The 57,671-nt window shown below is 67.9% G+C and carries 46 protein-coding genes and 1 pseudogene (2 of these 47 cut by a window edge); 20 read left to right on the top strand and 27 right to left on the bottom strand.

Annotated elements, in window-relative coordinates:
- Both ACJH5R_RS10640 and panB read right to left on the bottom strand, forming a co-directional pair.
- Positions 1 to 1,175, bottom strand: the 5' portion of a protein-coding gene (locus ACJH5R_RS10640; RefSeq protein WP_406781915.1) for a CHAD domain-containing protein. 229 nt of this gene lie to the left of the window's left edge; the window shows 1,175 of its 1,404 coding nt (coding positions 1-1,175); the start codon lies at positions 1,173 to 1,175; its stop codon lies off the left edge, out of view.
- 42 nt (positions 1,176 to 1,217) lie between these two features.
- On the bottom strand, positions 1,218 to 2,057 hold the full coding sequence (gene panB / locus ACJH5R_RS10635; protein ID WP_406781914.1) for a 3-methyl-2-oxobutanoate hydroxymethyltransferase: 840 nt from the start codon (positions 2,055 to 2,057) through the stop codon (positions 1,218 to 1,220).
- Between the two features lie 193 nt (positions 2,058 to 2,250).
- Between panB and ACJH5R_RS10630 the strand changes: the two genes are divergently transcribed.
- From ACJH5R_RS10630 to ACJH5R_RS10615, 4 genes are read left to right on the top strand one after another with little or no spacing between them, the layout of a single operon-like run.
- Entirely contained in the window at positions 2,251 to 3,792 is a 1,542-nt protein-coding gene (locus tag ACJH5R_RS10630) for an alpha/beta hydrolase (protein WP_406781913.1), read from the top strand.
- A 20-nt stretch (positions 3,793 to 3,812) separates the two neighbouring features.
- Positions 3,813 to 5,153, top strand: a complete 1,341-nt coding sequence (gene glnA, locus ACJH5R_RS10625) for a type I glutamate--ammonia ligase (protein ID WP_406758319.1) — start codon at positions 3,813 to 3,815, stop codon at positions 5,151 to 5,153.
- Positions 5,154 to 5,168: 15 nt separating this feature from the next.
- Positions 5,169 to 8,186, top strand: a complete 3,018-nt coding sequence (locus ACJH5R_RS10620; protein ID WP_406781912.1) for a bifunctional [glutamine synthetase] adenylyltransferase/[glutamine synthetase]-adenylyl-L-tyrosine phosphorylase — start codon at positions 5,169 to 5,171, stop codon at positions 8,184 to 8,186.
- Positions 8,187 to 8,198: 12 nt separating this feature from the next.
- Positions 8,199 to 8,846 carry a PaaI family thioesterase gene (locus ACJH5R_RS10615; protein WP_406781911.1) on the top strand — a complete coding sequence of 216 codons (648 nt, stop codon included), beginning with the start codon at positions 8,199 to 8,201 and terminating at the stop codon, positions 8,844 to 8,846.
- A 16-nt stretch (positions 8,847 to 8,862) separates the two neighbouring features.
- Here ACJH5R_RS10615 and ACJH5R_RS10610 read toward each other — a convergent pair whose 3' ends face one another.
- Positions 8,863 to 10,260: a PE-PPE domain-containing protein gene (locus tag ACJH5R_RS10610; RefSeq protein ID WP_406781910.1), complete on the bottom strand. Its 1,398-nt coding sequence runs from the start codon at positions 10,258 to 10,260 to the stop codon at positions 8,863 to 8,865.
- A 600-nt stretch (positions 10,261 to 10,860) separates the two neighbouring features.
- Here ACJH5R_RS10610 and ACJH5R_RS10605 point away from each other — a divergent pair.
- A complete protein-coding gene (locus ACJH5R_RS10605; protein WP_406781909.1) occupies positions 10,861 to 13,149 on the top strand; it encodes a hypothetical protein in 2,289 nt (762 codons plus the stop codon).
- 37 nt (positions 13,150 to 13,186) lie between these two features.
- Here the strand turns inward: ACJH5R_RS10605 and glnA (ACJH5R_RS10600) are convergent, their stop codons facing one another.
- On the bottom strand, positions 13,187 to 14,623 hold the full coding sequence (gene glnA, locus ACJH5R_RS10600) for a type I glutamate--ammonia ligase (RefSeq protein WP_406758325.1): 1,437 nt from the start codon (positions 14,621 to 14,623) through the stop codon (positions 13,187 to 13,189).
- Positions 14,624 to 14,746: 123 nt separating this feature from the next.
- Between glnA (ACJH5R_RS10600) and ACJH5R_RS10595 the strand changes: the two genes are divergently transcribed.
- Entirely contained in the window at positions 14,747 to 15,217 is a 471-nt protein-coding gene (locus tag ACJH5R_RS10595; RefSeq protein WP_406781908.1) for an RDD family protein, read from the top strand.
- A gap of 89 nt (positions 15,218 to 15,306) precedes the next feature.
- On the opposite strand, the gene ACJH5R_RS10590 is transcribed toward ACJH5R_RS10595, so the two are convergent.
- From ACJH5R_RS10590 to sucB, 5 genes are read right to left on the bottom strand one after another with little or no spacing between them, the layout of a single operon-like run.
- Positions 15,307 to 16,059, bottom strand: coding sequence for a DUF4191 domain-containing protein (locus ACJH5R_RS10590; RefSeq protein ID WP_406758327.1), 753 nt, complete (start codon positions 16,057 to 16,059; stop codon positions 15,307 to 15,309).
- A gap of 47 nt (positions 16,060 to 16,106) precedes the next feature.
- Positions 16,107 to 17,063 carry a lipoyl synthase gene (locus ACJH5R_RS10585; protein ID WP_406781907.1) on the bottom strand — a complete coding sequence of 319 codons (957 nt, stop codon included), beginning with the start codon at positions 17,061 to 17,063 and terminating at the stop codon, positions 16,107 to 16,109.
- Entirely contained in the window at positions 17,060 to 17,755 is a 696-nt protein-coding gene (gene lipB, locus ACJH5R_RS10580) for a lipoyl(octanoyl) transferase LipB (protein ID WP_406781906.1), read from the bottom strand. Before lipB ends, ACJH5R_RS10585 begins: the two co-directional genes overlap by 4 nt.
- Before the next feature lie 26 nt (positions 17,756 to 17,781).
- Entirely contained in the window at positions 17,782 to 18,690 is a 909-nt protein-coding gene (locus tag ACJH5R_RS10575; protein WP_406781905.1) for a TIGR01777 family oxidoreductase, read from the bottom strand.
- 43 nt (positions 18,691 to 18,733) lie between these two features.
- Positions 18,734 to 20,482 (bottom strand): 2-oxoglutarate dehydrogenase, E2 component, dihydrolipoamide succinyltransferase, encoded by a 1,749-nt coding sequence (gene sucB / locus ACJH5R_RS10570; RefSeq protein WP_406781904.1) that lies wholly within the window; start codon positions 20,480 to 20,482, stop codon positions 18,734 to 18,736.
- Positions 20,483 to 20,714: 232 nt separating this feature from the next.
- Here sucB and ACJH5R_RS10565 point away from each other — a divergent pair, with 232 nt between their 5' ends.
- The gene (locus ACJH5R_RS10565; RefSeq protein WP_406781903.1) at positions 20,715 to 21,632 is read left to right on the top strand and encodes a hypothetical protein; all 918 of its coding nucleotides are present in this window, start codon (positions 20,715 to 20,717) and stop codon (positions 21,630 to 21,632) included.
- A 14-nt stretch (positions 21,633 to 21,646) separates the two neighbouring features.
- Here the strand turns inward: ACJH5R_RS10565 and ACJH5R_RS10560 are convergent, their stop codons facing one another.
- The 3 genes from ACJH5R_RS10560 to ACJH5R_RS10550 form a co-directional block, all read right to left on the bottom strand.
- Entirely contained in the window at positions 21,647 to 23,185 is a 1,539-nt protein-coding gene (locus ACJH5R_RS10560; RefSeq protein WP_406781902.1) for a leucyl aminopeptidase, read from the bottom strand.
- A gap of 11 nt (positions 23,186 to 23,196) precedes the next feature.
- Positions 23,197 to 24,294 carry an adenylate/guanylate cyclase domain-containing protein gene (locus ACJH5R_RS10555; RefSeq protein WP_406781901.1) on the bottom strand — a complete coding sequence of 366 codons (1,098 nt, stop codon included), beginning with the start codon at positions 24,292 to 24,294 and terminating at the stop codon, positions 23,197 to 23,199.
- An 83-nt stretch (positions 24,295 to 24,377) separates the two neighbouring features.
- On the bottom strand, positions 24,378 to 25,406 hold the full coding sequence (locus ACJH5R_RS10550; protein ID WP_406758335.1) for a hypothetical protein: 1,029 nt from the start codon (positions 25,404 to 25,406) through the stop codon (positions 24,378 to 24,380).
- A gap of 277 nt (positions 25,407 to 25,683) precedes the next feature.
- On the opposite strand from ACJH5R_RS10550, the gene gcvT reads away from it, so the two are divergent.
- Positions 25,684 to 26,778 (top strand): glycine cleavage system aminomethyltransferase GcvT, encoded by a 1,095-nt coding sequence (gene gcvT / locus ACJH5R_RS10545; RefSeq protein WP_406758336.1) that lies wholly within the window; start codon positions 25,684 to 25,686, stop codon positions 26,776 to 26,778.
- Between the two features lie 23 nt (positions 26,779 to 26,801).
- Positions 26,802 to 27,908 (top strand): branched-chain amino acid aminotransferase, encoded by a 1,107-nt coding sequence (locus ACJH5R_RS10540; protein WP_406758337.1) that lies wholly within the window; start codon positions 26,802 to 26,804, stop codon positions 27,906 to 27,908.
- 20 nt (positions 27,909 to 27,928) lie between these two features.
- On the opposite strand, the gene ACJH5R_RS10535 is transcribed toward ACJH5R_RS10540, so the two are convergent.
- The 5 genes from ACJH5R_RS10535 to ACJH5R_RS10515 form a co-directional block, all read right to left on the bottom strand.
- Positions 27,929 to 30,013, bottom strand: coding sequence for a hypothetical protein (locus tag ACJH5R_RS10535; RefSeq protein WP_406781900.1), 2,085 nt, complete (start codon positions 30,011 to 30,013; stop codon positions 27,929 to 27,931).
- Positions 30,014 to 30,188: 175 nt separating this feature from the next.
- On the bottom strand, positions 30,189 to 30,362 hold the full coding sequence (locus ACJH5R_RS10530) for a hypothetical protein (RefSeq protein ID WP_406758339.1): 174 nt from the start codon (positions 30,360 to 30,362) through the stop codon (positions 30,189 to 30,191).
- A 127-nt stretch (positions 30,363 to 30,489) separates the two neighbouring features.
- Positions 30,490 to 31,224 carry an adenosylcobinamide-GDP ribazoletransferase gene (locus ACJH5R_RS10525; RefSeq protein WP_406758340.1) on the bottom strand — a complete coding sequence of 245 codons (735 nt, stop codon included), beginning with the start codon at positions 31,222 to 31,224 and terminating at the stop codon, positions 30,490 to 30,492.
- On the bottom strand, positions 31,221 to 32,279 hold the full coding sequence (cobT, locus tag ACJH5R_RS10520) for a nicotinate-nucleotide--dimethylbenzimidazole phosphoribosyltransferase (protein WP_406781899.1): 1,059 nt from the start codon (positions 32,277 to 32,279) through the stop codon (positions 31,221 to 31,223). Before cobT ends, ACJH5R_RS10525 begins: the two co-directional genes overlap by 4 nt.
- 22 nt (positions 32,280 to 32,301) lie before the next feature.
- The gene (locus ACJH5R_RS10515; RefSeq protein ID WP_406782022.1) at positions 32,302 to 32,931 is read right to left on the bottom strand and encodes a DUF3043 domain-containing protein; all 630 of its coding nucleotides are present in this window, start codon (positions 32,929 to 32,931) and stop codon (positions 32,302 to 32,304) included.
- 117 nt (positions 32,932 to 33,048) lie between these two features.
- Here ACJH5R_RS10515 and ACJH5R_RS10510 point away from each other — a divergent pair, with 117 nt between their 5' ends.
- The 3 genes from ACJH5R_RS10510 (at position 33,049) to ACJH5R_RS10500 (ending at position 35,794) form a co-directional block, all read left to right on the top strand.
- Positions 33,049 to 34,176, top strand: coding sequence for a glycerate kinase (locus tag ACJH5R_RS10510; protein WP_406781898.1), 1,128 nt, complete (start codon positions 33,049 to 33,051; stop codon positions 34,174 to 34,176).
- A gap of 163 nt (positions 34,177 to 34,339) precedes the next feature.
- Entirely contained in the window at positions 34,340 to 34,696 is a 357-nt protein-coding gene (locus ACJH5R_RS10505; RefSeq protein ID WP_024440524.1) for an iron-sulfur cluster assembly accessory protein, read from the top strand.
- A gap of 123 nt (positions 34,697 to 34,819) precedes the next feature.
- Positions 34,820 to 35,794: a carbohydrate kinase family protein gene (locus tag ACJH5R_RS10500; protein WP_406781897.1), complete on the top strand. Its 975-nt coding sequence runs from the start codon at positions 34,820 to 34,822 to the stop codon at positions 35,792 to 35,794.
- Positions 35,795 to 35,863: 69 nt separating this feature from the next.
- On the opposite strand, the gene asnB is transcribed toward ACJH5R_RS10500, so the two are convergent.
- Positions 35,864 to 37,825, bottom strand: a complete 1,962-nt coding sequence (asnB, locus tag ACJH5R_RS10495; protein WP_406758344.1) for an asparagine synthase (glutamine-hydrolyzing) — start codon at positions 37,823 to 37,825, stop codon at positions 35,864 to 35,866.
- Positions 37,826 to 38,009: 184 nt separating this feature from the next.
- On the opposite strand from asnB, the gene ACJH5R_RS10490 reads away from it, so the two are divergent.
- From ACJH5R_RS10490 to ACJH5R_RS10475, 4 genes are all read left to right on the top strand, one after another.
- A complete protein-coding gene (locus tag ACJH5R_RS10490) occupies positions 38,010 to 39,089 on the top strand; it encodes a cytochrome c oxidase subunit II (protein ID WP_406781896.1) in 1,080 nt (359 codons plus the stop codon).
- A 9-nt stretch (positions 39,090 to 39,098) separates the two neighbouring features.
- Entirely contained in the window at positions 39,099 to 39,518 is a 420-nt protein-coding gene (locus ACJH5R_RS10485; RefSeq protein ID WP_067974017.1) for a cytochrome c oxidase subunit 4, read from the top strand.
- A gap of 130 nt (positions 39,519 to 39,648) precedes the next feature.
- Positions 39,649 to 40,551 (top strand): MmpS family transport accessory protein, encoded by a 903-nt coding sequence (locus ACJH5R_RS10480; RefSeq protein ID WP_406758346.1) that lies wholly within the window; start codon positions 39,649 to 39,651, stop codon positions 40,549 to 40,551.
- Between the two features lie 11 nt (positions 40,552 to 40,562).
- Complete coding sequence (locus ACJH5R_RS10475) at positions 40,563 to 41,180, top strand: DUF2561 family protein (protein ID WP_406781895.1); 618 nt, start codon at positions 40,563 to 40,565, stop codon at positions 41,178 to 41,180.
- 35 nt (positions 41,181 to 41,215) lie between these two features.
- Here ACJH5R_RS10475 and ACJH5R_RS10470 read toward each other — a convergent pair whose 3' ends face one another.
- From ACJH5R_RS10470 to ACJH5R_RS10450, 5 genes are read right to left on the bottom strand one after another with little or no spacing between them, the layout of a single operon-like run.
- On the bottom strand, positions 41,216 to 41,863 hold the full coding sequence (locus tag ACJH5R_RS10470) for a pyridoxal 5'-phosphate synthase (protein ID WP_406781894.1): 648 nt from the start codon (positions 41,861 to 41,863) through the stop codon (positions 41,216 to 41,218).
- A gap of 40 nt (positions 41,864 to 41,903) precedes the next feature.
- Positions 41,904 to 43,529, bottom strand: coding sequence for a cytochrome bc complex cytochrome b subunit (locus ACJH5R_RS10465; protein ID WP_406781893.1), 1,626 nt, complete (start codon positions 43,527 to 43,529; stop codon positions 41,904 to 41,906).
- A complete protein-coding gene (locus tag ACJH5R_RS10460; protein ID WP_406758350.1) occupies positions 43,526 to 44,695 on the bottom strand; it encodes a ubiquinol-cytochrome c reductase iron-sulfur subunit in 1,170 nt (389 codons plus the stop codon). Before ACJH5R_RS10460 ends, ACJH5R_RS10465 begins: the two co-directional genes overlap by 4 nt.
- Entirely contained in the window at positions 44,692 to 45,567 is an 876-nt protein-coding gene (locus tag ACJH5R_RS10455; RefSeq protein WP_406781892.1) for a c-type cytochrome, read from the bottom strand. Before ACJH5R_RS10455 ends, ACJH5R_RS10460 begins: the two co-directional genes overlap by 4 nt.
- Positions 45,564 to 46,175, bottom strand: a complete 612-nt coding sequence (locus tag ACJH5R_RS10450; protein ID WP_046283762.1) for a heme-copper oxidase subunit III — start codon at positions 46,173 to 46,175, stop codon at positions 45,564 to 45,566. The genes ACJH5R_RS10455 and ACJH5R_RS10450 overlap by 4 nt, the downstream gene beginning before the upstream one ends.
- A 171-nt stretch (positions 46,176 to 46,346) precedes the next feature.
- On the opposite strand from ACJH5R_RS10450, the gene trpD reads away from it, so the two are divergent.
- Positions 46,347 to 47,429: an anthranilate phosphoribosyltransferase gene (gene trpD, locus ACJH5R_RS10445; protein ID WP_406781891.1), complete on the top strand. Its 1,083-nt coding sequence runs from the start codon at positions 46,347 to 46,349 to the stop codon at positions 47,427 to 47,429.
- On the opposite strand, the pseudogene ACJH5R_RS10440 reads toward trpD, so the two are convergent.
- A pseudogene (locus tag ACJH5R_RS10440) lies at positions 47,382 to 49,292 on the bottom strand (DEDD exonuclease domain-containing protein); the annotation flags it as partial. The gene trpD and the pseudogene ACJH5R_RS10440 overlap by 48 nt on opposite strands.
- 196 nt (positions 49,293 to 49,488) lie before the next feature.
- On the opposite strand from ACJH5R_RS10440, the gene ACJH5R_RS10435 reads away from it, so the two are divergent.
- The 3 genes from ACJH5R_RS10435 to ACJH5R_RS10425 all read left to right on the top strand — a co-directional run bounded on the left by ACJH5R_RS10435 (position 49,489) and on the right by ACJH5R_RS10425 (position 51,916).
- Complete coding sequence (locus tag ACJH5R_RS10435) at positions 49,489 to 49,755, top strand: hypothetical protein (RefSeq protein WP_406758352.1); 267 nt, start codon at positions 49,489 to 49,491, stop codon at positions 49,753 to 49,755.
- A gap of 183 nt (positions 49,756 to 49,938) precedes the next feature.
- On the top strand, positions 49,939 to 51,075 hold the full coding sequence (ripC, locus tag ACJH5R_RS10430) for a peptidoglycan hydrolase RipC (protein WP_406758422.1): 1,137 nt from the start codon (positions 49,939 to 49,941) through the stop codon (positions 51,073 to 51,075).
- A 19-nt stretch (positions 51,076 to 51,094) separates the two neighbouring features.
- Positions 51,095 to 51,916: a hypothetical protein gene (locus ACJH5R_RS10425; RefSeq protein WP_406782021.1), complete on the top strand. Its 822-nt coding sequence runs from the start codon at positions 51,095 to 51,097 to the stop codon at positions 51,914 to 51,916.
- Here ACJH5R_RS10425 and ACJH5R_RS10420 read toward each other — a convergent pair.
- The 3 genes from ACJH5R_RS10420 to ACJH5R_RS10410 all read right to left on the bottom strand — a co-directional run.
- The gene (locus ACJH5R_RS10420) at positions 51,897 to 53,630 is read right to left on the bottom strand and encodes an AMP-binding protein (RefSeq protein WP_406781890.1); all 1,734 of its coding nucleotides are present in this window, start codon (positions 53,628 to 53,630) and stop codon (positions 51,897 to 51,899) included. The genes ACJH5R_RS10425 and ACJH5R_RS10420 overlap by 20 nt on opposite strands.
- Positions 53,631 to 53,671: 41 nt before the next feature.
- Positions 53,672 to 54,802 (bottom strand): acyltransferase PE, encoded by a 1,131-nt coding sequence (pe, locus tag ACJH5R_RS10415; protein WP_406781889.1) that lies wholly within the window; start codon positions 54,800 to 54,802, stop codon positions 53,672 to 53,674.
- A gap of 67 nt (positions 54,803 to 54,869) precedes the next feature.
- Positions 54,870 to 57,671, bottom strand: the 3' portion of a protein-coding gene (locus ACJH5R_RS10410; RefSeq protein WP_406781888.1) for an RND family transporter. It continues 201 nt past the right edge of the window; only the last 2,802 of its 3,003 coding nucleotides appear in the window; the start codon falls outside the window, past its right edge; the stop codon is at positions 54,870 to 54,872.

Here is a 57,671-nt window from a genome sequence, read left to right as displayed (position 1 = left end):
GCCGCGGCGGCGGCGTAGCGCAGCCGCTTGGCGGCCTTGCGGATCCGGTGCAGCGCCACATCGCGATCGGCGGCCTTCTTGGCCGCCTTCACCGCCTTGCGCAGTCGCCGGTAGGCGATGTCCACCGTGGCGTACCGCTCGGCGGCCGGCGCGCTGATCAGCTCGTCGAGGCCGTCGAGTAGCCGGAAGTACCGGGGGGAGCGCATCGCGGCCAGGCTGCGCCGTCGCCCCGTCTCATAGCGGCGCAGCGAACCGCCGACCAGCCGTTCGCCCACCGGCCCGCGGACCAGCTCCGGCGTCAGCTCGTCGAGCGCCTGCTGATAGCGCTGGGCCAACACCTCGGCGTCCCGGGCGACACCGAGCACCGCACCCAATTCCTGCAGTTCGCCGAGAAGCGGGGCGTGGGCGGTCTCCTCGCCCTGCAACAGGCTGCGGATCCGGCGGATTGTCACCCGCATCTGATGGACCGCGTCGTCGGCGTCGGCGCGGACCGCGCGATCCCAGACCAGCAGTTGGTCGATCTGCTCGGCCAGAGCACGATGCAGGCGATCGGTCGGATGCGCGGGCGCCGCCGGCGTACCGAGCACCCGGGCCAGTTTGGATCCGTAGCCGGCCGGCCCGGCGCCGGTGTCGAGTAGCCGGTTGCTCAGCCGATCCAGCAGCTCGAGGTCCCCGCAGCCCAGTTCCAGTTCCCATTCCCGCCAGTGCTGTTCGGCGTCATCGTCGGCCGACGCGGTGACCTGGTCGTCGCAGAACTCGGCCAGCACCTCGCCGTGATGGTCGCGCAGCACCACCGCACCGCGTGCGGTACGGATTTGTGCGACGGGTGCCAGCGGCCGATCCCTGACGATCGCCCTCACCACGTCGAGCAGTTCGTCCGGAATCTCCGGGCCCAGCGGGGCGCGCACCTCGGTGCGAGTGTCGGGCCCGGCAGGAAGTTTCAGGTGCCAGCCGGCGTCGGGACCGCCGGTGCGCCGGCGCAACGTGATCCGTCGCGCGGCCAGGTCGTGCCCGGGTGTATCGAAGTAGACGGCCGCAAGATCCTGTGCCGGCAACTGCTCAACGCGGGCGACCCCGGCGATGCCGTCGAAGGACGGCGAGATCGCCTCTGCGTCAACGTCGAACTTGCGTTCCACCTCGCGAAACCGAGAGGTGCTCGGGTCGGTTGCAGACACGGCATCCAGCCTGTCACATCCGGACCGCCCGGACATGGCGTTCTAGAAGCAGTGCTCCTCGGCCGGGAAAGTGCCCGCTGCCACCTCGGTGGCGTACTGCTCTGCGGCACGGCGCAACTCGCCGCCCACGTCGCCGAAGCGCTTGACGAAGCGGGCGGTCTTGCCGGTGGTCATCCCGGCCATGTCCTGCCACACCAGAACCTGGGCGTCGCAGTTGGGCCCGGCGCCGATCCCGACGGTGGGAATGGTGAGCTTTCCGGTGATCTGGGTGGCCAGCTCGGCGGGCACCATCTCCATCACCACCGCGAACGCACCCGCCTCTGCCACCGCGATCGCGTCGTGAACGGTCTGCTCGGCAGCGTCACCGCGTCCCTGCACCCGGTAGCCGCCCAGGGTGTTGACGCTCTGCGGGGTGAACCCGATGTGCGCCATCACCGGGATGCCGGCGGCGGTCAACGTGGCGATCTGGTCGGCCACTCGCTCGCCGCCCTCCAGCTTGACCGCGTGCGCGCCACCCTCCTTCATGAACCGGGTGGCGGTGGCCAGCGCAGCCGCCGGCCCGCCTTCATAGGAGCCGAACGGCAGATCGGCGACCACCAGCGCATGCGGGGCGCCGCGCACCACCGCGCGGACCAGCGGGAGCAGCTCATCGACGGTGATGGCAACGGTGGTGTCGTAGCCGTAGACCACATTGGCCGCCGAGTCGCCGACCAGCAGCACCGGGATGCCGGCGTCGTCGAAAATGCGGGCTGACGAGTAGTCGTAAACCGTCAGCATTCCCCATTTGCGACCCTCGGCCTTCATCTGCTGCAGATGGTGCACGCGGGTTTGGGGAGCAATACGGGCAGGGCTGGGTGCAGCGCCATAAACGTGCTCAGACATCGTTGTCCCTCGAATTGGTCGGGTCGATCCTCGAAGCCCGTCACTCGGGTCCCCGGGTCGTCTGACATGCCCAGTGTGCCACCTGCCGCAGCGCAGCTGAACCTCCATGTGCAGTGGATTTCCTCACACCGCCACGCGCGCTGCGCAGCAGGTGGCCGGGCTTGCATGGGCGTGCATGGCAGCATGTGGTGTCATGAGCTCGCCGACGCGCCGCAATAGGATGACGCGCACCGCCCTGACCTGCCTCGCGATAGCGATGGTGGCATTCACCGTCGGCAGTTGCACCCGGATGACCCCGGGCCACGCGGTGCTGGCCGTGCCGCGGGTCGGTCAACCGGTCCAATGGGACAAGTGCCGGTTCACCGCCGACACCAACATCAAGGTGCCCGCCGACGCCCAGTGCGGGTTTATCGGGGTTCCGGTGGACTACTCCAAGCCGCAGGGCGCCGTTGCCCGGCTGGCCATGATCCGATTCCCGGCCACCAAAGACAAGATCGGTTCGTTGGTGATCAACCCGGGCGGGCCGGGAGAGTCCGGAATCGAAACCGCGGTTGGCCTGGTCAGCTCACTGCCGCGTCAGGTCCGTGAGCAATTCGACCTGGTCGGATTCGACCCGCGCGGGGTGGCGTCGTCACGGCCGGCGGTCTGGTGCAATTCCGACAAGGAGAACGACCGGCTGCGGGCCCTGAACCAGGTCGACTACAGCCCCGAGGGCGTGGCGCGCATCGAGAGCGAGACCAAGGAATACGTCGCGCGCTGCCTGGAGAAGACCGGCAAGGAATTCCTGGCCAACGTCGGCACCGTCAACGTCGCCCGCGACCTGGACGCCATCCGCGCCGGATTGGGCGACGACAAGCTGACCTACCTCGGCTACTCCTACGGCACCCGGATCGGCGCGGCCTACGCCGAGGCCTACCCGCAGAACGTGCGCGCGATGATCCTGGACGGCGCGGTGGACCCCAATGCCGACCCGATCGAAGAGGACCTGCGCCAGGCGGAGGCCTTCCAGGGTGCGTTCGACGACTTCGCGGCCGACTGTGCCAAAGAGGACGACTGCCCGCTGGGCACCGACCCGGCCAAAGCCGTCGACGTCTACCACAGCCTGGTCGATCCGCTGGTGGACAAGCCCGCCAAGACCAAGGACCCGCGCGGCCTGAGCTACAGCGACGCGATCGTCGGCACCATCATGGCGCTGTATTCGCCGACCTTCTGGACCCACCTCAACGACGGCCTGTCCGATCTGGCCGGCGGCCGCGGCGACATCATGCTGAGCCTGGCCGACCTGTACATGCGGCGGGACGCCAACGGCCACTACACCAACGCCACCGATGCTCGGGTCGCGGTCAACTGCGTCGACCAGCCGCCGATCACCGACCGCGCCAAGGTGATCGAGGAAGACCGGCGTTCGCGCGAGGTGGCGCCGTTCATGAGCTACGGAAAGTTCACCGGCGACGCCCCGCTGGGCACCTGCGCCTTCTGGCCGGTGCCCCCGACGACCGAGCCGCATGCCCTCTCGGTGCCCGACCTGACGCCGACGATGGTGGTCTCCACGACCCGCGACCCGGCCACCCCGTATCAGGCCGGTGTGGACTTGGCCAAGCAGCTGGGCGGGGGCCTGCTGACGTTCAACGGAACCCAGCACACGGTGGTATTCCAGGGCAACGAATGCGTGGACCGATTCGCCACGCGATACCTGGTCGACGGCACGTTGCCGCCAACCGATGCGAAGTGCTGAGCGCTGATACGCTTCGCGGTATGGACCGTCAGAAGGAGTTTGTGCTCCGCACGCTGGAGGAACGCGACATCCGTTTCGTCCGGCTCTGGTTCACCGATGTACTCGGTTATCTGAAATCAGTCGCGATCGCACCGGCGGAGCTTGAGGGCGCGTTCGACGAGGGCGTGGGCTTCGACGGCTCGGCGATCGAGGGCTTCGCCCGGGTCTTCGAATCCGACATGGTTGCCCACCCCGATCCGTCGACCTTCCAGCTGCTGCCGTGGGTGTCCGACGCCGGCCGGCAGTACTCGGCACGGATGTTCTGCGACATCACCATGCCGGACGGATCGCCGGCTTGGGCGTCGTCGCGGCACGTGCTGCGCCGGCAGCTGGCCAAGGCCGGGGAACTGGGTTTCGCCTGCTACGTGCACCCCGAGATCGAGTTCTTCCTGCTCGAGCCCGGCCCCTACGACGGGAGCACCCCGGTTCCGGCCGATGACGCCGGCTACTTCGACCAGTCGATCCACGGTTCGGCCGCCAACTTCCGCCGGCACGCTATCGACGCGCTGGAGTCGATGGGCATCTCGGTGGAGTACAGCCACCACGAGAACGCTCCGGGGCAGCAGGAGATCGACCTGCGCTACGCCGACGCGCTGTCGATGGCCGACAACGTGATGACTTTCCGCTACCTGATCAAAGAGATCGCGCTCAAGGAAGGTGTCCGGGCGTCGTTCATGCCCAAGCCCTTCCGTGAGCACGCCGGTTCGGCCATGCACACCCACATGAGCCTGTTCGAGGGCGAAGTCAACGCCTTCCACAGCCCGGACGACCCGCTGCAGCTGTCCGCCACCGCCAAGTCGTTCATCGCCGGCATTCTTGAGCACGCCAACGAGATCAGCGCCGTCACCAACCAGTGGGTGAACTCCTACAAGCGCCTGATCCACGGTGGGGAAGCACCCACCGCGGCGTCCTGGGGGGCCTCCAACCGCTCGGCGCTGGTGCGGGTGCCGATGTACAGCCCGCACAAGACGTCGTCGCGGCGCATCGAGGTCCGTAGCCCGGACTCGGCATGCAACCCCTATCTGGCTTTCGCGGTGCTGTTGGCCGCCGGGCTGCGTGGGGTGGAGCAGGGTTACGAGCTTGGCCCGGAGGCCGAGGACAACGTGTGGGCGCTGACTCCCGAGGAGCGCCGGGCGATGGGTTACAAGGAACTTCCCGGCACCCTGGAGCGCGCACTTTCCGAGATGGAGAACTCCGAGCTGGTCGCGGAAGCGTTGGGGGAGCAGGTCTTCGATTTCTTCCTGCGTAACAAGCGCCAGGAGTGGGCGAACTACCGCAGCCACGTGACCCCCTACGAGCTGCAGAACTACCTGTCGTTGTAGGGCCTCCGACGCCTCATGGCCTATCCCGGAGCTCAGCGCCGCAAGCTGCCCAGCGTCGGGCGCCTCGGTCTGGTCGACCGGTACGCCGCAGCGGACCTGACCGCGCTGGGCTGGTACAGCGCCTACACCCAACCGCACGTCGACGTGCTCTGGGCGCTGTCGCGCGCTCCCGACGCCGACGTCGCGCTGCGCACCCTGGTCCGGCTGTCCGAAGCCCCGGGCATCGACTGGGCCGAACTGAGCGCGGCGCTGATGGCCGACCGGGGACTGCGCGGGCGGCTGTTCGGGATCCTGGGATCCTCGCTGACGCTGGGGGATCACCTGATCACCCATCCGGAATCCTGGAAGCTGTTGGCCAGTCCGGTCGACTCTGAGGACTACACGATCACGCCGCCACCGCCGGCGCAGCTGCGCAAGATGTTCACCGACTGCGTTGCCGCCACCACGGACGGCGCCTACATCGACCGGCTGCGGTCGCTGTATCGCGACAGGATGTTGGTGTTGGCGTCGATAGACCTGGCGCCCACCGTCGAGAACCTGCCGGCCCTGCCCTTCGTGGCGGTCGGCGAGCATCTGGCCGACCTGGCCGACGCCGCGCTGGCGGCCGCGTTGCGGGTGGCCGAACTGCACGTCTGTGGCGCCGACGCGGGAGCCGCTGTGCCCCGACTGGCCGTGATTGCCATGGGCAAATGCGGTGCGCGGGAACTGAATTACGTCAGCGACGTCGACGTCATCTTCGTCGCCGAGGAAGCCGACACGGTGAGCACCCGGGTCGCCGGTGAGCTGATGCGAGTGGCCGGCGAGGCGTTCTTCGAGGTGGACGCCGGGTTGCGGCCCGAGGGCCGGCACGGCGCGCTGGTGCGAACCCTGGAATCACACATCGCCTACTACCAGCGGTGGGCCAAGACTTGGGAGTTTCAGGCACTGCTCAAGGCGCGGGCGGCGGTCGGCGACCCCGAATTGGGCCGGGCCTACGTCGACGCGCTGCTGCCGATGGTCTGGACCGCGTGCGAGCGTGAGGATTTCGTCACCGACGTGCAGGCGATGCGCCGCCGGGTGGAGCAGCTGGTGCCTGCCGAGGTCCGGTCCCGCGAGCTCAAGCTGGGATCTGGAGGATTGCGCGACGTGGAGTTCGCCGTGCAGTTGCTGCAGCTGGTGCATGGCCGCAGTGATGAGTCGTTGCATGTGGCATCCACGGTCGATGCGCTGGCGGCCCTGGGCGCCGGGGGCTATATCGGCCGCGAGGACTCGGCCGATCTGACCGCCTCCTATGAGTTCCTGCGACTGCTGGAACACCGGTTGCAGCTGCAGCGGCTCAAGCGCACCCATATGCTCCCGCCGCCCGATGACGACGAGGCACTGCGCTGGCTGGCGCGCTCCGCCCATGTCCGTCCAGACGGCCGGCATGACGCCCTGGGTGTACTTCGCGAAGAGCTCAAAGCCCAGAACAGGCGGGTGTCGCGGCTGCACGCCAAGCTCTTCTATCAGCCGCTGCTGGAGGCGGTCAGTCCGGAGGGCCTGGAGCTGGTCGGGGGGCTGACGCGCGGTGCCGCGGAACGTCAGCTGGCGGCACTCGGCTACGAGGCTCCGCACAACGCGCTGACGCACCTGGGCGCGCTGACCAACCAGAGCGGTCGCCGGGGCCGGGTGCAGGCGGTACTGCTGCCCACCCTGCTGTATTGGCTGTCGGACACACCCAACCCCGACGCGGGGCTGCTGGCCTACCGGCGCCTGAGCGAGGCGATGGCTCAGCAGCGCTGGTATCTGAGCACGCTGCGCGACAGCAGCGCCGTGGCCAAGCGGCTGATGCGGGTGCTGGGCACCTCGGCTTACATCCCGGAACTGTTGATCCGCTCACCCGACGTGATCCAGGCCTATGGCGATGGTCCGACCGGGCCCAAGCTGCTCGACACCGATTCGGACGCGGTGTCGCGAGCGCTGATCGCGTCGGCGGGCCGGTACCCCGACCCGGTGCGCGCGATCGCCTCGGCCCGCAGCTTGCGTCGCCATGAGCTGGCCCGCATTGCCTCGGCGGACCTGCTGGGCATGCTCGATGTGATCGATGTCTGCCGGGCACTGACCGCCGTGTGGGTGGCGGTGTTGCAGGCCGCCCTAGACGCGATCGTCCGGGTCAATCTGCCCGGTGACGACCTGCAGGAAGCACCGGCGCGGATCGCGGTGATCGGCATGGGCCGACTCGGTGGGCGCGAACTCGGCTACGGCTCGGATGCCGACGTCATGTTCGTATGCGAGGCCAATGAGAACGCGAGCGGGGTGAGCGACGCCGACGCGGTGCGCTGGGCCACCTCGATCGCCGAGCAGGTCCGGGCGCTGCTGGGTACCGCCAGCGTCGATCCGCCCCTGCAGGTCGACATCAACCTTCGTCCCGAGGGCCGCACTGGCCCGCCGGTCCGCACGCTGGCCTCCTACGCGGCCTACTACGACCAGTGGGCGCAGCCGTGGGAGATCCAGGCGCTGCTGCGGGCGCACTGCGTCGCCGGCGATGCGGACCTGGGCGACCGTTTCCTGCGGATGGTCGACGCCACCCGCTATCCGCCCGGCGGGGTGTCGGCCGATGCGGTGCGTGAGATTCGCCGGATCAAGGCGCGGGTCGACGCCGAGCGACTGCCGCGCGGGGCCGACCCCAATACGCACACCAAACTGGGCCGGGGCGGTCTGGCCGACGTCGAGTGGACCGTTCAGCTGCTGCAGCTGCGCCACGCCCACCGTGTACCGGCGCTGCACAACACCTCTACGCTGGAAACCCTGGACGCCATCGCCGCTGCCGGGCTGCTCGACGAAGACGAGGTGGACCGGTTACGGCAGGCCTGGCTGATCGCCACCCGTGCTCGCAACGCGCTGGTGCTGGTTCGTGGCAAGCCCACCGACCAACTGCCCGGGCCGGGCCGCGCGCTCAATGCGGTCGCGGTGGCCGCCGGCTGGCCCGGCGGCGACGGCGGTGAGTTCCTGGACAACTACCTCCGGGTGACGCGGCGGGCGAAGGTCGTCGCGCGCAAGGTATTCGGAGACTGAAGGAGGACCTCTGTGGTGGATTTCCGGGCTCGCTCGAACGTGCCCACGATCAGCGTCGACGAGAGTGGGCAGCTGGTGGAGCGCTACGGACCGTTGGCTCAGGCGGTCCGTGACCTGATTGACGCCACCATCCGCACCGAGGCCGACGACGCCACGGCCCGCGAGGTGACCGCCCAGGTGCAGGAGCTGACCGAGCGGCTTCGTGCCGGAACCCTCAGCGACTCACCGGGACTGCGCTACGTCGTCGACGGCCGGCCGCTGGCGTGGGGCAACGCCGTGGTGGGCCTGCGTAACCCGATCGCCCCGCCGCTGGTGATGCAACACGGGGAGAACGGGCACTGCTGGAGCGACTTCTACCTGGGCGCGGCCTACGAGGGCCCGCCGTCGCTGGTCCACGGCGGGGTCAGTGCCCTGGTGCTCGACCATGTGCTCGGTGAGGCGGCCAGCGATGGTCTGACCCAGCCGCGCTACACCGGCACCATCACGGTGAAATACCTGCGCGGAACACCCTTGGGGCCGTTGCACGCCGAAGCGTCGATCTACCGCAAGGACGGCGTCAAAACCTACGCCCGCGGCCACATCTCGGACGCCAACGGGGTCACCGTGGAGGCCGAGGGGGTCTTCATCACGCCGTCCTGGGCCCGCGACGGGATCGAGTGACGACAGCGGCGTGCCTTTAGAACAAGCCAAAGGCAGACGCCACGCTCAACAGACCGATTCCGAGACCGGTGGTGGCCAGGCCGACGTCCGCGGCCAGCGGCATCATGATTGCATCGAGCAGGTCGCCGGAGGCGATCTCCTGCGCGAACAGACTGACGTTGTAGGCCGGCAGGCTGGTCATCAGGGCATTGACCAGGTCGGCGATCGGCAGCAGGGCCGAATAGCCGTTGGACAGGGCCGCGGAGAAGCCGTTGACCGCATCGGTGAAGCCGCCGAGGGCATCCGCGCTGTTCGCCAGGGCCTCGGGCAGGCTGGGTAGCGATCCCAGATCGCTGATGAAGTCCTGCCAGCCCTGCTGGACACCGTTACCGAGCGCCGTGAGGACGTCGCCCAGATCGAGGTTCGGGAACACCCCGAACGGCGTCGACAGGTCGGCCGGGCCGGAGTCCCAGCCGTGTTCGATATCGCCGTAGCCCAGGTTGACCAGTACTCGCAGCGCCGGCTGCAGCAGATCGGCCAGCGGGTCACCCAGGATCGGAAGGAACCGCAGCGGTTCCAGCAACGGCAGATTCTCGGTGGGGATCATGAAGTAGTCGGTGTTGCCGCCGTAACCGTCCGACACCGGCATCAGAACGGCCTGGGCGATCTGCTCGTCGGAGAGGTCAGCGATGCTGCTGTGTACGAAGGCGATCCCCAAGACGGCGTTGAGAACCGACAAGAAGTTGAGCGGGTAGCGCGGGAAGTCCGAGAAGCCGTCGTATTCGATGTTGTACATGGCGGTGTCCCACGGGGTTTCCGACGGAGTGGCTCCGCTGAACGTCACCCCCATGCTCGGAACGGTCAGCGGCGGCAGGCTGGGATCTCCGAAGCGGGAGAGCAGACCTCCGTTGGGGTTGCTGGGGTCGACCAACAGGACGAACGACAGCTGATCGGACGTCGGGATCTGATCAGCCGGCAGCGCCAGCAGGTTGCGCATCTCCAGTCCGGCGAGAGTCGAGCTCTGCGAGGCGCCGACCACGACGAGGTTGTGGCCCAGGGCGAGCCGCTCCTTGATGGTGGCATCCAGGATCTGCACGCCCTGCGCCAAGGACTGATCGAGTACCAGAGACTTGGTGCCGGTGATCGGATAGAGGCCCTCCGGGGTGAAGAGGGGATGAATCGAGTCGACCGGGAAGATCGGCTGGCCGGGGAAGATCGGCGAGCTCGGCATGATGTAGCGCGAGCCGACGGCGTCGATGACCGCTTGGCTGGGGATCGGCATGCCACTGCCACCCATGCCCCAGGCCTCGGTGTCGAGCAGGACCACCTGAGCGGAGACCGATTTCAGTTCCTGGGTCGCAACGCTTGCGGGTAGGGCGGCACTGGCGATCAGCAGCGGCGCAACGGCCAGCGGGAGCAGTCTGCGGTCAGCCATGGGCGGTTCCTTTCGTGGAAAACTAGCCCTTTAGATGGAAAATTACTGATCTGGCGATAAGTTACAACGGATCGTTTCTAAGTTCAATCACATGTTTTGGGGTTTGGTAACGGTCGTTACCGGCCCGCCGTATTCGGCGTCTGGGGCTGCCCTGGCAAATGTCCGCGACGTAATCATCACGCCCAGTGTGAAGTCACATCCCATATTCCGATGTAGTCTGCCCGAAGCATCAAAACCCTTGTTTGCGAACGAGATTCGGAAATGTTCGACATCCGCCTGCGGGTGTCCGCGGCTATGTCGGTGCACGCTAGCGTCCTTTCTTCGGCTCCCGGCAAACACACAGAATTGCGCGGGCAATTCGCCGGCTAGGCGACTTCGTCGTTGGGGTGGGTCGAGTCAATGCGCTCGCGGATGGATCAGCGATGGGCGCCTCCACCGCTGCCCGGCGGCCGGGCCGTGCGGTGAGAGATGCGCGTGGCCTACCGCAGACATCATCCGTTCGGCTGATGTCTGAGTCTGAGGCTGAATGGTCTACTCCCGTAGTGACCCCCGCTGGGGCGCAGAAGAAGCCGTGTTTCGCCTGCTGAAAAGAGGTTCTGCATGTCTATTTCGCCGCCCAGCATCATCGGGCCGCTAACACCGGTCAGCTTCGGAATCCGCGTCTCAGGAGTGCTTGTCGGGGGCGTAGTCCGCGCATTGCGCAACGGTCAGGAGATCGGCGGCCATGCGGTTGTAGCACCTGACATGAGCTTCGAATTCGTTCCCGGAACCACTCTCAACGCTGGCGATCAGATCACTGCAGTCCAGGAATTTGACGGCCAGATCAGCGCCTCCACGCCGCTGCCGACAGTGGTGCAGCAGATAGATCCGCCTTTCTCGGGGCACCGCTTCACTTCGCATCTGTTCACCTGTGGCCGTTGCCTGATGATCAGCGGTGTCATCGCGGGCGCTGAGCTGCGCCTGCAGGCCAGCGGTCAACCGCTGGGATCTGCGCGCTGTGTAGACGGAGCCGTGATCATCGATCTCGCGCGGGGAATCAACAAGGGGGAGCAGGTACAGGCCCAGCAATTCGTCAACGGTGCGCCCGGCTCGATTGTGACTAGCAGCCCGGCCGACCCGCCTCCCGTGATCGGCCCAAATCGGCAGCCTCCGTTGTATTTCCCGCCGGTTTTGGAGTGTCAGACGCCAATCGAAGTGAAAAACTTGGTCGACGGCGAGACGCTGCTTGTCTACCCAGATGTCGACGCCGATCCGAAAAGTTACATCGAACTGCACACACCTCTGCCCGACTGGCGCCTGTCGCTGCCTGGTCTTCGCGCTCACCAAAAGATCAAGGTCATCGAGCAGCTCTGCGAGCGAGGTCAGGATCCCGACGGTATCGCTGTCGAAGTCGGCGAGCTGGAGTTCCGTTCGCTCCCACAGATTGCGGGCCCACTGTGTCCGGGAACGCGCCGTATCACGGTGACCAACCTCGTGCCCAACGCGGCGGTGACAGTAAAGCAAGGCGACATTGTCGTCGGATACGCCCAAACTAGCTCGGACACACTGGACATGTGGGTGGACCCGCTCGTTGTCGGCGAGGTCTATGCAGTCGAAGCGCTGTGCACGAAATCCTGTACCGGACAACCCCAAGTCGTCGTTGCCAATCCCATACCACCACATGCCTGCACAATCCGTGGCCCGTTGTTCGACTGTGCCAGCCAGGCCTGGTACACCGACGCCACAACCGGCGCTTGGCTAGCTTGTTTCTCCGACAGGCGAGGCCAGCTCAGCGACTGGCAACGGGCCGACGGGCCCGACGGCGTTCTCGATCTACACACTTCGCTACGCGAAGATGAGTACGCCTCGATCCAGCAATCAGTCTGCGGTGCGAACCCCGAACCATCAACGAACTCAGAACGAGTCCGAGAGATCGGCCACCTACCCGCTCCCGACATCCTCGGACCCGTCTACATCGACCAGCCGGCTGTCAAAGTCCGCGGAATCCCCGGAGCTCTTGTTGAACTCCGAACCCGCCAGGTCTATGTCGGTTCGGCGACTGCCGACTGGGAAGGCATCGCCACCTTCACCGCCAAGGTCACCCCCACCGCAAACCTGTACGCGCCCTCCACCTATCTCAGCGCGCGTCAAACGCTCTGCGATCAAGTCTCGGGGTTCGGCGACGCTGAAGAAATCAAATCTCGTCAGCCTAAAGCGCCGATCATCATCGCCCCGGCAATCGGGGAAACCGGCGTGGACCCCCGACCGACATTCAAATGGAGCGATCCCGCAGCGGGGACGAAAGACGCAGCCACAAGCTATTTCGTGTTCGTCACCGATGCCAGCAACCCGCAGCTTGACACAAACAAGGGCAGCTTTGTCAGAACCGTCGTCGCCGGCACTCAATTGAAGATGCCGACGAACCTGCCCTACTCGAGCGCCATCTATTGGATGGTCCAAGGAGTACTCGGTGAGCCAGGGTTTGAGGTTTCGGGGCCGCCAGCGAAAGCCCACTTCACGACCATGGCCCAATTCGCCGGGCCCGAACCCGGACAGCCAGCGAAACCGCCCTCTGGCGCCACCGGATCAGCGCGAGTTTTGATCTACAACTGCCACACCGACCATCGAACCATCACGATTTACGTCCGAGACGCCACCGCCAACGGCGACTTCAAACAGATCGCGGCACTGAATCATCAGTACGACGAATGGGGCCAATGTCCCGTCCTCGGCGAATCGACACCCACTACCGTCACCCTCACGGACGGCCATACCCACGAAATCGTCGCGGTCGACGTAGGCGGACCCAACTGCACCGACGGCAAACCCACCACGCTGGGCTGTCGCAGATTCAGCCTCGTCGTCGTTGGTGACAAGAACGGCGGCGACTATCCCGTCGTCGTCTCATGACAATGCGGACCGTTTAGCCGGGTCGTTGCGTGCCGGCTCAGCAGTCGTAGTACAGCGCGAACTCGTACGGGTGCGGCCGCACACTGATCGGGGTGATCTCGTGGTCGCGCTTGTAGCGGATCCAGTTCTCGATGAGGTCCGGGGTGAATACGCCGCCCTCGGTGAGGTATTCGTGGTCGGACTCGAGGTTGTCCATCACCTCGGCCAGCGTGGTGGGGGCCTGCGGGATGTCGGCGGCCTCGTCCGGCGGCAGCTCGTAGAGGTCCTTGTCGACGGGCGCGGCCGGCTCGATCTTGTTCTTGATGCCGTCGATACCGGCCATCAACATGGCCGCGAACGCCAGATAGGGGTTGCTGGAGGAGTCCGGGCAGCGGAACTCCAGCCGCTTGGCCTTGGGGTTGGTGCCGGTGATCGGGATACGCACGCAGGCCGAGCGGTTGCGCTGGCTGTAGACCAGGTTGATCGGCGCCTCGTAGTGCGGCACCAGGCGCTTGAAAGAGTTGATGGTGGGGTTGGTGAACGCCAACAGCGACGGCGCGTGGTGCAGGATGCCGCCGATGCAATGGCGTGCGGTGTCCGAGAGTCCGGCGTAGCCGGCCTCGTCGTAGAACAGCGGCTGGCCGCCCTTCCACAGCGACAGGTGGACGTGCATACCGGAGCCGTTGTCGCCGAACAGTGGCTTGGGCATGAACGTGACCGTCTTGCCGTTGGCCCAGGCGGTGTTCTTGATGATGTATTTGAACAACATGACGTCGTCGGCGGCGTGCAGCAGGGTGTTGAACTTGTAGTTGATCTCGGCCTGCCCACCGGAGCCGCATTCGTGGTGGCCGCGCTCCAGGGTGAAGCCGGCGTTGGCCAGGTTGGTGGTCATGGTGTCGCGCAGGTCGACGTACTGGTCGTTGGGGGCGACGGGGAAGTAGCCGCCCTTGGGGCGGGTCTTGTATCCGCGGTTGGCCCGCCCGTCGGCCTCGGTCGGCGAGCCGGTGTTCCACCAGCCCGAGTCCGAGTCGACCTCGTAGAAGGTGCCGTTCATCTGCGAGTCGAAGCGCACCGAGTCGAAGATGTAGAACTCGGCTTCGGCGCCGAAGTAGGCGGTGTCGGCAATGCCGGTGCTGGTGAGGTAGTTCTCGGCTTTGCGGGCGACGTTGCGCGGGTCGCGCGAGTAGGGCTCGCGGGTGAACGGGTCGTGGACGAAGAAGTTGAGGTTCAACGTCTTGGCGGCCCGGAACGGATCGATCTGCGCGGTGGAGAAGTCGGGGAGCAGCATCATGTCCGACTCGTGGATGGACTGGAAGCCGCGGATCGAGGATCCGTCGAAGGCCAGTCCGTCTTCGAACACGCTCGCATCCAACGTGGACGCGGGGATCGACAGATGTTGCATCTGACCGGGCAAGTCACAGAACTGGATGTCGACGTATTCCACGTTCTCATCGGCGACGAGCTTGAGAATGTCGTCGGCCGTCTTGTCGGTCACAGAAGTGTTCTCCTCCGCTGGTAGCCCCGGTCGGACGCTGAGGTTGCCGGTGCTGACGTTACGCAACGGCGGCTGGACCCGTCGACGCCGGGTCGGGTTCGCCGCCCGCCTATCGTAGGGGCCATGAGCCGCACGTTCTCTTCGTGGCTGTCCGGGCCGGAGTCGGCCGGACCCAGCCGCCCCGACAACGCCCCGGGACAGGGCCTGGGTTTGCCTTCCGGCGGCCCCGGGTCCCTGGCTCCGATGGGGCGCCGCATGGTGGCCCTGGCCCTCGACTGGATGGTGGGCTACGGGCTGGCCGGTCTGGGCGTGGCAGCGGGCGTGGTGACGCCGGAATACCTGGCAACGGTGGTGCTGGGGATCTGGCTGGTCCTCGGGGTCGCCGCGGTGCGGCTGTTCGGTTTCACGCCGGGTCAGTACGCCTGCGGCCTGCGGGTGGTCCCGGTGGACGGCCCCGGACTGGGCGTGGGCATGGGTCGCGCCGCGGTCCGCGGATTGTTGATCGCACTGGTGGTGCCGGCCTTGTTCGTCGACGCCGACGGCCGTGGCCTGCAGGACCGGGCCACCGCGACCGCCGTGGTGCGCAGCCGCTAAACCGTTAGCCGCCCCGCGTTGACTCTGCGTGTACGGCGCAAAAGTGCGAGTAGCCTCCGCCGTCAGCGCAGAGTCAACGGGCTGTTCGACTAGCGCCGGCGCACCGCGCGCTGAACGCCCCGCACCTTCGCGCCGCCGGGTAGCGGGCCCTTGGGCATGGCCGCGGTTCCGGTTCGCGAACCTAACGCGGCCAGCCGCGACTCCAACGATTCCATCTGCTTCGTCGTGATGTTGGCCGGCAGCTTGGTCAGGTAGCGCTCCAACTTGGCCAGCGGAACCTCACCGTCGCCGGCGCCCACCACCACGTCATAGATCGGCACGTCACCGACGAGCCGGGCGGTGCGCTTCTTCTCCTGGGCGAGCAGGGGCTTGAGCCGGGCGGGCGAACCCTCGGCGACGAAGATGATGCCCGGCCGCCCGATGACCCGGTGCACAGCGTCGAGCTGGCCGGTGGCGGACACCCCCGGGGTCACCCGCCACTTGCCACGCAGGTTGTCCAGTGCCCACGCCGCAGCCCCGGCCTGCCCCTCGGCCTTGCGATAGACCGACCGCTGAGCCCGTCGGCCGAAGATGATGAATGCCACCAGGGCGCCGAGCACCAGGCCGAGCGGAATCGTCGTCACCTTGGCGAACGTGCCGCCGTTGAGTGCCAGCGCGGTCGTCACCCCCGCGACCAGCAGGAAGGCGCCCACCATGTACGGCACCAGCCGCTTGTCCTCTTTGCGCTGCAGCTGGAAGGCCTGCCACAGCTGGGTGCGGCGCTGCTGGCTGGCGGCTTTGCGGGCGGCTTTCGCCTCCGCCCGAGCAGCCTTGTTCTCGGTGGTGGTGCGCGGTCTGGCCATAGCTACCAAGGATACCCAGCGGGGCTTACCGCCAGCCGGGGCGTCAGTCAGCCGTGCGCGGTGGCGGGGGCCTGGTCACGGCGCGCCCGGTTTTCCAGCGCCTGCTGGTAGAGCCGCCCAGCGCGATACGACGAGCGCACCAGCGGCCCCGACATCACGCCGGCGAAGCCCAGTTCCTCGGCGTAGCGGGCGTGCTCGACGAACTCTTCGGGCTTGACCCATCGGTCGATGGGGTGGTGCCGCTCGGTGGGGCGCAGGTATTGGGTGATGGTGACCAGTTCGGCGCCGGCGTCGTACAAGTCCGACAGCGCCGCTTTGATCTCATCGGCCGTCTCGCCCATGCCCAAGATGAGGTTGCTCTTGGCCACCAACCCGGCATCACGGGCCTGGGTCAGCACGTCAAGACTGCGCTCGTAGCTGAATCCGGGCCGGATCAATTTGAAGATGCGCGGCACGGTTTCGACGTTGTGCGCCAGCACTTCCGGGCGAGATTCGAACACTTCGCCCAAGAGGTCGGGCCGTCCGCCGAAGTCGGGGATCAGCAGTTCGACACCCGTGGACGGATTGAGGGCCTTGATGGCACGCACCGTCTCGGCGTAGAGCCAGGAACCCTGATCGGGCAGATCGTCGCGGGCGACACCGGTGACCGTCGAATACCGCAGGCCCATCGATTGCACGCTTTCGGCGACCCGGCGCGGTTCGTCGCGGTCCAACTCGGGCGGCTTACCCGACTTGATCAGGCAGAACGAGCAGTTGCGGGTGCAGACCTCGCCGCCGATCAGGAAGGTGGCCTCCCGGTCTTCCCAACACTCGTAGATGTTGGGGCAGCCCGCCTCCTCGCACACCGTGTGAAGCTTCTCCTGCTTCACCAAGACCTTCAGCTCGGTGTAGTTGGGTCCCATCCGGGCGCGGGTCTTGATCCATGACGGCTTGCGTTCGATCGGCGTCTCGGCGTTGCGTGCTTCGGCTCGGCTTAACCTACGACCTCCCGGGACGGCGCTCACCGAGTCGATGTTACGCGCGGACCGGAATGCTCGCGCACCGGCAGCACACCGTCGAGCGCATCGACGACGGCACTGGCCACCGCCCGCCGCACATCTTCGACGCCGGTCACAAAGCCCAACTCCGCGGACAGTGACGTCACTCCTGCGTCGGTGATCCCGCACGGCACAATCGAGCTGAACGCATTGAGATCACAATCACAATTGAGTGCGAATCCGTGCAACGTGGTGGCGCGGGCCACCCGGACGCCGATCGCCGCGATCTTGCGGGCGGGCCGGCCGCCGCCGGGCGGCAGCCATACCCCGGACCTGCCATCCACCCGAACCGTGTTGAGACCCAACGTGTTACACACCTCGATGAGCGATTCCTCAAGGCGTCGAACGTAGTTCACCACGTCCAAAGGTTCGGCGAGGCCGATCACCGGATAGCCCACGAGCTGACCCGGACCGTGCCAGGTGATCTTGCCGCCGCGGTCGGTGTCGACCACCGGGGTGCCGTCCATCGGGCGTTCCTGCGGCTCGGTGCGGCGCCCGGCGGTGTAGACCGGCGGGTGCTCCAGCAGCAGCATGGTGTCCGGGCCGCCGGCCGGCCTGGCCTCGGCCAGCTCGCGTTGCAGTTGCCAGGCTGTGTCGTAGTCGACGGTGCCCAGCTGGCGCACCTCGATCGGCTTGGCGCTGGAGCGGATGGACACCATGTTCGCAGGCTACTCGGCGCGGGTGTCTACAACGGGGTCGGTCGGGAGGTGGCGTAGGCCAGGGCCTCGCCGACGGTGTGGTGGGCAAACCGGAAACCGGCCTCCTCCAACGCGCCGGGGATGGCCCGCTGGCCGGTCAGGAGGCTTTCGGCAAATTCGCCGAGCCCGGCACGCACCGCGAAAGCGGGCAGCAGCATAGGGGTCGGGCGATTGACCGCGCGCCCCAGTGCGGCGGTGAACTCGGCGTTGGTCACCGGCGCCGGTCCGGTCAGATTCACCGGGCCCGACAGCGTGTCGTGCGAGATCGCGAACAGCAGTGCGCGCACCTCATCCTCCATGCTGATCCACGACATGTACTGCCGGCCGTTGCCGATCCGGGCGCCCAGTCCCAGGGAGAACAGCGGCCGCAATCGGCCCAAGACGCCGCCAGATCGCGACAGCACGATGCCGGTGCGGGCCAGCACCACTCGGGCGCCCGAGTCGCGGGCGGCCGCGGTTGCCGCTTCCCAGTCCTTGGCGAGATGAGCCAGGAAATCCGTTCCTGCCGAAGCTGACTCATCGACCGTGCGGTTGCCGGTGTCACCGTAGAAGCCGACCCCGCTGGCATTGATCAGCACCGGAACGCCGGCCTCGGCCACTGCGGCCGACAGCACCTCGGTCGGGGCGATACGGCTGTCGCGCAGACTCTGTTTGAACGCCCCCGACCAGCGGCGGTCGCCGACGCCCACGCCGCACAGATTGACCACGGCGTCGACCCCGGCCAGTGCGCCGACGTCGATGGCACCGGCCTCGGGATCCCACTGCAGCTCGCCGGCGTGGGCCGGTGTTCGCCGCACGAGCCGCAGCACCTGGTGATCGTCGGCGCGCAACGCCGAGATCAGCGCCGAGCCGATCAGTCCGGATGATCCGGCGATCGCGACGATGGGGTTGTTCACAGCTGAATCCTCTTGCAGCTCTTTGGAAAAGCCCCCGGCGCCGTTAGAGACCCAGGTCCGCCTCGAACGCAGCCTCTTCCAGCCGGTTCTTGATCGTGGTCACGAACCGGCCGGCGTCGGCACCGTCGATCAAACGGTGGTCGTAGGTCAGCGGCAGGTAGGACACCGAACGCACGCCGACCGACTCGTTGCCGGCCTCGTCGACGATGACCCGCGGCCGTTTGACGATGGCTCCGGTGCCGAGCATGGCAGCCTGCGGCGGAACCAGGATGGGCGTGTCGAACAGTGCGCCCTGGCTGCCGATGTTGGTGATCGTGAAGGTGCCCCCGGACAGTTCGTCCGGCTTGAGGTTGCCCGAGCGGGCCCGGGCGGCGATATCGGCGATGGCCCGCGCCAGGCCGGCCAGCGAAAGATCACCGGCGTTGTGGACGACCGGGGACAGCAAGCCCTGCTCGGTGTCCACCGCGAAGCCGAGGTGCTCGGCGTCGTAGTAGGTGATCTCTCCGGCGTCCTCGTTGTAACTGGCGTTGACGTTGGGGTGCGCCTTGAGGGCGTCGATCACCGCGCGGGCGATGAACGGAAGGTAGGTCAGGTTGACGCCCTCGCGTTCGGCGAAGTCCGCCTTTGCCCGGGCCCGCAGCGCCACGATCTTGGTCATGTCGACCTCGTGGGTCTGGGTCAGCTGCGCCGTGGCCTGCAGGGATTCGCGGGTCTTCTTGGCGGTGATCTGACGGATCCGGCTGGCCTTGGCCGTCGTGCCACGCAGGTGCGCCAGCGCCGAGGCGGGTGCCGCGGCAGCAGGGCGCGGGGCGGCCGCAGCCGCGGGCGCCTGCTGCGGCTGCGCCTGCTTCTCGGCGAAGGCCAGGACGTCCTGCTTGCGGATTCGCCCGCCGACCCCGGTGCCGGTGACACGGCTCAAGTCGACGTTCTTGTCGGCGGCGAGCTTGCGCACCAACGGGGTCACATACCGTGCGGCGTCGCCGGCCGGGGCCTCGGCAGCAGCGGGCTGCGCCGGAGCGGGTGCTGGCGCCGGCGTGGGTTCGGGCTTGGCCTGCGGAGCGGGTGCCGGTGCCGGGGGAGCAGGCTCGGGCGCAGGTGCCGGAGCCGCAGGTGCCGGAGCGGGCGCTGCGGGAGCGGGCGCGGGGGCCGGCGCCGCGGCGGGGGCCGCCGGGGCACCCGAACCGATTCGGGCCAGTTCACCGCCGACCTCGACGGTGGTGTCCTCACCGGCGGTGATCGACAGCAGGGTGCCGGCCACCGGGGAGGGAATCTCGGTGTCGACCTTGTCGGTGGAGACCTCCACCAGCGGCTCGTCGACCTCGACGGTGTCGCCGACCTGCTTGAGCCAGCGCGTCACGGTGCCCTCGGTGACCGACTCACCCAACTCGGGCATCAGCACCGGGGTGCCGTCTCCGGCCGGTGCCTCCGCGGCGGGCGCCGGAGCAGCGGGCGCCGGAGCAGCCGGGGCCGGCGCCTCGGCAGCGGGAGCCGGCTCCGACGGAGCGGGCTCGGCCGCCGGCGCCGCGGGGGCTGCAGGAGCCGAGGCGCTTTCCCCAGCCTCGCCGATCAAGGCCAGTTCACCGCCGACCTCGACGGTGGTGTCCTCGCCGGCGATGATCTTGGTCAGCACACCGGCCACCGGTGACGGGATCTCGGTGTCGACCTTGTCGGTGGAGACCTCCAGGAGCGGCTCGTCGACCTCGACGGTGTCGCCTTCCTGCTTGAGCCAGCGGGTCACCGTTCCTTCGGTGACGCTCTCACCGAGGGCGGGCATCTGGACTGAGAAGGCCATCGTTGTTGACTCCTCGCTCGATCGGTCGCTGCACGTCGTTTCCTGGATACCACGTCAGTGGTGGGGCGAGGGCGGTGCCCAGGTGGACTGTCGAAAACCATCCTGTCATTGCGGTGTCACCGCCACACATCGAGGTGGCGGTCGAACGTCTCTCGACGCCGTCCGGTATGGCGCACCGCGCAGTCCGCTAAAGCGCTACTGCGGCCGCTGAAGCGTCACTAATATCTCGCGGGTGCCCGCTGAGCAGATCGCCGCAGCCTGTGAGCTGTGGACCGGCTTCGACATATCGATCGTGGCCCGCAACTATGCCCAACTAGCCGGTTTGCTGGCCGGTTTCGCGTTCGTCGTCATCAATCTGGTGCTCGATCGTGCGTATCGGCGGCGTAGCGACGGCCATGCTCCGGACCCGCGCGAAGTCGAGCACGAGACCCTTACCGGGGTCGCGCTGATGAACGCCTTTCTGGGGCTGTTCCTGACCGCGGTGCAATACAGTCTGCTGGCCGGCGAGCAGGGGTGCGCTCTCGGCAGTGGTCGTGCCGCATCCGCAGAACTGTTGGGCGGCATATCATTTGTGGCCTCGCTCTATATTCTGCTGTACGCCATCGTGCAGTTCGTGTCGGGAAGCGCGGGCACGTTGATCAGACATTGCGTGTTCATCGTGGCGGTCCTGGTCCCACCGATTGCGGTGTTTTTCGTGGAGGCGACCCTGACAGACCTGGCGCTCTCCCTCGGCGACCAGCAGACGCATCGGCCGGTGCAGCCGCTGTGGGACGACGCCAACCGGCTGTCCGTGCCCATCACGGTCGCCATCGCGGTCGTCTGTGCGATCGGCTGGTTCCTCGGACGGGCGCGACGACGTAGCGAATCGCCGATCGGGCCCATGGCCGGCCGCATTCGGACCGCGTTTCCGTACTTGAGCACCGTCGTGATCATCGCCGCGATCGTTCGCTCCATGGCGGCGCTGCCGAAAACCGATGTGGCATCCCATCTGAGCGCGGCAGAATCCTGGCTCTGGGTCGCCGTGTTCGCGGTGTTGATGCTGGTGCAAAGTGTGGCGCTGTCTTTTCAGCAGGGCGTGGAAAGGTCGCCCCGCCCGGTGCGGCAGGCCGGGAGCCAGAGCGACGTGGAAGACGCGGAAGTCCCAGTCTGACTTTCGGCAGCCGGTTATCCCTTCGCGGCGATGTCTTCCAGTACCGCGAACATGGTGCGGGTGGGCACCCCGGTGCCGCCCTTGCCGGTGTAGCCCCAGGCGCCACCGGAGTTGTAGGCCGGCCCCGCAACGTCGATGTGCACCCAGTTGACTCCGTCGGCCACGAACTCACGCAGGTACACCCCGGCGACCAGCATGCCGGCGAAACGCTGACCACTGACGTTGGCCAGGTCTGCCACCGTCGACTTCAGGTCCTCCTTGAGCTCGTCGGGCAGCGGCATCGGCCAGCCGTTCTCGCCGACGGCCTGCGAGAGGGCCGCCACCCGGTCGCGGAACTCGTCTGAGCCCATCACCCCGGGGATGCGTGCTCCGAGCGCCACCGTCTGTGCGCCGGTCAGCGTCGAGGTCTCGATCAGGTAGTCCGGGCTGTCCTCGCAGGCCCGCACGATCGCATCGGCCAGGATCAACCGGCCCTCGGCGTCGGTGTTGAGCACCTCGACGGTGATGCCGCCGTACTGGGTGAGCACGTCGCCGGGGCGCTGCGCCGTCGACGACGGCATGTTCTCGGCCATCGGAACCGTCGCGGTCACGTCGATCGGCAGTCCGCGACGGGCGGCCAGCACGACTGTCGCGATCACCGCGGCCGCTCCGCCCATGTCGGAGGTCATGTGGTGCATCGAGGCAGCCGGTTTGATCGAGATACCACCGGTGTCGAAGGTGATGCCCTTGCCGACCAACGCCACCTTCTTCGCGCCGTCCGGGTTGTCGCGCAGGCGTGATCCGTGGTGGATCAACCGCACCAGACGCGGCGGGCGCGAGGAGCCCTGCCCCACACCGATCACCCCGCCGTAGCCGGCGTCGGCCAGCGCCTGTTCGTCGAGCACCTCGACCTCCAGGCCGGCCGACTCTCCCAGCGCCTTGGCGCGGTCGGCGAACTCGGCCGGAAAAAGGTGACTCGGCGGGGTGTTGACGAAGTCGCGCGCGGTGGCCACCGCGGTGGCGATGTCGGCGCCGCGCGCCGCTTGCTCCTGGGCGTCAGCCGCGGTGGACAGCATCGTCACGGCCTGCAGACCCGGTTCCTTGGGGGCGGTCTTCTCGCTGCGGAACGCGGTGAATCGGTAGCCGCCCAACAGCAGCCCCTCGACGCCGGCCGCGAGCACCCCGTCGCCGGGCAGCCCGCTCAGTGCGCTGATCACGCTGGCGGTGCCGTTGAGTGAACGTGCCGCGTTTCCGGCAGCCTTGCGGACGGTGTCGGCCGGCCAGGAATCGCGCGGCTTGCCCAGTCCGACGGCCACCGCGCTGGCCACCGGCAGCGACGCCACCACCAGCCGGTTCACCTGCTCACTGCCGCCCTTGGCGCCCAGTGCGCGCAGTGCGCCCTCGATCTCGGCGACCGCCTCGGCGGGCAGGGCCGGCTCGGTCGCGGCGACCGAGGCTCCGGAGTCGTCATCAGCGGCAACGACCGGCACGATCAGCACGGCCTCATCGGCGTTCGCGGGCAGCGAGGCGGCGACGGTGACGGAGGGGGCGGGGTATCCGGGTTCGGTGCTCACAAGCACTCACCCTAACGATCCGGGTTGGGGTGCAATTGGTATGCCGGGACGGGTTCGTCGAAACCCTTGAGCGTCAACGGTTCCTGAAGAGTGGCCGGCCAGTCGGGGAGTTCTTCGCGGACGCAGGTAGATGCCAGCACCTGGCCCGGTACGGCCGCATCGACCAGGCGCGCGGCCAGGTTGACCGGGGTGCCGAAGTAGTCGCCGTTGATCGCCAGCATCTCGCCGTAAGCCACCCCGGCGCGTACCTGCAATCCGGCCTTGCGGGCCTTGGGATGCTCGACAAGATCGATCGCCGCCCTGGCCAGCAGGTCCCCGGTCGCGCTTACCCACATCACCGCGTCGCCGATGAACTTGACCACCCGCCCACCGTCGCAATGCACGACGTCGGCGACGCTGCCGGCGAAATCGGTCAGCAGTGTGGCCAGCTCCGCGGACGTGAGGACTTGGGTCAGCGCGGTGAAACCGGTCAGGTCGGCGAAACCGACGCCGCACATCAGGCTGGCCGCCGGCCCGCCGGCCAGCCCCTCGAGGAAAGTCCGGTGGCTGACCTGGTGCTGGCGGTGGACGGCGTCGATCATGGCGCCGATGCGCGGGATATAGGCCGCGACCGAGCGCCAGGCCCGGGCGGTACGCAGCTCGTCGCGGGTATGGCCCAGCCACATGTCGGGCTCGCTGAGCCGGATCATCGACGACTCCGCCTCGGCCAGCCGCGCCATGGTCGCCCCCAGCACCCGCAGGAAGCCGTCGACGGGCTCGCCGAGGTAGGACCGCATCTGGACCCAGGTGGCCAGCCCGTCCACGTCGGCCTGGCTCAGCGCGGGCGTGTCCGGGCCGGGGACGCTCAGCCCGAGCATCCGCCAGGCCTGGGCGACGTCGTCGACCGTCACGCCCAACACCTCGGCCGCGGTGCGCAACGTGTAATCAGGCGGGCCCGAGCGTCCCACCGCGTCACCGGCCAGGCCGAACAGCCGGCCCTGGCGCTCGGCGTCGACCATCTCTTCGGTGGTGAACCCGAGGCCGTGGAGGTATTCGATCAGGCCGGCACGCTCACGGGCATCAGCGATACCGGCAGCCTGCAGAGCCTCGAAATCCGCCGAATCCGCCACGTCGCCAACTGTGCCAGCCCTCGGCCGGTCAGCGGGGCACGTTGCCGAGAGGCGCCGCCAGACGCTGGCTTGTCACACGTGGACTAGAGGACGGACAGCAATATCCCGATGAACTCTCCGGACCATTCTCCGAATCCTTCGACGGTCATGGTGCCGTTGAAGAGGTCGCCTGTGTGGTCGAAGAAAGCGACGGCATCTTCGATCGCGGCTACGGGGGATACGAGACCGATGAGGGCGTTGAGATCCCCGTCCAGCTGCTCGTCGATTGGCTGTTGGTCGAGTCCGTTCATTCCGTAGTAGCCGTACATCATGAAGTCCCAACCCGTCGTGACTCCCCAGCTGAAGAATCCCAGTGCCCCGCTGCCCAGGATCGGATCGTCGGGCAAGGTGTGGAGGAAGGCGCCGATGTCCCGGACGAGCGGATAAAAGATCCCGAAGTGGTCCGCGGCTTCCGAATACATCCCCGGGTCGCCGCTCTGCCCGATCTCATCGCCGAGGTCGGGCAGGGGCACCGAGTCGTTTGGATTCGGGATGTGGGCGTTGGGGAAGTAATCAACCCACTGGGTGAAATAGTTGTCGTAATACTCAAAAACGGACGTAGGCGAGTAATCGTGCAGCTCCAAAAGAATGTTCTGCGGCCCACCGACGTTGACGATATTGGTCAGCTGGTCTGTCGTGTAGCCGTAGTTATAGGCGTTCAGCACGATTGTCTCGGCAAGGTCGTGAGTGTCCGCCGGCGTAGTTCCGGGGTACCCGGCGTCGATGTAGATCCAGTGCAGAGTTTTCGCCATGGCTTCCACTGCTTGCGCCACTTCGCTGGCGTCCGGCAACGCGGTCAGGCTCACCGGGGTGTTCCAGATGTGCGGCGCGCTTGCCGAGGCGGAGGCGGTGCCGGCCACCGGTGCGAGTGCGACCGCCAGGATGGTCACCGCCGTCGCGCCCGAGACGCGTTTCGTGTATCTACCCACTCTTGCTCTCTCCTGAAATAAGTGATTGTCGGGCATCGTTGGGGCCATCACCCGCAGTAGGGCGATGCGCTTGCCGTTGCTGGAGCGCTCGCCGTATCCGGTGCCGTCGGCCGCGGGCCGATGTGTCCACCGCCGCTGTGTCACGTCAACCCCCCATAGCTGTACCTGTGATCGAGCCGTGAACTGAATGAATTCCCCCTCAAGGAGAGTACCGAGAAGTTGCCCGATAGTCGTGGTAAGCGGTCAAAGATGTCGAAACATGTCGTGACGCTCGACACCCGAGACCAAGCGCCATAAAGGCACACTGCGCCGCTGAACCGGGGAGCGAGCGGGTGAGTCCCGGATGAAATGGCGCGAGCCGGGATGTGCAGCGAGCAACCTGCGCGGTGGGTTTACGCCCGCCCGATTAGGCTGGCTCGACGTGAGCGAACTGCAGCACGGACCCCTGGAAGACCGCCACCGCGCGCTGGGCGCCAGCTTCGCCGAGTTCGGCGGCTGGCTGATGCCGGTGTCCTACGCCGGCACCGTCGCCGAGCACAACGCCACCCGCGAGACCGTCGGCCTGTTCGACGTCAGCCACCTGGGTAAGGCGACCGTTCGCGGTTCGGGTGCGGCGGCCTTCGTCAATGCGACGCTTACCAACGACCTGGGCAGGATCACGCCGGGACAGGCCCAATACACCTTGTGCTGCAACGAATCCGGTGGCGTCATCGACGATCTGATCGCCTACTACGTCGCCGACGACGAGATTTTTCTGGTACCCAACGCCGCCAACACCGCGGACGTGGTGGCCGTGCTGCAGGAGGCGGCGCCGGCGGGGGTGACGATCACCGACGAACACCGTTCGCGTGCGGTGCTGGCGGTGCAGGGCCCACGATCGGCCGAGGTGGTCGCGGGTCTTGGCCTGCCGACCGAGATGGACTACATGGCGTTCGCCGATGCCGCCTTTGCCGGGGTGCCGGTGCGGGTGTGCCGGTCCGGCTACACCGGTGAACACGGCTACGAGCTGCTGCCGGAGTGGGAATCGGCGGGCGTGGTGTTCGATGCGCTGGTGGAGGCCGTGCGGGCGATCGGCGGTGAGCCGGCCGGCCTGGGCGCCCGCGACACCCTGCGCACCGAGATGGGCTACGCCCTGCATGGTCACGAACTGTCGCCGACCATCTCGCCGCTGCAGGCCCGCTGCGGTTGGGCGATCGGCTGGAAGAAGGAGTCGTTCTTCGGCCGCGACGCGCTGCTGGCGGAGAAAGCTGCCGGCCCCGCGCGCCTGCTGCGTGGCCTTCGCGCCACGGGTCGGGGAGTGTTGCGCGCCGACCTGGCGGTACTCGACGGTGACCACCGGGTCGGGGTCACCACGTCGGGAACGTTCTCGCCGACGCAGAAGGTCGGTATTGCGCTGGCGCTGATCGACGCCGACGCGGGCATAGAAGACGGCGCGCGGCTCACCGTCGACGTGCGCGGTCGCGCGGTCGAATGCGAGGTGGTGACGCCGCCATTCGTCACGGCAAAAACCCGTTAGCGCACCGGTTATACAATCGCTGCATGACGAGCAGCCTCCTCGATTTCCACGTGTCGGTCACCGCGAACCCGACGCCCGACGAGGTGCGCGAATCCATTTTGGCGGAGCCGGGTTTCGGCAAGTACCACACCGACCACATGGTTTCGATCGACTACACCGTGGACGCGGGTTGGCACAACGCGCGGGTCATTCCTTACGGACCCATCGAACTGGACCCGTCGGCCATCGTCCTGCACTACGCGCAAGAAGTGTTCGAGGGGCTCAAGGCCTACCGGTGGACCGACGGATCGATCGTCTCGTTCCGCCCCGAGGCAAATGCCGCCCGGATGCGCGCATCCTCGCGGCGGCTGGCCATCCCGGAGCTGCCCGACGATCTGTTCATCGAGTCGTTGCGGCAGTTGATCGCCGTGGACGGAGCCTGGGTGCCGGCGCCGGGCGGCGAGGAGTCGCTGTACCTGCGCCCGTTCGTCTTCGCCACCGAGCCGGGGCTGGGGGTGCGCCCGGCCAACGAGTACCGCTGCCTGGTGATGGGATCACCGGCTGGGGCCTACTTCAAGGGCGGGATCAAGCCGGTGAGTGTGTGGCTGTCGACCGAGTACGTGCGGGCCTGCCCCGGCGGTACCGGCGCCGCCAAGTTCGGCGGTAACTACGCCGCATCGCTGGTCGCCCAGGCGCAGGCCGCCGACAACGGCTGCGACCAGGTGGTGTGGCTGGATGCGGCCGAGCGGCGCTACGTCGAAGAGATGGGCGGCATGAACCTGTTCTTTGTGTTCGGCACCGGTGGCTCGGCGCGCCTGGTCACTCCGGAGCTGTCCGGTTCACTGCTGCCCGGTATCACGCGGGATTCGTTGCTGCAGTTGGCAACTGATGCGGGGTTCAGTGTCGAAGAACGCAAGATCGATGTCAGTGAATGGCAGAAGAAGGCCGCTTCCGGCGAGATCACCGAAGTTTTCGCCTGCGGTACGGCCGCGGTCATCACCCCGGTGTCACAGGTCAAGTCCGCGGACGGCGAGTTCACCATTGCCGACGGTCAGCCCGGTGAGGTCACCATGGCGCTGCGCGACACCTTGACCGGTATCCAGCGCGGCACCTTCGCTGACACCCACGGCTGGATGGCGCGGCTCGACTGAGCGGGGTCAGTAGACCCAGATCAGCCCGGTGTGCCGGGTGTACCGGGGGAGCCGTCGGCACCGCCGGCACCGCCATCGCCGCCGGTAGCCCCGAAGCTGTCGGTGGCGTTGGCCCCGGCGCCGCCGACCCCTCCGATACCGCCGGCACCGGGATGGGCAACCCCACCGGCTCCACCGGTCCCACCGAAGCCTCCGGTAGCCGTGCCCTGTACTGCGGTAGTCGCATTGCCCCCGTCACCGCCCGCGCCGCCCGCGCCACCGGTGTAGTCGTTGTAGCCGTCGGCTCCTGCGTCGACGGAGCCGTCGGCGGTGCCGCCGGTACCGCCCGCGCCACCACCGCCACCGAGGGCGCCTTGACCGATAATCACGGAACTGCCACCGGTGCCGTCCCCGCCGATCCCGCCGGCACCGCCGTTTCCGCCCGTACCGCCATGGAACGCGATGCCGCCGGCCCCGCCGGCTCCGCCGCGACCTCCGGCGCCGTAGCCGCCGCCTATGCTGCTGATTCCAGTGGCGTTCCCGCCGGCCCCGCCGGGCCCACCGATCCCACCGGTGCTGCCGGCATCGATGCCGCGGCCGCCTACTCCGCCTGAGCCACCGGCTCCACCTACCCCCGCGATACCGCCGAACAAGTCACTACCGGTACCGATGCCGCCGACACCGCCGACACCGCCCGCGCCGCCGGTACCCCCGGCACTGCCAACGCCGCCACCACCTCCGCCGCCACCACCAGAGGTGGTGCCCAAGGTGGCGATGGCCCCATTGCCGCCCACGCCGCCGACGCCGCCGCCGTCGGCACCGCCGTGGCCGCCGTTTCCCCCGGCACCGGTGCCGGCTATGCCGAACCCGGAGGTCCCGCCGTTGCCGCCCACGGCACCGATCGCGCCACCGCTGCCGTCACCGCCCGCGCCGCCGTCGCCGCCCGCCCCGCCGAATTCGCCGGTGCCGCCCCATCCACCGCCGTTGCCGCGACCCGCGGAATAGCCGGCGGCGCTGGCGTTCCCGCCGTTCCCGCCGTCGCCTCCGATGCCACCGGTGCCGGAGTACCTGCCACCGGGACCGCTCCCGATGATCCCGCTGGTGCCGCCACCCGCGCCGACACCACCACTGCCGCCATTACCCGATGTGGTGCCGCCATTGCCACCGTTGCCGCCGTGTCCGCCGGTCCCGCCGCCGCCTCCCTCGCCGTTGGCGGTGCCGCCGCCGTGGCCGCCGAGTCCGCCGTAGCCACCGTCACCGCCGTCACCGACGGCTCCCGCGGCGCCGCCGTCACCGCCCTTGCCGCCGGTCCCACCGTTGCCGCCGTCACCGAACAGCGCCGCGCTCTTGCCGCCGTCGCCGCCGTACCAGCCGTCGCCGCCCACCGCACCGGCCGCGCCATTCCCCCCGTTGCCGCCGTGCCCACCGGCGCCGCCATTGCCGAACAGCCAGGCTACGGCGTTGCCGCCGTCCCCGCCGTAACCGCCGCCCCAGCCGGCGGCACCGCTTCCGCCGTCTCCGCCGGAGCCGCCGTGACCCATGTAGGTGCCGCCGCTCCCGCCGTCGCCGCCATCGCCGGGATAGTCGCCGGAACCGAAGCCGCCGCCGTGGCCGCCGTCGCCGCCATTGCCGAAGAATCCGGCATCGCCGCCGTTTCCGCCCCAGCCGCCGACAGCGGTGCCGCCGTCGCCGCCGTCACCGAACCACAGCCCGCCCGCGCCGCCCATGGCCTGTTCGTTGGTGCCTCCGTCGATCCCGTCGGCACCGTTGCCGATCAGCAGCTGGCCGTTGCCAAAGGTGTTGTTGACCCAGGTGCTGATCTCGATACCGGACTGACTGGCCAGCCAGTCCTGCCCGGCGTGGTGCAGTGGGGCATAGAACCAGGTATCGAACCAGTCGGCCGTGGTGGGGTCGGTGGCCGCGGCGGTGCTCTCCGCGCCCAGCCACGACCAGCTCGCCGGATCGAAGAGGTCGACGATCCAGTCGATCATCGGATCGGCCTGGGCCGGTGCTGCGGCCAGCGGACTCATCCCGAACGCCAGAAAAGCTCCGGCAGTGCTGGTCAGTCCGATCAGTCGGCGGTGACGGGCACTGGTGTGGGTCCTGTTTGCGTACTGATCGCACATGACGGGCCCTCCCAACGAACCTGACAATCCGGTAAAGACCGACATTAAGGTCGCTGAGAAGGAACGCACGCAGTAGTCGACTACTGCATTTCCGGTCGATGTCGCGCAGTGCGCCGCTGCCGGCTTTGGAGCCCCATCGGCGGGGTACCTACGACATCACCGACTACGCAGTAGGTCAGCTCACGGGATCTGGCGGCAGGCGCAGGTCGTCGGCCACCGGTGACCAATCCTCGGCGATGCGTTCGCAGCAGCCGGGGTCGTCGTCGACGTCGTCGGCATCCGCGGCGCCGTCGGTCATCGCCTTGCGTGATTCCCGACTCCGCTTGCTGTAGTTCTGATGGCGCGGCATCCCAGATTTCCTCCCCGGACCATGATGTTAATGGCTGCTGCAATTGTTACAAAGACCAATTGGGTGTAACACATTGCTCCGGAGAAATATCCGGAAGTCCGGAAAGGATGCGAAATTGACGCGAGGGTCAACCGCTGGTCAGAGCGGTGAGCGCTACCGCGACCAACGCCGTCGTCCACTCGATGACCGCTCCGAGGACATCGCCGGTGATGCCGCCAAGGCGACGTACACAGCGTTTTACCAGCATAGCGGCGCAAGTCAGGGCCAGGGCGACGGCAACCGGACCGTGCCACGGCGCCGCGCCGGCAGGTATCGCCGCCGCAAGCAGCGCCATCGCCCAGGCGGCGGCGACCCACAGCGGCTGACTGCCGGCCACCGTGGCGCCCAGCATGCTTCCCCCGGCGACGGGCACCGAGCGCCGGCAGGCCAACACCGCGGCCACCCGGCCCGCGCAGACCGCGAGCACGATCTGCCCGGCGCCCAGCATCGGGAAGGTCGTTGCCTGCAGGCCGATCACCAGGACCACCGCGACGACCCCGAACGGGCCGGTCGATCCCTCGCGCATCACCTGCAGCGCCTGCGGAGCGGGCCGGGCGCACCCCAGACCATCGGCCGTGTCGGCCACCCCGTCGATGTGCAGTCCGCGGGTCGCGGCCAGTAGCGCAGCCACCGCGAGCAGGCCCGTGATCGGGCTGCCGGGGCCGAAGGCGTACCCGCCGGCCCAGACCACTACCGCGGCCAGCGCGCCCAACACGGCGCCGACGACCGGGAATACTGTCATCGCCCCGCGGCCCGGCGGCCGGCCGGACGAAACGGGAAGAATCGTTCCGAACGCGAAAGACGAGGCGAGGGAAGCGATCACGATGATCGGTCGCTGACGCCGGCTTCGGCGAAGGTGGACATGGAGGCCAACGCCGCCACCGCGGCGCGCAGCACCGACAGGGCAACCGCGGCGCCGGTGCCCTCGCCCAACCGCATCTGCAGGTCGAGGATCGGCTCCAGGCCCAGCGCCGCGCAGGCCAGCGCATGCGCGGGCTCCGGCGAGCGATGACCGGCCTGCCACCAGGCCCGGGCCCCGGGCGCCAGCCGGTCGGCCACCAGGGCGGCCGCCGTCGACGCCAGGCCGTCGAGCAGCACCGGGGTGCGCCGCACAGCGGCCTGGGCGCAGAACCCCGCCAGCGCGGCGAAGTCGGCGCCACCGCAGCAGCGCAGCAGCGCCAGGGGATCGGTGTGGTGCGGGCGGGTCCGGAAGAGGGCGTCACGCACTGCCGCGGTCTTGCGCGCCCAGCCGGCATCATCGATGCCCGTCCCGTGACCCACCACCTCGGCGGGCTCGGCGCCGGTCAGCGCGGCGATCAATGTCGTTGCGACGGTGGTGTTCCCAATTCCCATATCGCCGGGGATGAGCAGGTCCGCCCCGCCGTCGACTTCCTCGTCGGCGATGCGCCGGCCGGCCTCGATCGCGGCCAGGGTCTGCTCGGGGGTCAGCGCGTCCTCGCTGGTGATGTCGCCGCTGCTGCGGCGCACCTTGTAGGACCCGGACGTGCTGGACGTCCCGGGGGAGTCGGTTGCTTCTGCATCGACGGCCATGTCCACCACCCGCACTCGGGCCCCGCCGACGGCGGCCAGCGCGTTGATGGCCGCCCCGCCCCGGTCGATGTTGGCGACCATCTGCGCCGTCACCTCCGCGGGGTAGGCCGAGACCCGTTCCCGGGTCACGCCGTGATCACCGGCGAACACCACGATGCGGACGCGCTCGAACTGTTGTGGTGGGCACTGGCCTTGGCAGGCCGCCGCCCACACCGACAGGGCCTCGAGGCGACCCAGCGAACCCGCAGGCTTGGTCAAGGAGTCCTGCCGGGCCCGGGCGGCGGCCGCCACCGCGGCATCAGGTGGGCTGACCGGTGGGAATTCCATCGCTGTCGGTGCCGAGCAGGGCTCAGTCGAGGCGTTCGCCGCGCCGCACCTGCGGGCGCGGTGCCCGCATCCGGCGCAGGGTGGATGCGCGGCTGGCGGCGTAGAGCCCCAGCTTCCAGCGGCTTTCGACATTGTCGGGGAACTTGGCGTCAGCCATCCGGCCGGCCTTGCGGGCCACCAACACCCCGTCGACGGCCATCAAAACCATCAGCAGCATCATCGCCGGCGAAATGTAGTACTGGACCTGCGGGACCGCCATCATGATGAACATCAGCCCCAGCGCCACCGGCATGAACAGGCCCAGCAGGTTGTAGCGGGCGTCGACGATGTCGCGAACGTACCGGCGCACCGGGCCGCGGTCGCGCTCCAGCAGCGCCGCCTCGTCGCCGGACAGCATCCGTTCCCGGCGGTCGGCCATGCGCTCGCGACGCTCGGCCTTGGCGATCCGGCGTTCCTCCTTGCTCAGCTTCGGGCCGGCCAGCGACTTGCGCCGGGCCCGGGCCTCCGCGGAGGTCATCGGGGCCGGTGCCACCGGGCCGCGGCGTTTGGTCGCGGCGCTGCGCTTGGGGGTGGGCCGGCCTTTGGGGGCGGTGACGCCGCCGCGGGCGGCATCCTCAGACTCATTGCCGTCGACCGAGACGGCGGAGACCACGGACTGCGCGGACTGAGCCTCGTCTTTTCTGCGCCCCGGCAACTTCACGCCCGCCAGATTACTTGGCCGGTCCGCCCGGCCTGCGTCGCCGTCCGCGCGGCTCGATACCCTGCAGAGATGGCTGATCACCCGGGTGCCGGCGGCTCGGCCGGTCCTCGGGCGCGGGCGCTTCGGGTCCTGATCGCGCCGGACTGTTTCGGCGAGAGCCTGACCGCGGTGCAGGCCGCCGCCGCCATCTCGACGGGCTGGCACCGCAGCCGACCCCACGACCGGCTGGCGATCGCACCGCAGTCCGACGGCGGCCCGGGCTTCGTCGCGGTGCTGGCCACCACGCTGGGCGCGGTGCAGCGGTCACGGGTCAGCGGACCGCTCGACGACGCGGTCGACGCCGAGTGGGTCTGGGACGTCGCGGCCAACACGGCCTACCTGGAATGCGCTCAGGCGTGTGGGTTGGGGCTGCTCGGCGGGCCTCCATCGCCGCGGACCGCGCTGGTCGCCCACAGCGCCGGCGTGGGCCAGCTGGTCGCCGCGGCGTTGGCGGCCGGGGCTCAGCGAATCGTCGTCGGGCTTGGCGGCAGTGCCTGCACCGACGGCGGTCGCGGCATGATCGACGAACTGGGCGGCCTGGCCGCCGGACGCCGGCGGCTCGCGGGCGTCGAATTGATCGCCGCCTGCGACGTGCAATACCCGCTGCTGGGCCCGTGGGGCTCGGCCCGCGTATTCGGGCCGCAGAAGGGTGCCGACGCGGCCACGGTCGCGGTACTCGAGAGCCGGCTGGCCGCCTGGGCGTCCGAACTGGACGCCGCCGCCGGATGGGAGGCCAGCGCCGCGTCGGGTGCCGGGGCAGCCGGGGGGATCGGAGCCGCCGTGTTGGCCCTGGGCGGCACCATCGAATCCGGGTCCGAGATCGTGGCCCGCCACACCGGTCTGGCGGCCGCGCTCGCTGACACCGACGTTCTGGTCACCGGCGAGGGCCACTTCGACCAGCAGTCGCTGCACGGAAAAGTGGTCGGTTCGCTGGCGGCTGCGGCCCGGGCGCGGGAGTTACCGCTGCTGGTGCTGGCCGGACAGATCAGCCTGGACGAGCCCGCTTTGCGGTCGGCTGGGGTGTTGGCCGCCCGGGCACTCGCCGACTACGCCGGCTCGGTGGGCTTGGCTCTGATCGACGCGGCCAACCAGCTGATCGGGCTGACCGCCGTCACCGCGGCGCAGATCGGTGGCCGTCCCGCGGGTTCACGCGGGTGATTCGGCGCTCCAGCTTCGCCTCTCCTGCGGCGAGCCTCGCTAACCGCCGGGTTCGCCGTCGGTAGGGAACACGTCGGCGCAGGGTATCGTTGTTGTGGTGGGCTCGAACGCCTCCAGGCGAGGCCGGGCCCGCCCCCATGATCAACCGCAATAGGGAGACGCAATGACTGTTCAGGATCAGTCGACCACCGAGTCTCACGGCGTGGTCTTGACCGATGAGGCCGCGGCCAAGGTGAAGGCGCTGCTGGAACAGGAGGGTCGTGACGACCTGACCCTGCGGATCTCGGTCCAGCCGGGCGGCTGCGCCGGCCTGCGCTACAACCTGTTCTTCGACGACCGCAGCCTCGACGGTGACGTGGTCGCGGAGTTCAACGGCGTCACGCTGACCGTCGACCGGATGAGCGCGCCGTACCTGCAGGGTGCCGAGATCGGCTACGCCGACCAGATCGACAAGCAGGGTTTCACCATCGAGAACCCCAACGCCGGCGGCTCGTGCTCGTGCGGCGACTCGTTCAACTGAGCATCTGATATTCGCCGCAAGGCCGGGGGCTCTGTGCTGCCCGGCGGCGGACCGGCGGCATCGGGCCGCTACCGTGGGTACCCACATCCAGGCCCATGGTGACGATACGAGGGGGATTGTTCAGTGACGATTGCGGTGACCGGTTCGATTGCGACCGACCATCTGATGCGCTTTCCGGGTCGGTTCTCCGAACAGCTGCTGGCCGATCACCTGCAGAAGGTTTCGCTGAGCTTCCTGGTCGATGACCTGGTGGTACACCGCGGCGGCGTGGCGGGAAATATCGCCTTCGCCATCGGTGTGCTCGGAGGTGACGCCGCATTGGTCGGCGCCGCCGGTGCCGACTTCGCCGACTACCGGCAGTGGCTGGTCTCGCACGGTGTCAACTGCGACCACGTGCTGACCTCGACAACCGCGCACACGGCCCGGTTTGTCTGCACCACCGACCAAGACATGGCCCAGATCGCGTCGTTCTACCCGGGCGCGATGTCGGAGGCCCGCAACATCTCGCTGGCCACGCTGGTCGAGGCCGCCGGGAAGCCGGAACTTGTGATCGTCGGGGCCAACGACCCCGAGGCGATGTTCTTGCACACCGAGGAGTGCCGCACGCTGGGGCTGGCGTTCGCCGCCGACCCGTCGCAGCAGCTGGCGCGGCTGACCGGGGATGAGATTCGCAAGCTCATCGACGGTGCCACCTACCTGTTCACCAACGACTACGAGTGGGACCTGCTGCTGTCCAAGACCGGCTGGACCGAGGCCGACGTCATGAAGCAGGTCGGGCTGCGGGTGACCACCCTGGGCGGCGACGGTGTCGACATCGTCTCCCCGGACGGCTCCCGTGTGCACGTCGGCGTGGTTCCGGAGAAGTCCCAGACCGACCCGACCGGGGTCGGCGACGCCTTCCGCGCCGGCTTCCTCACCGGTCGCAGCGCCGGTTTGAACCTGGAGCGGTCCGCGCAGCTCGGTTCGCTGGTGGCGGTGCTGGTGCTCGAGTCCACCGGAACCCAAGAATGGGTGTGGGACCGTGCCGCCGCGGTGAGCCGGTTGGCGGACGCCTACGGCGACGCCGCCGCGGCCGAGATCGACGCCGCGCTCAAATAATTCGACGTTGACTCTGCGCCCAGGGCGCGAAAGTGCGAGTAGGTCGCGCCCTGGACGCAGAGTCAACGGTTAGAGCCGGACGGGGTAGTCCGGTTCCCTGATGGTCGGTACCACGCTGTGCTCGACGAAGATGGCGTGCCACAGCATGAAGATCAGCACGGTCCACAGCCGACGGCTGTGATCGGCGGTGCCGACCCGGTGCTCGTCGAGCATCGTGCGCACCGCGGCGACATCGATCAGGTGATCGGCGCCGGTGGCGTCCACCGTCGCGTACGCCCACTCCAACAACTCACCGGCGCGCAGCCAGTGCCGCAACGGCACCGGGAAGCCGAGCTTGGGGCGGTGCAGCACATGCGCGGGAATGATCGGCTCCAGTGCACGGCGCAGCGCGTACTTGGTGGTGGTGCGGGTGATCTTGGCCGACACCGGCAGCCGCGACGCCACCGCGAACACTTCGGGGTCCAAGAACGGCACCCGCAGCTCCAGCGAGTTGGCCATCGTCATCTTGTCGGCCTTGACCAGGATGTCGCCACGCAGCCAGGTGAACAGGTCGATGTGCTGCATCCGGGCCACCGGGTCCCACCCCGCCGATTCGGCATACAGCGCCGCGGTGACGTCGGTGTGGGTCCAGTCGGGGGAGAAGCCGGGCAGCACCGCACGCAGTTGCTCGTCGGAGAAGCTGCGTGCGTTGCCGTAGTAACGCTCTTGCAGCGTGAGCGACCCGCGGTGCAGCAGGCTCTTGCCGCGCATGCCCTCGGGCAACGGCCGCGACGCCTTCCCCAGCGAGCGGCGCACCGGTGCCGGGAGGTAGTCGAACGCCCGCAACGACAGCGGCTCACGGTAGATCGTGTAGCCGCCGAACAGCTCGTCGGCGCCTTCGCCGGAGAGCACCACCTTGACGTGTTTGCGGGCTTCGGCGGCGATGAAGTACAGCGGGACCAGGGCCGGGTCGGCCACCGGGTCGTCGAGATACCAGACGATCTCGGGCAGGGCGGCGACGAACTCCGCCGGGCTGACCACCTTGACCACGTGCCGGGCGCCGATCGCCTCGGCGGACGCGGCGGCCACGTCGACCTCGGAGAAGCCCTCCCGCTCGAACCCGGTGGTGAAGGTGATCAGCTTGGGATTGTGGCGCATCGCCAGCGCCGCGATCGCGGTGGAGTCGATCCCCCCGGACAGGAACGCACCCACGGTGACGTCGGCTCGCATGTGCTTGGCGACCGAATCCTCGAGCACCGCGGTGATCTCGTCGTAGCGCGCCTGCTCGGTGTCGCGGGTGATCGGGGTGGCGTCGAACCGCGGACGGAAATAGCGGGTGGTCTCCGGCTCACCGCCGGGACGAACGCGGGCATAGCAGCCCGATTCCAGCCGGCGTATGCCGCGGTGCAATGTCTCCGGCTCCGGCACGTACTGCAGCACCGTGTAGTGCTGAAGGGCGCGGACGTCGATGTCGGTGTCGAACCCGACCACCTCGGCCAGGTCCAGCAGACACTTCTTCTCGCTGCCGACCACCGTGCCGCCCGGCCCGGACGCCATGAAAAGCGGCTTGATCCCGAACGGGTCGCGGGCACAGAACAGCTCACCGGCCACGGTGTCCCACACCGCGAAGGCGAACATGCCGCGCAACCGCGACAGGACGTCGACGCCCCAGTAGTGGTAGCCCGCGACGATCGCCTCGCCGTCGCCGTCGGTGGCGAACACCGCGCCGTGCTCGGCGGCGAGCTCCGCACGCAGTTCTACGTAGTTATAGATCTCGCCGTTGAAGACCAGTTCGTAGCGTTCCGGCGCCTCCGGGGGCCCCCACCGCATGGGCTGGTGCGAATGGGCGATGTCGATGAACGACAGCCGGTTGAACCCGAACACCACGCGGTCGCCGGCCCAGATGCCGCCTGGCTCGTCCGGGCCGCGGTGGCGCATCAGGTGTGTCGCGCGCGAAACCGCGCCGGCGACTTTCTCCATATCCGCGGCGGGCCGCGGTCCCGAGGTGTCGGTGCCGGCCGGGGCACACACGAAAGCCAGCAGTCCACACATCGGGTCCCAGTATGCCGCACCGGTATCGGCCTTTAACCACGTAGGCCTGCGCAGAACCTGGGGCGTCGGATGAGGCGGTCAACACACCGGGGTGGCCAACCGGCAGGTACATCAAACCTCGGTGATCCGGGTGGTCTACGCTGCGTAGTATTCGACTGCTCCACCGGGTCAGTCGGCCCGTTCTGTGACTCGAGGAGGCACCAACGTGACACGTCGCGGGCAGGGCGTTGCACATCGCCGTCTGCTTCGACCGCTGACCGCGGTCAGCGTGCTCGGACTGCTGGCGGTGACGCTCAGCGGATGCAGCGTCGACTGGACCGATGTGGTCGGTTTCGGCTGGCCCAAGGGCATCACGCCCGAGGCCGAGGCCAACTACCAGCTGTGGATCGGCATGGTCATCGCTTCGGTGGTGATCGGTGGGCTCGTCTGGGGAATGATCTTCTGGTCGATGATCTTCCACCGTAAGAAGGCGACCGACACCGAGCTGCCGCGCCAGTTCGGCTACAACATGCCGCTGGAGCTCGGCCTGACCGTCGTGCCGTTCCTGGCCGTCGCGGTGATCTTTTACTTCACCGTCGTGGTGCAGGAGAAGATGCTGCACCACGAGCCGAACCCCGAGGTCGTCGTCGACGTCACCGCCTTCCAGTGGAACTGGAAGTTCGGCTACCAGAAGGTCGACTTCCACGACCACACCCTGAGCTACGACGGGGTGGACCAGGTCCGCAAGGACGCGATGACCTCGAAGCCCGAGGGCGTGGACGCGCACGGTGAAGAACTGGTCGGACCGGTCCAGGGCCTCAACACCGAGGACCGCACCTACCTGAACTTCGACAAGATCGAGACGGTGGGTACCACCAGCGAGATCCCGGTGTTGGTGCTGCCGAGCGGTAAGCGCATCGAGTTCGTGCTGAACTCGGCCGACGTCATCCACGCTTTCTGGGTGCCGGAGTTCCTGTTCAAGCGTGACGTCATCGCCTGGCCCGAGCGCAACAACCAGGTCAACACCTTCCAGGTCGCCGAGATCACCAAGGAAGGCGCGTTCGTCGGCCACTGCGCCGAAATGTGCGGCACCTACCACGCGATGATGAACTTCGAAGTCCGAGTGGTCTCGCCCAACGACTTCAAGGCCTATCTGAATCAGCGCATCGCTGGAAAGACGAACGCCGAGGCGCTCGAGGCGATCAAGCAGGAGCCGGCGGCGACCACCACCTTCCCGTTCGACAGCCGCCGTGGCCTGCTAGCCCCGCAAGCCAGCAACAAGTAGGGACAACGCATGCGCATCGAATCCAGGCTGTTCGAGTTCGTCGCCACCTTCTTCCTGGTGGTCGGGGTGATCTACGCGGTGCTGACCGGGAAGTTCGCCACCGGTGGCGTGGAATGGGCCGGCACCACCGCGCTGTTCCTGACCGGGATGATGGCCATGATCGTGGCCACCTTCTTCCGGTTCGTGGCACGTCGGCTCGACACCCGTCCCGAGGACTACGAGGCTGCCGAAGTCAGTGACGGCGCCGGCGAGCTGGGCTTCTTCAGCCCGCACAGCTGGTGGCCGATTCTGATCGCGCTGTCCGGGTCGGTGGCCGCCGTCGGGATCGCCCTGTGGCTGCCGTGGCTGATCGCCGCCGGAGTGGTGTTCGTGTTGTCGAGCGTGGCCGGACTGGTCTTCGAGTACTACATCGGCCCCGAGAAACACTGACCACATCTCCGCCGCGGCCGCCGTGTCGACCCGTTTGGGTAGGGTTGCCGATGCACAATGACCAACGGTGGCTGATGCCGACCGCAACCGGTCAGGGCGTGGCGCGGCGGTTTGAACAGGATAGGCGGGAATGAGCGGGCCGAATCCCCCAGAGGCGGGCTCTGGAGACGAGGGCTCCGGCAGCGGTCAGCCGGCTTCTGACAAGGCCCCCGAGGCAGGTGCGGGCGGCGAGATCCAGCCGCTTGACGATGTAGCTGCCACTCCTGCCGCCGCGCCCGCAGATAACACCGCGTACTCGCAGGCATACTCGGCTCCCGAATCCGAGCAGTTCTTGAGCGGTCCTTACGTTCCGGTGGATCCGCGGCTTTACGACTACGACAGCTACGACGCACCCGAGGAACCGGACCCGGACGCCAAGACACCGCGGTGGCCGTGGGTGGTCGGGGTCACCGTGATCATCGCGGCGGTCTCGCTGGTGGTATCGGTGGCATTGCTGTTCGCCCGCACCGAGACCCACGATCTGGCTACGCCGGCCACGAGCAGCAGCACGGTTTCGGTGCCGCCGGTGCAGGACGAGATCACCCGGACCAGCACCAGCACCACAACACCGCCGCCTCCGCCGCCCAGCAGCGAGGAGCCGCCTCCTCCGCCGCCCAGCAGCGAGGAGCCGCCGCCGCCCCCGCCCCCGCCCCCGAGCGAGGAGCCGGCACCCGAGCCATCGACCACGACGCAGGAGACCACCACGACCACGCAGGCGAAGCCGTTGCAGGTGACCTACTCGGTGACCGGCACTAAGGCGCCGTTCGACCAGATCACGATCACCTACGTAGATGCCTCCGGGCAACGTCGCACGCAGCGCAACGCCTACATCCCGTGGTCGCTGACCCTGACACCGATCTCGCAGTCGGAGATCGGTTCGGTGGAGGCGACCAGCATGCTGCGGTTGAGCAAGCTCAACTGCTCGATCACGAGCAGTGACGGTAGGGTGTTGTTCTCCAACAGCAACGACGCACCGGCGACGAGCTGCGGATGACCGGCGGGAACATGGTAGATCGATTCATTCGGCCCGGGCAGTCCCCGGAGGTCACTGACCGCGTCCTGCTGGGCGCGTGCGCTGCAATCTGGTTGACGCTGCTGGGCATGAGCGTGGCGGCCACCGTGGCGCTGGTAGATCTGGGCCGCGGCTTCCACGAGCCGACCGAGAGTTCGCACAGCGGCCTGCTTTACATCGTCATCGGAGTCTCCGCCTTGGTGATCCTGGCGGCCATCCCGGTACTGCTCCGGGCACGCCAGCCCGGCCCGCCGCGGCCCCCCGGCTTCCCGAGCCAGGCGCAGGCCAAGCCGCCGCGCCCGGATGCCCCGCTCCCGCAGCGCGGCTTCGACGCTCCGGGCCGCCGAGCGGCCGGCACACGGCAGGTGCTGCCCAACCAGGTGCAGGTCGACCGGGTGCTGCTGCGCGGTGTCACGGTGCTGGCCTGCGCGGTGGGCGGTGCGCTGACGGCGGTCGCGTTGGCCACCTATCTGATGGCCGTCGGCAAGGACACCGGCTCGTGGGTCTGCTACGGGCTGGCCGGAGTCGGCACTGCCGCCATGCCGGTGATTCCGTGGCTGTACCTGCGTCGGCTGGGCGAGGTGCTGGCACTGCCGTCTCGTTTCGGCTGAGTCGTCGCCACGGCGCGTTGTCGTGGCCTGCCGAATCATGGCCAGAGCAGTGTCGTCGACCAGCTCTTTCCGTCACGTTCATAACGCAGCCTGCGGTGCCGGCGCGTAGGGTCGGCCTGCCAGAACTCGACGGCGTCGGCCGCAACCGCATACGACACCCACTCGGCCGGGACCAGGGTGGGGGAGTGCTCGAGCTCCAGGTGTGCCTTGGCGAGTGCCTCGCTGATCTCGCCGGGATCGGCATAGGGCTCGCTTTGGCGGCCGGTGAGGACCATCGCCCGGGCGCCCTCTGAGCGGGCCAGGAAGTCGTTGGCGGTGACCGGCGGCGGGTCGGGGACCGCGATGCCGTCGACCCTGACCTGACGACCCAGTGTGGGCCAGTAAAACGTCAGTGCGACAGCCGGATTGCGGGCTAGATCGGCGCCCTTGCGGCTGGCCGAACTGACCCCGAAATGCCAGCCGGCGGCATCGATGTCCTTGAGGATCAGCACCCGCGCCGACGGCCGCGCTGCGCCGGCCCCACCCACCGCTCCGACCGTCGACAACGTCATCGCATGCGGTTCCGGCACGCCGCTGTCGACAGCGTGCAGCAGCCATTGGACAAACAGTGCGACGGGATCGGCCGGTGCCTGCGCCGGATCGAACTCCGGTGCCGCACCAACCAAAACGGGCAGCCCGCGCAAGAGATTGCGCAGGCTGCCCGATTCTTCGGACCCAGTAGGCCTAGTGGTGACCGTTGGTGTTACCGCCCTGGTGCTCGGCCAGCGCGGTCATCGCACGTCGCTCGCTGGCGTGCGCGGCCTCGTTGAGCGCGGCATCCTCGTCGACCGGGTCGGCCGTCAGGAAGCTGCCAGTACCGGGAGCGCCAGCCGAACCGAGTTTGTTCATCTTCTTGGGCAGCGGCGCACCGGCGTACTCCAGCGGAATGGGGTGGCCGTGGTCATCGACCGGACCCAGCGGCTGGTGCAGCTCGATGTAGGCACCGTGCGGCAGCCGCTTGATGATGCCGGTCTCGATGCCGTGCTCGAGCACGTCGCGGTCACTGCGCTGCAGACCGATGCACCACCGGTAGGTGATGAAGAAGACCAGCGGCGGCAGAACCACCATCCCGATACGGCCGATCCAGGTCGTCGCATTCAGCGAGATGTGGAACTTCCACGCGATGATGTCGTTCATGGCGGCCAGGGTCAGCACCATGTAGAAGCTGATCGCCATGGCACCGATCGCGGTACGGACCGGAGCGTCCCGGGGACGCTGCAGCAGGTTGTGGTGCGCGTAGTCGCCGGTGAACTTCTTCTCCAGGAACGGGTAGACCATCAGCAAGCCGAAGACGCCACCCATGATCAGCGCGACACCGACCGGGCCGGGCACGGTGTGGCCCCAGAAGTAGAACTCCCAGGCCGGCCAGAGACGGGCCAGGCCCTCGGTCCACATCATGTAGAAGTCCGGCTGGCTACCCGCCGACACCTGCGACGGGCGGTAGGGGCCCAGGTTCCAGATCGCGTTGATCTGCAGCAACCCGCCCATGAGGCCCAGGATGCCGGTGATCATCGCGAAGAACGCGCCCGACTTGATCGCGAAGACCGGCAGCACCCGCACGCCCACTACGTTGGTCTCGGTGCGGCCCGGGCCGGGGAACTGCGTGTGCTTCTGGAACCACACCAGCGCCATGTGCACGCCGATCAGGGCCAGGATGATGCCCGGGATCAGCAGGATGTGCAGTGCGTAGAGCCGGGGGATCAAGATAGTGCCCGGGAAGTCGCCGCCGAACAGTGCCCAGTGCAGCCAGGTGCCTATCACCGGCATACCCAGCGTGATCGAGGACAGCGCGGCGCGCAGACCGATACCGGACAGCAGGTCGTCGGGCAGCGAGTAACCGAAGTAGCCCTCGAACATGGCCAGGATCAGCAGCAGCGATCCGATCACCCAGTTCGCCTCACGCGGCCGACGGAATGCGCCGGTGAAGAAGATGCGCGCCAGGTGCACCATGATCGACGCCGCGAACATCAGCGCGGCCCAGTGGTGGAGCTGGCGGACGAACAGGCCGCCGCGCACCTCGAAGGAGATGTCCAGCGCCGACTCGTAGGCCCGCGACATCTGCACGCCGTTGAGCGGCTGATAGACGCCGTGGTAGATGACCTCGGCCATCGATGGGTCGAAGAACAGCGTCAGGTAGACGCCGGACAGCAGCAAGATGATGAAGCTGTACAACGCGATCTCACCGAGCAGGAACGACCAGTGCGTCGGGAAGACCTTGTTGAACTGGCGGCGCAGCGCGGCCGCCGGGTGGTAACGGGTATCGATGTCGTCTGCTTGGCGGGCGAGCAGGTCGCCGATTGCAGGGCTCATGAGGTGCGCTCCCAGAATGCCGGTCCGACAGGTTCCACGAAGTCGCCATTGGCGACCAGATGCCCATTGGCGTCAATGGTGATCGGCAGCTGTGCCAGCGCGCGAGCCGCCGGGCCGAAGACCGGCTTGGCGAAGTGCAGTGCGTCGAACTGCGACTGGTGGCACGGGCACAGGATCCGATAGGTCTGCTGCTCGAACAGGGAAGACGGGCAACCCAGGTGCGAGCAGATCTTGGTGTAGGCGAAGAAGTCGCCGTAGTTGAAGCTCTCCTGGCCCTGGCGCTTGACCACCTTGGGCATGTCGTCGGGCCGGATACGGATCAGCATCACCGGGTTACGAACGCCCATCATGATCTCGGTGAGCTTCTCGTTCGATTCTTCGGTGGTGCCGTCACCGTCGGACTCACGCCACGGGAACACCGTTTCCATGCCGCCGGCGTCCAGGTCCTCGGGACGCATCTTGACGAACGGCGAGTTGGTGCTCTGACCGGTCGCGCGGGCCAGGTAGATGGTCTCGCCGGGGTAGCGCGGGGTCCACCCGGAAGTCCACAGCGCGGCCTTCTTGCCCTCGGCGGTGTCGACGACCGGCTTCCAGGGGTTCTTGATCAGGCCACCGGCGCCGGCCACCAAGGTGCCCAGGCCGAATGCGCCGAATCCGACGCCCAGCGACGCACCCAGCAGCTTGCGCCGCCCGATGGTCGAGCCCTCGAACGCGTCGGTCAGCTGGGCCGCCACGGTCTTACGGTCGATCTCGGGGGAGCTGCCGTCGTGACGGTCCTGGATGGTGATCTCTTCGGGGATGAACTTCTTGACGAACAGCACTGCGCCGATCGCGATGCACAGCACCGAGAGCCCGAAGGTCAGGCCGTACAGCGGAGTCGCCAGCGAGTAGGCCAAGCCGTTCGGGGACTCCAGCGGCGCGTACTCCCACGGCCAGAACAGGAAGACCAGCAGCAGGGCCAGGCCGAAGCCGCCACCCGCCAGGAACCAGGCAGCGACCCGGCGCTCGGCGCGCTTTTCGGCCCGAGTGCCCTCGACCGGCCAGCGCGGCTCCTTGAAGACGGTGTTGACACCGTCGATGCTGCCGCCGAGAGCCAGCAGCTCGTCGTTGGTCATCGTCGCCAGTGCAGCGTCGTCGGGGAGTTCGGTCTTGTCGTTGCTGCTCATGAGCGTGCCCCGATCCACATTGCCGCGGCGATGGCTGCGACCATGCCGATAATCCAAATCACCATGCCCTCGGGCGCCGGGCCGAAGCCGCCGAGCCCGTAGCCGCCCGGATCCCGTTCCTCGGTAACGGATTTCACGTAGGCGATGATGTCCTTCTTCTCCTCCATGGAGATCTGCCGGTCGGAGAAGCGCGGCATGTTCTGCGGGCCGGACAGCATCGCGGTCAGGATCTGCTGCTCGCTGGCAGGCTCCAGGTCGGGCGCGTACTTACCCGAGGACAGGGCGCCGCCCCGGCCGGTGAAGTTGTGGCACGACGCGCAGTTGAGCCGGAAGAGGTCGCCACCACGGCCCAGGTCGTCGCCGCGCAGCGAAGCCTGCGCGATGCTGCCATCGGCGTTGCGCACCACGGTGGGGCCGCCGCCGTTGGCCTGGACGTAGGCGCCCAGGGCGTCGATCTGCTTGTCGTCGAAGAACGGGTACGTACGGGGGGCCTGCGCCTCACCGCGGACCGCGGGCATCCGACCGCTGGAGACCTGGAAGTAGACGGCGGCTTCACCGACGCCGATCAGGCTCGGACCGCGGCCCACCTCACCCTGCAGGTTGGCGCCGTGGCAGCTCACGCACGAGGTGTCGAAGAGCTGCTTACCGGTGCGCAGCAGGGCCGAGGCCGACTCGTCGGCCACCGCAACCTGCGGGGTCGGGGTCAGCACCGCGGCCATTCCGCCGGCCAGCGTCAGGGCGACCAGCAGCAGCAGTCCGCCGGAGACTCGACGGCGCAGGCGCCGCCGGGCGACGGAATCGTTGTTGCCAGGTCGGGCCCACTTCTTCAGTGTCTTCAACCGGACACTCCTGTTCATCGGGCGGTTGCTCATCGGATGAAGTAGATCGTGGCGAACAGTGCGATCCACACGATGTCGACGAAGTGCCAGTAGTAGGACACGACGATCGAGGCGGTGGCCTGAGCCGGGGTGAACTTGCTCATCGTGGTTCGCAGCATCAGGAAGATGAAGGCGACCAACCCACCGATGACGTGCAGGCCGTGGAACCCGGTGGTCAGGTAGAACACGGTGCCGTAGGCGCTCGACGGGATGGTGGTGCCGTGCGCGATCAGGTGGGAGTACTCGTAGGCCTGACCGCAGACGAAGAACAGTCCCATGAGGAAGGTCAGCAAGTACCACCGGCGCAGCCCGAACACGTCGCCACGCTCGGCGGCGAACACGCCCATCTGGCAGGTGAACGATGACGCGATCAGCACCAGTGTCACCGGGACCGCCAGGGCAAGGTTCAGCTCCGTTGGCGGCGGCGGCCAGGCGCCACCGGACTGCGCGCGAGCCGTGAAGTACATCGCGAACAAACCGGCAAAGAACATCAATTCACTGGACAGCCACACGATGGTGCCGACGCTGACCATGTTGGGACGGTTCAGCGAATGCACACGAGAAGTAATGGCAGTACCCGAGGACCCCACAGCGCTCGTCACCCCGCAAGTATGACGCTATGTAGTTGTAGATCTCCACCCGGGGCTGGCAATTCGTTTGAACTGGTCTCGTCTCTGCTGTTACCGGGCTGTTAGCGCTCTGTCCTCCACCTGTTTCGGGCCGCGCTTCCGGTTGGCTTTGGTGTCGCGGGGGCCGCATGCGACGATCGGCGCGTGGTCGAGCCAGGTAGTGCGGCGCAGCCGAAAGCGCAGATAGGGCAGTGGCGACAGGTCCTGGGCGGCCTGACGTCGGGTAGGGATCTGGCTCGGGGCCAGGCGGCCTGGGCGATGGAGCAGATCATGGCCGGCGCCGCGACCTCCGCGCAGATTGCGGCTTTCGGGGTGGCGATGCAGATGAAGGGCCCAACCGCCGCCGAGGTAGGCGAGCTGGCCGACGTCATGCTGGCCTACGGCCGCAAGGTACCCACCGACAAGATCGGCACCGACACGGTCGACGTGGTGGGCACCGGCGGGGACGGCGCCAACACGGTGAATCTGTCCACGATGGCCGCGATCGTGGTGGCCGCCGCGGGCGTGCCGGTGGTCAAGCACGGCAATCGGTCGGCGAGCTCGCTGTCCGGGGGCGCCGACACCCTGGAGGCGTTGGGGGTGCGCATCGATCTGGGGCCCGACGAGGTGGCCCGCAGTGTCGCCGAGATCGGCATCGGATTCTGCTTCGCCCCGCAGTTCCAGCCGTCCTATCGCAACGCTTCGGTGGCACGGCGCGAGATCGGCGTACCGACGGTGTTCAACCTGCTGGGCCCGCTGACCAACCCGGCACGGCCACGCGCCGGGCTGATCGGGTGCGCGTTCGGGGAGTTGGCCGAGGTGATGGCCGGCGTGTTCGCGGCGCGGCGGTCCAGCGTGCTGGTGGTGCACGGTGACGACGGCCTCGACGAACTGACCACCACGACGACCAGCACGATCTGGCGAGTACAGGCCGGGACCATCGATCGGCTGACCTTCGACCCGGCGGGTTTCGGGTTCGCTCGTGCGGAGGTCGGCGAGCTGCTCGGCGGTGACGCGCAGGCCAACGCCGAGGAGGCTCGTTCGGTGCTCGCCGGAACCAAGGGCGCGGTGCGCGATGCCGTGGTGCTCAACGCCGCCGGGGCGATCGTGGCTCACGCGGGGCTATCCAGTAGCGCTGAGTGGTTGCCGGCCTGGGAGGACGGGTTGGCGCGCGCGGTTGAGGCGATCGACAGCGGCGCGGCCGAACAACTGCTTGCCCGTTGGGTCCGCTTCGGCGCCCAGCTCTGAGGCCAGCCGCGCCGAGCGGGCCAGCGCTGCCCATGAGGTCAACGGACCGGCCGAGCGCAGTGGCGACACCCAGCCGCCGGGCTCATGCGGCGGTCCCAGTTTCGCCTCTCCTTCGTCGAGCCTCGCTGAACCGCCGGGTTCATGCGGCGGTCCCAGCTTCGCCTCTCCTTCGTCGAGCCTCGCTGAACCGCCGTCGACGCGGACGATGCGCACCCCAGGAGCTGCCAGCCAGCGGGCGATGAGCATGGTCTCCTCGACGAGGGCGCCGGCCAACGGTGCCGGCTCGGGCAGCACCGTCTCGGCCCCCAGCGTGATCGCATCGACGACGGGCATCGGCGGCACACCGCGCGCGGCGCACCCCGCGGCGGCCAGCCGGCCGTGGCGGATCACCGCGAGGTGCCACCCGCCGGCGCAGTCCGGCGCGGCGGCCACCAGCTCGGGCAGTGCCGCCAGGGCGCGTGCGCGCTGACTGCGCCACAGGGCTTCGATCGCGGTGGCGGTGCGGTCGCGCAGCCGGGCCGCGCTTTCGTAGTGCCCGCGATCGGCCAGCGCGTTGACCTGCTGCACCGCGGCGTCCAGGGCGCCGTTGTCGGTACCGTCGAGCAACGCCGCGGCACGTCCGACCGCTTCGGCGTACTCCTCTGCAGTGGTGTTCGCTGCCGCCGGGCAAGGGCCGACTTCGGCCGGCGGGCAGGAGTGCCGACTGGTGCGACTCAATCGCTTTGTGCAGGTTCGGATTCCGGTGAACCGCGAAAACAGGGCGGCGGAATCGGCGGCGTCGGCCCGAGAGCGGAATGGGCCGATGGCCCGGCCGTGCCGCGGAGCGCGCACCACGGTCAGGCGGGGGAAAGCCTCGTCGGACAGGGTGATCCACCACCACCGCCGGGGGAACTTCGATCGTCGGTTGTAGGGCGGAGCGGCCGCGGCCAGCAGCCGCAGTTCGCGGACCCCAGCCTCCAGCGGATGCGCGCATTCGACGTGATCGATCCGGGTGGCCAGCGCCACCATCTCGGCGATGCGGCTACGGCGTTCCGAGCCGTTGAAGTACTGCGCGACCCGCCGGCGCAGGTTGGTGGCGGTGCCGATGTAGAGCACTTCGTCGGACGGGCCGCGGAACAGGTAGACCCCGGGCCGGTGCGGCAGATCGACAGCCAGGCTGCGCTTGCGGCGCTGCGCCGGTGTCGTGTGTGAGAGATAGGCACGCAGATCGACGAAGGTGCTGACGTGCTGGTTGCCGAGCCGCTCGATCAGCGCGTGCAGCACGTCGACGGTGGCGCGGGCGTCGTCGAGCGCTCGGTGGGTGGGTGTGGTGCTGACCGCGAACAGCCGGGACAACTCGGCAAGCCGGACGCTGGGCGCCTCGTCGCGACTGAGCACCCGGCGAGCCAGTCGCACCGTGCACAGCACCGGCGGCCGCGGCCAGGTCAGATCGCAGCGTCGTGCGGCGGCCGTCAGGAACCCCACGTCGAACCCGGCGTTATGGGCGACCAGCACCGAACCGCGGTCGAATCCGGCGAACTCCAGGAAGGACGGCAACACGGATTCGATCGTGGGCGCCTCGTAGACCATGGCGGTGGTGATACCGGTCAGCCGGACGATCTGCGGCGGAATGCCGCGCTGCGGGTTGATCAGCGTGGCGAACTCGCCCTCGACCACTCCGCCACGCACTTTTACCGCGCCGATCTCGGTGATGGCGTCCGCCTCCGCGTCCCCGCTGGGCGAGGCCCGGCCGCCGGTGGTCTCGAGGTCCACCACCACGAACGTGGTGTCGCGCAAGGTGGCCGGGGCGGCGGCGAATTCGGCTTCGAGATCGGCTTCGAATTGGGGGAAGCTCAGCTGCCTTGAGTCAGAGCCGGTGGTCATGGTCGAAACCGTAGGCGGACGCACCGACACCGGCGGTTAGCAAGCCTCGACGGAGGAGAGGTGAAGCTGGGCCGCCGTTTGAGCCGGGCGGTTAGCAAGCCTCGACGGAGGAGAGGTGAAGCGGAGACCGCTGCGGTGAAGCCGTGTTGTCGGTGCCCGGAGTTAGCGTGCCGGCAACTGATCGAGAGGAAACGTCATGGGACAGATCTCGGGACACTTGGATGGCTGCGGTGCACGCCGGGCGGATTCGGATCCGATGGTGATCGACTGCGATGACTGTGCGGTGCGCGGACCGGCTTGCCGGGACTGTGTGGTCAGCGTGTTGCTGGGCGTGCCCAACGAGCTGCTCGAAGACGAGCGTGCGGCACTGGATGTGCTTGCCGAGGCCGGGATGGCACCCCGGTTGCGGTTGGTCCCGATCCGCGGCGAGCGGGGTTCGGTGCGCCGCTCAGGCGTGGCCTGACCAGGGCCGGACCGCGGCGAGCGGCCTTAGAACTTTCACAATCCTGACTGTTACAGTCGGCAATTCGTGATGGACAACGACGTTGCCATTCCGTAACCTATTCGAGACCTTACGTTTCGGCGGCGGCACGCCCCCCGTGCCTCCCTGGGCAGTGTTAAGGATGCAATCTTGGAGCTCGAACGTATGCAGTGGCGTCTGCGTGCTTTGAGGCGCCCTGCGCTCGGCGCCGCAGTCGGCTTGGTGGCCGGTGTCACGACTCTGAGCAGCGTGTTGGTCGGAAACGTCCACGCAGACCCCGCCGACGACGCCCTGGCGAAGCTCAGCGAGCTGTCCCGCCAGGCCGAGCAGACCACTGAGGCCATGCACACCGCGCAGCTCAATCTCGATGAGAAGCTCGCCGCGCAGCAGGCCGCGGACAATGCGCACGTCGCCGACCAAGCCGCCCTGGACGCGGCCCGGGACCAGCTGTCCACCTACCGAGCTTCTGTCAACCGCTTCGCCGCCACCACCTACATGGGTGGCCGGGTTGGCGGCGCGGACGCCATCTTGACCGCTGAGTCGCCGCAACAACTGATCGACAAGCTCGGTGTGCAGCGGGTGGTCGCCAGCGACCTGTCGGTGCAACTGGACCGGTTCCGTGCCGCCAGCGAGCAGGCCGATCAGGCCGAGCAGGCGTCGGCCAAGTCGGCTGACGAAGCACGGACGGCGGCCGAGCAGGCTGCCGCGGTGCGCGCCGAGCTGCAGGCCCGCCAAAGCCGTCTGCAGCTGCAGATCTCCGTGGTGAAATCGCAGTACTACGCACTGACGCCGCAGCAGCGCACGGCGATGGCCGCACCCGGCGCGGGGCCCGAAGCCGTACCGGGAGAGCCCGCGCCCGAGGGTATGCCGCCGGCCCCCGGATTCCCGGGATTCCCGATGCCCGGGTCCGACGCCCCGCCCCCGATGGACGTGGCGATGGGCGCATCCGGTGGCGGAGGCGCCGCTACTGCCGTCCAGGCGGCGTTGACCCAGGTCGGCACGCCCTATGTCTGGGGTGGGGCCGCACCGGGCGGATTCGACTGCTCCGGTCTGGTGATGTGGGCCTTCCACCAGGCCGGCATCAACCTGCCGCACTCCAGCCAGGCGCAGGCCAACGGTGGGCAGGCGGTCTCGCTGTCCGACCTGCAGCCCGGCGATGTGCTGACCTTCTATTCAGACGCGTCGCACTCGGGGATCTACGTCGGCGACGGCATGATGATCCACTCGTCCACCTACGGTCAGCCGGTCCGGGTGGTGCCGATGAACTCCTCCGGCCCGATCCACAACGCCCGCCGTTACTGAGCGCCGGGGAATCCGACGCCTGCTTGCGGCGCTGCTGGCTGTCGAGCTGATCGGCGGTGTCGCGCTGCTGGGTGTGGCTGCTCGTCCGCCGGCAACCGAGCCACTGATCGTGGGCGATGGCCGCAGCGTCGTTCTGGAGAATCTCGGTGGTCAGCCCGGCGAAGAGCTGCTGTCGCGGGTGGCCGCGAACATCGGCTCGGCCGTCGACGCGGTCGAAGCGTTCTGGGGGACCGACTGGTCGCATCGCATTCAGGTGACGGCCACCGGCTCGGATCGGCAGTTCGTCGCGCTCGCCGGCCACGACAGCGCGGATGTTGCCCAGTGGTCCGATATCGCCGCGGTCGCGGTCGCCGACCGGGTGGATCCAGAGCGTCGGACGGCAGTTGGGCAGCGGATCGTCTTCGCGCCCCGCGCGGACGCGATGAGCACACCTACGCTGCGAATCGTGTTGACCCATGAGCTTTTTCACTATGCAGCCCGAACCGACACGGCGTTCGATGCGCCGCGCTGGCTCACCGAGGGAGTGGCCGATTTCATCGCACGGCCGCAGGGGGATCGGGCGAGTGCGCCGGCGGCAGGAGTCGTGGCGTTGCCGTCGGATGCCGACCTCGATGCTCCCGGACCGCGGCGGGCGCAGGCCTATGACCGGGCATGGGAGTTCGCTCGTTTCGTGGCCGACCGCTTCGGGACGGCCAAGCTGCGCGAGCTCTATCTGACTGCCTGCGGTCCCGGGCATGTGCAGCCGGCGGTGGCGGTGCCTCTGGTGCTCGGGGTGAATCTGCCCGAGCTGCTCGTCGGGTGGCAGCGCTGGACCGACGGTCTCAGGCGTCCAGCCGGGTGAACTCGTTCCGGCGGTGCTGCTCGGCGCAGGCGGCGCGCCGGATCTTGCCGCTCGTCGTGGTGGGGATCTCGCCGGGCGCTACCAGTACGAGGTCTCCGACGGTCAGGCCGTGCTCCGTGGCGATCGCTGCCGTGACCTCGCTGGCGACGCGGGCGAGGTGCTCGATCGCGTCCTCGCCGGCGGCGTCGCGTTGCTTGATCTCGATGATGGTGACCAGCTTCTCGGTATCGCCCGCCCGGACGGCTATTGCCGCGACCCGACCCGCGGTGATCTGTTGGACCGTCGCCTCGATGTCCTCGGGATAGTAGTTGCGCCCCCGGATGATCAGCAGATCCTTGATGCGGCCGACGATGAAAAGCTCACCCTCGTCGAGAAATCCTTGGTCGCCGGTGCGCAGCCACGGCCCGTCCGGCGTGCCCGGCAATGGTTCGGCCAGCGTGACGCCAAAGCAGTGCTGCTCCTCCGGTGGTTTGCGCCAGTAGCCGTCGGCGACGTTGGCACCATGCACCCAGATCTCGCCCACCACGCCCGGGGGGCACTCACGGTGGGTGTCGCTGTCGACGATCCGCAGCGTGGGCGACTGCGGTACCCGGTAGGGGACCAGTGCGGTGCCTTTCCCGGGCGCGCACCGCTGAGCGCGGCCGGCGCCCAGCTCAACGAGATCGAAGTGAGCCGCCGGTGCTGCCTCGCTCCAGGTGTTGGACGCTACGAAGACGGTCGCTTCGGCCAAACCATACGAGGGGCGCATCATCTCGTCCCGGAAATTGAAGTGCGCGAACCGATCGACGAAGCGTTCCAGGGTGGCCGCTTCGACACGCTCGGCGCCGCTGATGACACCCACCACGCCGCCGAGGTCCAATCCGCTCAGGTCGGCGTCGGTTGTCTTGCGGGCGGCCAGATCGAAGGCGAAGTTCGGCGCCGCCGACCAGCTGTGCGGATTTCGCGCCAACGCCTGGATCCATCGGGCTGGTCGTTCCAAGAACGAAACCGGGCTGGTCAGCTCGCCGCGGAAACCGCCCAGGATCGGTGCGCAGACCCCGAGCACCAAACCCATGTCGTGGTAAAACGGCAGCCACGACACCATGGTGGTATCCGACGGGACTGTGGTTCCGGCGAAGTAGCTCCGCATCAACTGCTCGAAATTCGTCTGCAGGTTGGCGTGCGAGATCATCACCCCGGTTGGCTGCCGGGTCGATCCGGAGCTGTACTGCAGATATGCGGTGCTCGGCAAATCAATTGCCCGGAAACCGGTTTCGCTGTCGACATCGAGGTGCATCGAGTCGATCTCGACGATCTTCGGCACGGCGTCTAGACGGGCTGCATCAACGTATTCGGCGACGTCTTGCGCGACGGCGGACGTGGTCAGAACCACGGCGGGCGCTGCATCGGCCAGGACCGCGCCGACCCGCTCATGATGCGAGCCGCGGTGTGGCAACGGGAGCGGGACGGCGATCAACCCGGCCTGCATCGCGCCCAGAAACGCCGCGATGTAGTCCAGGGACTGCGGGGCCAGGATCACTGCCCGGTCTCCCACGGATCCGTGGAAGCTGAGCTCGCGCGCCACGTTGAATGTCCGGCGCGACAGCTGTGACCAGGTGACGTCCTCGCGGACCCCCTCCCAGTCACCGTCGTAGTTCGTGAAGGTGAACGCGACATCGTGGGGCCGCAGGCTGGCGCGCCCATGCAGCATCGACAGAACGGAGGGCTGAGGCATCGGCGTCACATAGCTCATCGAATCGGTAGGCCAGCGGGCGATCAGCCCTTGCCGCTCCCGGACATTCCGGACAATACGGACATTGCGCCGTTCAGGATCTGCGAGAACGGGTCGGCCCCGCCGCCGAAGGTGGCCTGGGTGGCGGGTGCGGTGACGGCTGCGGGGTCGAAGCCATTGATCGGGTCCACTTGGATGGGGGCGGTCGCAGGATCGTCGTTGCGCGAATAGGCGGCGTTCACCCGGGGCAGCAGTATCGCGTCCAGCCTGTTGAGGGTGTCTTCATCAATCCCGATGTACGACAACGGCATAACGAGTGGGAGGTGCTTCTCGGGGATCAGATAGGTCGTTGTCGTCGCACCCCTGGAGTTCACCGTTGTCCTGATGTTCTGCGGCGGCACCATGTCCGGGTTGGTGAAGGCGACCGCGGTGTGGCCGGTTGCCAGGCCCATGAGGGTGTTGGCCAGCGCCAACAGGTTGTCCGGGCGGTCCGGGAAGTCGGCGATCGAGTCGTAGGCGGAGACGAACATCTTGGTGTCGTACTGGCTCTCCACCGGAGCCGGAATGCGGTAGTCCATCGCCGGAACAACCGATCCGACCGGAAACATCGCGGTCAGGAAGCTCTGGCCGAAGGCATGCCGCGCGATGGGGTCGCCGAACGTGGCGAAGTTCAGCTTGTCCGGCGGGGGAGCGGTGGGATCGGTCGCCAGTCGGGCCTGCACGGCGTCGAGCACCAGCGAGCCCTCGGACAGCCCGATCGCGGTGCCGGGGCCGCCGTTGCGGATCGCCGCGTCGAGATTGCCCTCGCCCTCGTCGACCGATTCACCGATGCTGGGCCCATCCGCCCCCAACCCGGGGAAGGCTTCATCGAGCTTGCCGATGCCGGGGAACAGACGCTCCAGTACGTGCCCCTGGACCTGCCCAGCGGGGTAGCGCACGATTTGGCGCCTCAGGCCCGGGAACCATTCCTCGCCTTCACGGCGGATGTACTCGTCGTAGGGGATGCCTAGGACGTGGGCGCCGCCGAGGGCGTAGGCGTTGCGGTCGGATGTGTTCGCGCTTCCGCCGGGCGTGTCGTAGCCGGGCGTGTCGTCGGCTGCGCTGACTCCGGTACCGAAGCATCCGGTAGTGCTCAGAGTCACCAGCGCGGAGAATCCTGCTACGAGCTTCTTCATCTCTGCCTCCCCCGGCGGCTCGGCTTGCCTTGTAGTTTCACACAGATCGCCTGCACGAGTAACCCCCTTACGCTGCAGCGCGCCCCCGCCGTTGTCGCCGCGATCCCAGCTGGGACGGCCACCAGTTGGCACGCCCGGCCAGCGCGGCGATGGCGGGCACCGTGATGGTGCGGACCAGGAAGGTGTCCAGCAAGATCCCGACGCCGATGACGAGACCCCCCTGGACCACGGTACTGATGCTGGAGAACAACAGGCCGCACATCGAGGCGGCGAAGATCACGCCCGCTGCGGTGATCACACCGCCGGTCGAACTCAGGGTGCGGATCACGCCGTAGCGGACGCTGTGCGGCGACTCGTCGCGCATCCGCGACACCAGCAGCATGTTGTAGTCGGCGCCGACCGCGACCAGCACCACGAACGCCAGTGGGGGCACGGTCCAATGCAGCTGTTGGCCGCCGATGAACTGGATCACCAACACACCGATACCCAGCGCAGACAGATACGAGACCACCACGGAGGCGACCAGGTACAGCGGTGCGACGACAGCACGCAGCAGAGCAATCAACGTCAGCAGCACGACGAGCAGGGTCGCGATGATGATGAACCGGATGTCGTGCTGGTAGTAGTCGCGGGTGTCTCTCAGACCCGCGGTGTAGCCGGTCATCGACACGGTGGCGTCGGCCAATGCGGTGTTGGGCTGGGCGCTGCGAGCGGCGTCAGTGATGGCGTCGATCTGGTCCATCGCTTCGGTGCTGAACGGATTGAGTTCGGTTTGCACCAGGTAGCGCACGGAATGTCCGTCCGGCGAAAGGAATATCTTGGCGGCTTCGGTGAACTCGTCCAACTGCAGTAGTTGGGCCGGGATGTTGAAACCGGCCTGAGCCGGTTGCGCCGCACCGTTTTTGAGCGTCAGGAGGAACGTCGCGGCGGCATCCAACTCGGTGCCCATCTGCTTGACCTGCTTGACCAGTTCGGCGACGCCGTCGGCGATCTGCCGACTTCCACCGGCGACGCGGTCCGCCCCGTCTTGCATGGACCGCAGGTTGGTCTGCAGGCCACCGGGCTTGTCCATTCCCATGGATTGCATCACGTTGGTCAGGTTGGCAAGCGCGGTGCGCACGCGGTTGATCGAAGCGTTCAGGGACCGCTGGTCCGGGATTGACTGCAATTGCTGTGCGAGATCACTGATCGCGTCGAGGTCTTCTTGGTTGCGTCCACCGAGCAGCTGTTCGAACGCCCCGCGGGTGGCGCTGCAGGACGTATCCAGATCACAGATCGGGTTGCCCTGCAGCGCCGCCAGGACCGGGCCGATCCAGCCGAACATGTTCCTGCCGGCGGAGAAATTCCAGCCCATGGAATTACTGATCGCGTTGACATGGTCGACGAGTTGGGCTGCGGTGTCGACCGACTGGACCAGGGTGTCGCCGCCGTACTGGTTCTTCATCGACGAAAAGGAGTTGACCACATCCTGGACGCTGGCCGACAGGCGTTTGACCTGGCCGCGCACGTCGCGCAGGTTGGTGGCCAGCGTCTCGGCTCCGGCGGCCAACCGGTTGAGGTCACTGGAGCGGCCGCTGATCGTGGCGGACCCGTCGGCGAGAAAACCGCCGATGGCGCCGGCCTGATACGTGGCCCGAAACTCTTCCGGCACAGCCCCGGTGGGCCGGGTGATGCCGGTGACGGCGGCGACGCCCGGGACTTGGCTGACGCGTTGTGCCATCTGTTCCAGGTCGGCGAGCGCCTCGGGGGTGCGCAGGTCATTCGGTGACTGGATCAGGATGTATTCGGGAATCGACTGATTCACTGGAAAATGCTGCTCCAGCGCCGCATACCCGAGGGAACTCGGAGCCGAGGACCGCAGCGCCTTGCGATCGTCGTAGTTGTAGCGCACGAAGGCGGCGCAGCCGGCCAGCGCGGCCAGCACGAGCAGACTGGCCAGCAGGTGGGCCGTGGGCCTGCGCACGATGCGGATACCCGACTTGCGCCACAGTCGAGCGGTCAACTCGCGCCGAGGCTTGACCCAGCCCCGTGCCCCGGCCAGCACCAGAATCGCCGGCAGCAACGTCAGTGCTGCGAGGAACGCGACCCCGATCCCGATCGCCGCCGACGACCCGACCGTCTTGAAGACGCCCATGCGGGCGAAGCTGATGACCAGAAAGGTGATTCCGACGGTGGCGGCGGATGCGGCGATCACCTTGCCGATCGACATCATCGCGCCCTTGACCGCCTGATCTGACTCCGCCCCCGACCGCAGCTGGTCGTGGTAACGGCTGATCAGGAAGACCGCGTAATCCGTTCCGGCACCGGCCATGATCGCGCTCAGAAAGACATTGGACTGATTCGAGACGCCCGAATTCGTCAGGTGGGAGTATCCGGCCACCAGCGACTGGGCGATCACCAGAGATATCCCGATGGATATCAGCGGCAGCATCATGGTGATCGGGCTGCGGTACACCACCAGCAGCACCAGGAGCACCAGCACCGCGATGGCCAACTCGATGGGAAGCCGGTCGTGATCGCCGGCGACTGTGAGGTCGGCGACGGTGGCCGCCGGGCCGGTGAGGTGAGCGGTCAGGGCCGACCCCTCCGGGGCCTTTTCCAACGCGTGGTCGACCAGCGCGCCGATCCGATTGAACGCCGCAAATGACTGGGGTGTACCCAGTTCACCGGCAACGCCGACCGGCAGGACCCACGCTTTGGCGTCCTCGCTGGTGACGATCGGACGCAGCGGTGGCGTGGTGATGAAATCCTGAAGCATCACAACGTTTTCGGTGTCCCGGCGCAGTGCGTCGACCAGATTGCGGTACACGGTCTCGTCGGCACGATTGAGCCCGTTGTCGTCGGTCAGGACCACCAGCAGCAGGTCTTC

The sequence above is a fragment of the Mycobacterium sp. SMC-19 genome, from assembly GCF_045310815.1.
GTDB lineage: Bacteria > Actinomycetota > Actinomycetes > Mycobacteriales > Mycobacteriaceae > Mycobacterium.
The sequence above is the reverse complement of the archived record's forward strand: the minus strand, read 5'-3'. Positions and strand labels throughout refer to the sequence as shown.

Excerpts from the sequence above, each read along its gene's own strand:
- panB (WP_406781914.1), bottom strand. The coding sequence starts at position 2,057 with ATGTCTGAGCACGTTTATGGCGCTGCACCCAGCCCTGCCCGTATTGCT.
- ACJH5R_RS10630 (WP_406781913.1), top strand. The coding sequence starts at position 2,251 with ATGAGCTCGCCGACGCGCCGCAATAGGATGACGCGCACCGCCCTGACC.
- glnA (WP_406758319.1), top strand. The coding sequence starts at position 3,813 with ATGGACCGTCAGAAGGAGTTTGTGCTCCGCACGCTGGAGGAACGCGAC.
- ACJH5R_RS10620 (WP_406781912.1), top strand. The coding sequence starts at position 5,169 with ATGGCCTATCCCGGAGCTCAGCGCCGCAAGCTGCCCAGCGTCGGGCGC.
- ACJH5R_RS10610 (WP_406781910.1), bottom strand. The coding sequence starts at position 10,260 with ATGGCTGACCGCAGACTGCTCCCGCTGGCCGTTGCGCCGCTGCTGATC.
- ACJH5R_RS10605 (WP_406781909.1), top strand. The coding sequence starts at position 10,861 with ATGTCTATTTCGCCGCCCAGCATCATCGGGCCGCTAACACCGGTCAGC.
- ACJH5R_RS10595 (WP_406781908.1), top strand. The coding sequence starts at position 14,747 with ATGAGCCGCACGTTCTCTTCGTGGCTGTCCGGGCCGGAGTCGGCCGGA.
- ACJH5R_RS10590 (WP_406758327.1), bottom strand. The coding sequence starts at position 16,059 with ATGGCCAGACCGCGCACCACCACCGAGAACAAGGCTGCTCGGGCGGAG.
- lipB (WP_406781906.1), bottom strand. The coding sequence starts at position 17,755 with ATGGTGTCCATCCGCTCCAGCGCCAAGCCGATCGAGGTGCGCCAGCTG.
- sucB (WP_406781904.1), bottom strand. The coding sequence starts at position 20,482 with ATGGCCTTCTCAGTCCAGATGCCCGCCCTCGGTGAGAGCGTCACCGAA.
- ACJH5R_RS10540 (WP_406758337.1), top strand. The coding sequence starts at position 26,802 with ATGACGAGCAGCCTCCTCGATTTCCACGTGTCGGTCACCGCGAACCCG.
- ACJH5R_RS10535 (WP_406781900.1), bottom strand. The coding sequence starts at position 30,013 with ATGTGCGATCAGTACGCAAACAGGACCCACACCAGTGCCCGTCACCGC.
- ACJH5R_RS10530 (WP_406758339.1), bottom strand. The coding sequence starts at position 30,362 with ATGCCGCGCCATCAGAACTACAGCAAGCGGAGTCGGGAATCACGCAAG.
- cobT (WP_406781899.1), bottom strand. The coding sequence starts at position 32,279 with ATGGAATTCCCACCGGTCAGCCCACCTGATGCCGCGGTGGCGGCCGCC.
- ACJH5R_RS10510 (WP_406781898.1), top strand. The coding sequence starts at position 33,049 with ATGGCTGATCACCCGGGTGCCGGCGGCTCGGCCGGTCCTCGGGCGCGG.
- ACJH5R_RS10505 (WP_024440524.1), top strand. The coding sequence starts at position 34,340 with ATGACTGTTCAGGATCAGTCGACCACCGAGTCTCACGGCGTGGTCTTG.
- asnB (WP_406758344.1), bottom strand. The coding sequence starts at position 37,825 with ATGTGTGGACTGCTGGCTTTCGTGTGTGCCCCGGCCGGCACCGACACC.
- ACJH5R_RS10485 (WP_067974017.1), top strand. The coding sequence starts at position 39,099 with ATGCGCATCGAATCCAGGCTGTTCGAGTTCGTCGCCACCTTCTTCCTG.
- ACJH5R_RS10480 (WP_406758346.1), top strand. The coding sequence starts at position 39,649 with ATGAGCGGGCCGAATCCCCCAGAGGCGGGCTCTGGAGACGAGGGCTCC.
- ACJH5R_RS10475 (WP_406781895.1), top strand. The coding sequence starts at position 40,563 with ATGGTAGATCGATTCATTCGGCCCGGGCAGTCCCCGGAGGTCACTGAC.
- ACJH5R_RS10465 (WP_406781893.1), bottom strand. The coding sequence starts at position 43,529 with ATGAGCCCTGCAATCGGCGACCTGCTCGCCCGCCAAGCAGACGACATC.
- ACJH5R_RS10460 (WP_406758350.1), bottom strand. The coding sequence starts at position 44,695 with ATGAGCAGCAACGACAAGACCGAACTCCCCGACGACGCTGCACTGGCG.
- ACJH5R_RS10455 (WP_406781892.1), bottom strand. The coding sequence starts at position 45,567 with ATGAGCAACCGCCCGATGAACAGGAGTGTCCGGTTGAAGACACTGAAG.
- ACJH5R_RS10435 (WP_406758352.1), top strand. The coding sequence starts at position 49,489 with ATGGGACAGATCTCGGGACACTTGGATGGCTGCGGTGCACGCCGGGCG.
- ripC (WP_406758422.1), top strand. The coding sequence starts at position 49,939 with ATGCAGTGGCGTCTGCGTGCTTTGAGGCGCCCTGCGCTCGGCGCCGCA.
- ACJH5R_RS10420 (WP_406781890.1), bottom strand. The coding sequence starts at position 53,630 with ATGCCTCAGCCCTCCGTTCTGTCGATGCTGCATGGGCGCGCCAGCCTG.
- pe (WP_406781889.1), bottom strand. The coding sequence starts at position 54,802 with ATGAAGAAGCTCGTAGCAGGATTCTCCGCGCTGGTGACTCTGAGCACT.